Annotated in this window: 55 protein-coding genes and 1 pseudogene; 13 read left to right on the forward strand and 43 right to left on the reverse strand. The window is 47.2% G+C overall.

From position 1 onward, the window contains the following. Positions 1 to 571: 571 nt before the first annotated feature. The 4 genes from rplT to AC4G47_RS21705 form a co-directional block, all read right to left on the reverse strand. A complete protein-coding gene (gene rplT / locus AC4G47_RS21690) occupies positions 572 to 931 on the reverse strand; it encodes a 50S ribosomal protein L20 (protein ID WP_017689664.1) in 360 nt (119 codons plus the stop codon). A gap of 88 nt (positions 932 to 1,019) precedes the next feature. Then, the gene (rpmI, locus tag AC4G47_RS21695; RefSeq protein WP_017689665.1) at positions 1,020 to 1,223 is read right to left on the reverse strand and encodes a 50S ribosomal protein L35; all 204 of its coding nucleotides are present in this window, start codon (positions 1,221 to 1,223) and stop codon (positions 1,020 to 1,022) included. A 24-nt stretch (positions 1,224 to 1,247) separates the two neighbouring features. Beyond that, positions 1,248 to 1,742 carry a translation initiation factor IF-3 gene (gene infC / locus AC4G47_RS21700; protein ID WP_062833422.1) on the reverse strand — a complete coding sequence of 165 codons (495 nt, stop codon included), beginning with the start codon at positions 1,740 to 1,742 and terminating at the stop codon, positions 1,248 to 1,250. 329 nt (positions 1,743 to 2,071) lie between these two features. Further along, complete coding sequence (locus AC4G47_RS21705; protein WP_169478871.1) at positions 2,072 to 3,310, reverse strand: glycosyltransferase family 2 protein; 1,239 nt, start codon at positions 3,308 to 3,310, stop codon at positions 2,072 to 2,074. A 711-nt stretch (positions 3,311 to 4,021) separates the two neighbouring features. Between AC4G47_RS21705 and AC4G47_RS21710 the strand changes: the two genes are divergently transcribed. Together AC4G47_RS21710 and AC4G47_RS21715 are read left to right on the forward strand one after the other, a co-directional pair. Then, the gene (locus tag AC4G47_RS21710; RefSeq protein ID WP_458126032.1) at positions 4,022 to 4,549 is read left to right on the forward strand and encodes a phosphatase PAP2 family protein; all 528 of its coding nucleotides are present in this window, start codon (positions 4,022 to 4,024) and stop codon (positions 4,547 to 4,549) included. A gap of 50 nt (positions 4,550 to 4,599) precedes the next feature. Next, on the forward strand, positions 4,600 to 5,751 hold the full coding sequence (locus AC4G47_RS21715) for an MGDG synthase family glycosyltransferase (RefSeq protein WP_491102593.1): 1,152 nt from the start codon (positions 4,600 to 4,602) through the stop codon (positions 5,749 to 5,751). A gap of 107 nt (positions 5,752 to 5,858) precedes the next feature. Here AC4G47_RS21715 and AC4G47_RS21720 read toward each other — a convergent pair whose 3' ends face one another. The 3 genes from AC4G47_RS21720 to AC4G47_RS21730 form a co-directional block, all read right to left on the reverse strand. After that, positions 5,859 to 7,409, reverse strand: a complete 1,551-nt coding sequence (locus AC4G47_RS21720) for an ABC transporter substrate-binding protein (protein ID WP_491106759.1) — start codon at positions 7,407 to 7,409, stop codon at positions 5,859 to 5,861. A gap of 96 nt (positions 7,410 to 7,505) precedes the next feature. Then, a complete protein-coding gene (locus tag AC4G47_RS21725) occupies positions 7,506 to 8,369 on the reverse strand; it encodes a carbohydrate ABC transporter permease (RefSeq protein ID WP_491106760.1) in 864 nt (287 codons plus the stop codon). Between the two features lie 96 nt (positions 8,370 to 8,465). Then, complete coding sequence (locus tag AC4G47_RS21730) at positions 8,466 to 9,371, reverse strand: ABC transporter permease (protein WP_017689672.1); 906 nt, start codon at positions 9,369 to 9,371, stop codon at positions 8,466 to 8,468. A 407-nt stretch (positions 9,372 to 9,778) separates the two neighbouring features. Between AC4G47_RS21730 and AC4G47_RS21735 the strand changes: the two genes are divergently transcribed. Further along, complete coding sequence (locus AC4G47_RS21735; RefSeq protein WP_491102595.1) at positions 9,779 to 12,034, forward strand: AraC family transcriptional regulator; 2,256 nt, start codon at positions 9,779 to 9,781, stop codon at positions 12,032 to 12,034. Positions 12,035 to 12,162: 128 nt separating this feature from the next. Here the strand turns inward: AC4G47_RS21735 and trmB are convergent, their stop codons facing one another. Together trmB and AC4G47_RS21745 are read right to left on the reverse strand one after the other, a co-directional pair. Beyond that, positions 12,163 to 12,918 (reverse strand): tRNA (guanosine(46)-N7)-methyltransferase TrmB, encoded by a 756-nt coding sequence (gene trmB / locus AC4G47_RS21740; RefSeq protein ID WP_491102597.1) that lies wholly within the window; start codon positions 12,916 to 12,918, stop codon positions 12,163 to 12,165. 152 nt (positions 12,919 to 13,070) lie between these two features. Beyond that, positions 13,071 to 13,271: a hypothetical protein gene (locus AC4G47_RS21745; RefSeq protein ID WP_458126028.1), complete on the reverse strand. Its 201-nt coding sequence runs from the start codon at positions 13,269 to 13,271 to the stop codon at positions 13,071 to 13,073. Between the two features lie 318 nt (positions 13,272 to 13,589). On the opposite strand from AC4G47_RS21745, the gene mnmL reads away from it, so the two are divergent. The 4 genes from mnmL (at position 13,590) to AC4G47_RS21765 (ending at position 17,332) form a co-directional block, all read left to right on the forward strand. Beyond that, positions 13,590 to 14,543: a tRNA modification radical SAM protein MnmL/YtqA gene (gene mnmL / locus AC4G47_RS21750; RefSeq protein WP_458126027.1), complete on the forward strand. Its 954-nt coding sequence runs from the start codon at positions 13,590 to 13,592 to the stop codon at positions 14,541 to 14,543. After that, on the forward strand, positions 14,544 to 15,128 hold the full coding sequence (mnmM, locus tag AC4G47_RS21755; RefSeq protein WP_491102599.1) for a tRNA 5-(aminomethyl)-2-thiouridylate-methyltransferase MnmM: 585 nt from the start codon (positions 14,544 to 14,546) through the stop codon (positions 15,126 to 15,128). 190 nt (positions 15,129 to 15,318) lie between these two features. Beyond that, a complete protein-coding gene (locus AC4G47_RS21760) occupies positions 15,319 to 16,296 on the forward strand; it encodes a type I phosphomannose isomerase catalytic subunit (protein WP_458126025.1) in 978 nt (325 codons plus the stop codon). Positions 16,297 to 16,339: 43 nt separating this feature from the next. Continuing rightward, positions 16,340 to 17,332 (forward strand): alpha/beta fold hydrolase, encoded by a 993-nt coding sequence (locus tag AC4G47_RS21765; RefSeq protein ID WP_491102600.1) that lies wholly within the window; start codon positions 16,340 to 16,342, stop codon positions 17,330 to 17,332. 128 nt (positions 17,333 to 17,460) lie between these two features. Here the strand turns inward: AC4G47_RS21765 and odhB are convergent, their stop codons facing one another. The 6 genes and pseudogenes from odhB to AC4G47_RS21795 form a co-directional block, all read right to left on the reverse strand. After that, on the reverse strand, positions 17,461 to 18,732 hold the full coding sequence (odhB, locus tag AC4G47_RS21770) for a 2-oxoglutarate dehydrogenase complex dihydrolipoyllysine-residue succinyltransferase (RefSeq protein WP_491102601.1): 1,272 nt from the start codon (positions 18,730 to 18,732) through the stop codon (positions 17,461 to 17,463). Between the two features lie 5 nt (positions 18,733 to 18,737). Further along, positions 18,738 to 21,611 carry a 2-oxoglutarate dehydrogenase E1 component gene (locus AC4G47_RS21775; RefSeq protein ID WP_491102602.1) on the reverse strand — a complete coding sequence of 958 codons (2,874 nt, stop codon included), beginning with the start codon at positions 21,609 to 21,611 and terminating at the stop codon, positions 18,738 to 18,740. A gap of 860 nt (positions 21,612 to 22,471) precedes the next feature. Next, on the reverse strand, positions 22,472 to 22,957 hold the full coding sequence (locus AC4G47_RS21780; protein WP_145319893.1) for a GNAT family N-acetyltransferase: 486 nt from the start codon (positions 22,955 to 22,957) through the stop codon (positions 22,472 to 22,474). Between the two features lie 230 nt (positions 22,958 to 23,187). Beyond that, positions 23,188 to 23,558, reverse strand: a pseudogene (locus AC4G47_RS21785) (YybH family protein). 28 nt (positions 23,559 to 23,586) lie between these two features. Next, complete coding sequence (locus tag AC4G47_RS21790; protein WP_491102603.1) at positions 23,587 to 24,096, reverse strand: 8-oxo-dGTP diphosphatase; 510 nt, start codon at positions 24,094 to 24,096, stop codon at positions 23,587 to 23,589. Positions 24,097 to 24,327: 231 nt separating this feature from the next. Next, positions 24,328 to 25,116: a DUF3891 family protein gene (locus tag AC4G47_RS21795; RefSeq protein ID WP_491102605.1), complete on the reverse strand. Its 789-nt coding sequence runs from the start codon at positions 25,114 to 25,116 to the stop codon at positions 24,328 to 24,330. Positions 25,117 to 25,310: 194 nt separating this feature from the next. Here AC4G47_RS21795 and coaA point away from each other — a divergent pair, with 194 nt between their 5' ends. Further along, complete coding sequence (coaA, locus tag AC4G47_RS21800) at positions 25,311 to 26,240, forward strand: type I pantothenate kinase (protein ID WP_491102606.1); 930 nt, start codon at positions 25,311 to 25,313, stop codon at positions 26,238 to 26,240. 67 nt (positions 26,241 to 26,307) lie between these two features. Next, the gene (locus AC4G47_RS21805; RefSeq protein ID WP_145319901.1) at positions 26,308 to 26,670 is read left to right on the forward strand and encodes a DUF423 domain-containing protein; all 363 of its coding nucleotides are present in this window, start codon (positions 26,308 to 26,310) and stop codon (positions 26,668 to 26,670) included. Between the two features lie 68 nt (positions 26,671 to 26,738). Here AC4G47_RS21805 and AC4G47_RS21810 read toward each other — a convergent pair whose 3' ends face one another. From AC4G47_RS21810 to AC4G47_RS21890, 17 genes are all read right to left on the reverse strand, one after another. Then, positions 26,739 to 27,290, reverse strand: a complete 552-nt coding sequence (locus AC4G47_RS21810) for a histidine phosphatase family protein (protein ID WP_491102608.1) — start codon at positions 27,288 to 27,290, stop codon at positions 26,739 to 26,741. A 24-nt stretch (positions 27,291 to 27,314) separates the two neighbouring features. Then, a complete protein-coding gene (murI, locus tag AC4G47_RS21815) occupies positions 27,315 to 28,097 on the reverse strand; it encodes a glutamate racemase (protein ID WP_491102609.1) in 783 nt (260 codons plus the stop codon). 235 nt (positions 28,098 to 28,332) lie between these two features. Beyond that, the gene (locus tag AC4G47_RS21820; protein WP_491102610.1) at positions 28,333 to 28,719 is read right to left on the reverse strand and encodes a hypothetical protein; all 387 of its coding nucleotides are present in this window, start codon (positions 28,717 to 28,719) and stop codon (positions 28,333 to 28,335) included. A 26-nt stretch (positions 28,720 to 28,745) separates the two neighbouring features. Then, the gene (locus AC4G47_RS21825; protein ID WP_491102612.1) at positions 28,746 to 29,216 is read right to left on the reverse strand and encodes a GNAT family N-acetyltransferase; all 471 of its coding nucleotides are present in this window, start codon (positions 29,214 to 29,216) and stop codon (positions 28,746 to 28,748) included. After that, positions 29,213 to 29,932 carry a GNAT family N-acetyltransferase gene (locus AC4G47_RS21830; RefSeq protein WP_491102613.1) on the reverse strand — a complete coding sequence of 240 codons (720 nt, stop codon included), beginning with the start codon at positions 29,930 to 29,932 and terminating at the stop codon, positions 29,213 to 29,215. Before AC4G47_RS21830 ends, AC4G47_RS21825 begins: the two co-directional genes overlap by 4 nt. Positions 29,933 to 29,934: 2 nt before the next feature. Continuing rightward, a complete protein-coding gene (locus tag AC4G47_RS21835; RefSeq protein WP_491102615.1) occupies positions 29,935 to 30,306 on the reverse strand; it encodes a hypothetical protein in 372 nt (123 codons plus the stop codon). 89 nt (positions 30,307 to 30,395) lie between these two features. Next, positions 30,396 to 31,280 carry a serine/threonine-protein kinase gene (locus tag AC4G47_RS21840; RefSeq protein WP_491102616.1) on the reverse strand — a complete coding sequence of 295 codons (885 nt, stop codon included), beginning with the start codon at positions 31,278 to 31,280 and terminating at the stop codon, positions 30,396 to 30,398. Further along, the gene (locus AC4G47_RS21845) at positions 31,277 to 31,855 is read right to left on the reverse strand and encodes a GNAT family N-acetyltransferase (protein ID WP_491102617.1); all 579 of its coding nucleotides are present in this window, start codon (positions 31,853 to 31,855) and stop codon (positions 31,277 to 31,279) included. The genes AC4G47_RS21840 and AC4G47_RS21845 overlap by 4 nt, the downstream gene beginning before the upstream one ends. Next, positions 31,852 to 32,433 (reverse strand): DJ-1/PfpI family protein, encoded by a 582-nt coding sequence (locus AC4G47_RS21850; protein ID WP_491102618.1) that lies wholly within the window; start codon positions 32,431 to 32,433, stop codon positions 31,852 to 31,854. Before AC4G47_RS21850 ends, AC4G47_RS21845 begins: the two co-directional genes overlap by 4 nt. Before the next feature lie 67 nt (positions 32,434 to 32,500). Further along, positions 32,501 to 33,421 (reverse strand): SDR family oxidoreductase, encoded by a 921-nt coding sequence (locus AC4G47_RS21855; protein ID WP_491102619.1) that lies wholly within the window; start codon positions 33,419 to 33,421, stop codon positions 32,501 to 32,503. A gap of 65 nt (positions 33,422 to 33,486) precedes the next feature. After that, positions 33,487 to 34,815: a F390 synthetase-related protein gene (locus AC4G47_RS21860; RefSeq protein ID WP_491102620.1), complete on the reverse strand. Its 1,329-nt coding sequence runs from the start codon at positions 34,813 to 34,815 to the stop codon at positions 33,487 to 33,489. Continuing rightward, the gene (locus AC4G47_RS21865; protein ID WP_491102621.1) at positions 34,812 to 35,672 is read right to left on the reverse strand and encodes an MBL fold metallo-hydrolase; all 861 of its coding nucleotides are present in this window, start codon (positions 35,670 to 35,672) and stop codon (positions 34,812 to 34,814) included. Before AC4G47_RS21865 ends, AC4G47_RS21860 begins: the two co-directional genes overlap by 4 nt. Continuing rightward, positions 35,666 to 36,661, reverse strand: coding sequence for an NAD-dependent epimerase/dehydratase family protein (locus tag AC4G47_RS21870; RefSeq protein WP_491102622.1), 996 nt, complete (start codon positions 36,659 to 36,661; stop codon positions 35,666 to 35,668). The genes AC4G47_RS21865 and AC4G47_RS21870 overlap by 7 nt, the downstream gene beginning before the upstream one ends. Continuing rightward, complete coding sequence (locus tag AC4G47_RS21875; protein ID WP_491102623.1) at positions 36,658 to 37,950, reverse strand: ATP-grasp domain-containing protein; 1,293 nt, start codon at positions 37,948 to 37,950, stop codon at positions 36,658 to 36,660. The genes AC4G47_RS21870 and AC4G47_RS21875 overlap by 4 nt, the downstream gene beginning before the upstream one ends. Further along, complete coding sequence (locus AC4G47_RS21880) at positions 37,940 to 38,941, reverse strand: beta-ketoacyl-ACP synthase III (protein WP_491102625.1); 1,002 nt, start codon at positions 38,939 to 38,941, stop codon at positions 37,940 to 37,942. The genes AC4G47_RS21875 and AC4G47_RS21880 overlap by 11 nt, the downstream gene beginning before the upstream one ends. Positions 38,942 to 39,057: 116 nt before the next feature. Beyond that, on the reverse strand, positions 39,058 to 39,948 hold the full coding sequence (locus tag AC4G47_RS21885) for a TIGR01777 family oxidoreductase (RefSeq protein ID WP_491102627.1): 891 nt from the start codon (positions 39,946 to 39,948) through the stop codon (positions 39,058 to 39,060). Between the two features lie 116 nt (positions 39,949 to 40,064). After that, positions 40,065 to 40,586, reverse strand: a complete 522-nt coding sequence (locus AC4G47_RS21890) for a hypothetical protein (protein ID WP_491102629.1) — start codon at positions 40,584 to 40,586, stop codon at positions 40,065 to 40,067. A 167-nt stretch (positions 40,587 to 40,753) separates the two neighbouring features. On the opposite strand from AC4G47_RS21890, the gene AC4G47_RS21895 reads away from it, so the two are divergent. Next, complete coding sequence (locus AC4G47_RS21895) at positions 40,754 to 41,128, forward strand: BlaI/MecI/CopY family transcriptional regulator (RefSeq protein WP_491102630.1); 375 nt, start codon at positions 40,754 to 40,756, stop codon at positions 41,126 to 41,128. A 6-nt stretch (positions 41,129 to 41,134) separates the two neighbouring features. Further along, complete coding sequence (locus AC4G47_RS21900) at positions 41,135 to 42,457, forward strand: M56 family metallopeptidase (RefSeq protein WP_491102632.1); 1,323 nt, start codon at positions 41,135 to 41,137, stop codon at positions 42,455 to 42,457. Positions 42,458 to 42,557: 100 nt separating this feature from the next. On the opposite strand, the gene AC4G47_RS21905 is transcribed toward AC4G47_RS21900, so the two are convergent. From AC4G47_RS21905 to AC4G47_RS21915, 3 genes are all read right to left on the reverse strand, one after another. Further along, a complete protein-coding gene (locus tag AC4G47_RS21905; protein ID WP_491102633.1) occupies positions 42,558 to 43,292 on the reverse strand; it encodes a YdcF family protein in 735 nt (244 codons plus the stop codon). A 49-nt stretch (positions 43,293 to 43,341) separates the two neighbouring features. After that, entirely contained in the window at positions 43,342 to 43,893 is a 552-nt protein-coding gene (locus AC4G47_RS21910; protein ID WP_491102635.1) for a nucleotidyltransferase family protein, read from the reverse strand. 216 nt (positions 43,894 to 44,109) lie between these two features. After that, entirely contained in the window at positions 44,110 to 44,304 is a 195-nt protein-coding gene (locus AC4G47_RS21915; RefSeq protein ID WP_458125995.1) for a hypothetical protein, read from the reverse strand. Between the two features lie 152 nt (positions 44,305 to 44,456). Between AC4G47_RS21915 and AC4G47_RS21920 the strand changes: the two genes are divergently transcribed. Then, positions 44,457 to 44,987 (forward strand): TetR/AcrR family transcriptional regulator, encoded by a 531-nt coding sequence (locus tag AC4G47_RS21920; RefSeq protein WP_491102636.1) that lies wholly within the window; start codon positions 44,457 to 44,459, stop codon positions 44,985 to 44,987. An 88-nt stretch (positions 44,988 to 45,075) separates the two neighbouring features. Further along, positions 45,076 to 46,182, forward strand: a complete 1,107-nt coding sequence (locus tag AC4G47_RS21925) for an MFS transporter (protein WP_491102637.1) — start codon at positions 45,076 to 45,078, stop codon at positions 46,180 to 46,182. A gap of 25 nt (positions 46,183 to 46,207) precedes the next feature. Here the strand turns inward: AC4G47_RS21925 and AC4G47_RS21930 are convergent, their stop codons facing one another. The 8 genes from AC4G47_RS21930 to AC4G47_RS21965 form a co-directional block, all read right to left on the reverse strand. Beyond that, positions 46,208 to 46,816, reverse strand: coding sequence for a DUF1349 domain-containing protein (locus AC4G47_RS21930; RefSeq protein ID WP_491102638.1), 609 nt, complete (start codon positions 46,814 to 46,816; stop codon positions 46,208 to 46,210). Positions 46,817 to 46,986: 170 nt separating this feature from the next. After that, positions 46,987 to 48,060 (reverse strand): formylglycine-generating enzyme family protein, encoded by a 1,074-nt coding sequence (locus AC4G47_RS21935; RefSeq protein WP_491102640.1) that lies wholly within the window; start codon positions 48,058 to 48,060, stop codon positions 46,987 to 46,989. Positions 48,061 to 48,083: 23 nt separating this feature from the next. After that, a complete protein-coding gene (locus AC4G47_RS21940) occupies positions 48,084 to 49,982 on the reverse strand; it encodes a rhamnogalacturonan lyase family protein (RefSeq protein ID WP_491102642.1) in 1,899 nt (632 codons plus the stop codon). Between the two features lie 148 nt (positions 49,983 to 50,130). Then, positions 50,131 to 51,648 (reverse strand): sulfatase family protein, encoded by a 1,518-nt coding sequence (locus tag AC4G47_RS21945; protein WP_458125988.1) that lies wholly within the window; start codon positions 51,646 to 51,648, stop codon positions 50,131 to 50,133. Between the two features lie 42 nt (positions 51,649 to 51,690). Then, entirely contained in the window at positions 51,691 to 54,108 is a 2,418-nt protein-coding gene (locus AC4G47_RS21950; protein WP_491102644.1) for a helix-turn-helix domain-containing protein, read from the reverse strand. A 43-nt stretch (positions 54,109 to 54,151) separates the two neighbouring features. Next, entirely contained in the window at positions 54,152 to 55,024 is an 873-nt protein-coding gene (locus AC4G47_RS21955) for a carbohydrate ABC transporter permease (protein ID WP_491102645.1), read from the reverse strand. A 61-nt stretch (positions 55,025 to 55,085) separates the two neighbouring features. Further along, positions 55,086 to 56,054 (reverse strand): ABC transporter permease, encoded by a 969-nt coding sequence (locus tag AC4G47_RS21960; RefSeq protein WP_491102646.1) that lies wholly within the window; start codon positions 56,052 to 56,054, stop codon positions 55,086 to 55,088. 24 nt (positions 56,055 to 56,078) lie between these two features. Next, the gene (locus AC4G47_RS21965; protein WP_491102647.1) at positions 56,079 to 57,656 is read right to left on the reverse strand and encodes an extracellular solute-binding protein; all 1,578 of its coding nucleotides are present in this window, start codon (positions 57,654 to 57,656) and stop codon (positions 56,079 to 56,081) included. Positions 57,657 to 57,671: the final 15 nt, after the last annotated feature.

Here is a 57,671-nt window from a genome sequence, read left to right on the forward strand (position 1 = left end):
TTTCCCCCTTAATGATATATCCTTCATTCCAATCCAGCCTACAATTGAACGGTTAACAGATAGCAGGAATGACTTTTATGCAGAATGTATGGTTTCTTCGACATTAAAAGCGCATTATCACCCTTGAAGCATCCAATCATCTGTCGAAAAACCGAACATTATGACATGGAGAGAAAAATTAGGACTTGCCTACTAGAGGTGATTATACAATCAACCCGTGTTAAAATCCAGATGTTTCATCACCGAATATCACATATTTTTGTTCTTTTTTTATTGAAAACGCTTAATAATTTAGCGTTTTAACACACTAACGTTACAACGATGTGATGTTATATAACAAAAACATGCCGCTGGCATTAGTGATATGTGGATTTCATCTGTTTTCTTTTGTACTATTTCACCGTTCGTATTTTATGTATTCCCATGGTGTGTTATTCACCCGTTGTCTCGTCTCATTGTTCCCGTCCAGCTTATAGCCTATTCGTTCTATTCCTTCAGAGATTCATCTCCGAATCCCCTCAAAGCCGTAAAAAAAGCCGCCATATAGGTACGGCGGCTTGTATCATACAATTTAAGCGTTGATTTTACCTTTAGCTACAGTAGCCAAAGAGTTGAACGCATTGATGTCGTTAACGGCCAGATCAGCCAACATTTTGCGGTTCATGTCTACACCAGCAAGTTTCAAACCATGGATCAGTTTGTTGTAAGACAAACCATTCATACGTGCTGCTGCATTGATACGAACGATCCACAGTCTGCGGAAGTTACGTTTCGTGTTGCGACGGTCACGGTATGCGTATACCAGGGATTTCATTACTTGCTCGTTTGCTGTTTTAAAGATACGGTGTTTGGAACCGAAATAACCTCTTGCCAGTTTCAAAACCTTTTTATGACGACGACGTACTACAAAACCGCCTTTTACTCTTGCCATATTAAAGAACCTCCCAAATAAATATAAATGTATCCGTGGTATGTGTACGGCCTTAGCCGATCCCCCATACGGAATGTACTAATCAGAATTAGCCTTTCAAGTTAGCCAAACCTTGTTTCAAACGTCTAACATCCCCGGCAGCCATAACTGGGTTACCGTTCAGAACGCGCTTAGCACGTTTGGATTTGTGAGAAAGCAAGTGGTTTTTGTGAGCTTTGTAACGAAGGACTTTACCGGAACCGGTAATTTTGAAGCGTCCTTTCAAACTGCTGTGTGTTTTCATTTTAGGCATTTTGTGTTTCCTCCTCCAATGTTATCAGGCTTTAGGAGCCAAAATCATGATCATACTGCGGCCTTCCAATTTCGGTTGACGTTCAATAGTACAAAGTTCTGCAACTTCTACCTTAACACGTTCCAAAATCCGTTGACCAATCGCGGCATGTGCAATTTCACGTCCGCGGTAACGAACAGAACATTTCACTTTGTCGCCTTCGTTCAAAAACTTAACTACATTACGAAGCTTCGTTTGATAATCGTGCTCCTCAATATTGGAACGGAACCATACTTCTTTAATGTCAACAATTTTCTGGTTCTTACGGGCTTCTTTTTCTTTCTTTTGTTGCTCATAGCGGAATTTGCCATAGTCCATAATGCGACACACCGGCGGTTTAGCCTGTGGTGCCACATTGACCAGATCCAAATTCAGGTCAATCGCCATTTGCAGTGCTTCGCGAATGGGCGTAATCCCAATTTGTTCTCCTTCAGCTCCGACAAGGCGTACTTCCTTCGCCCGAATCTCATCATTAATCATGTGATCTTTACTAATAATCGTCCACCTCCAGGTCATTTTGAATATCCTGTTACACAAAAATAAAAGGGATGCCGGTCAAGTCACCGACATCCCTGTAATCAACACAATTCTTCATGAGTATACACTTCATAAATTATTGGGATCGTTGACCAGCCAACATAGTGTTGATCAGGTGAGAAGTCGGACTTCTACTTGTGATTCCATTGCTATTCGTTTTAACGCACTTGAATACTATAACATCCACGAAATACCTTGTCAACATCTTCACAACTTTTTTAGTAATTATACATTTGTTATATCAGATGCAACAACTCATGCATGCCTGTTCCTTACCCTTGTTTGCTCTGTACCTCATCCAAACGTACAACACGCGTATGCTGAGTGTGGCTCCACTGTTTGTTGTTCTGCGTGAAGAAAGCGTAGAACGTAATCGGGTACCATGACAACAGGTAAATCGGGAACAAGATCAGGTATAGATAAACTTTGGCAAAGGTAACCTTCTCTAACGCCATCGACAAGAGGAACGTCAGGATGTTCAGACCAATAGCCACAAATCCAACCCATAGCGGGAAGTATCCATAAATATTTGCAATGTGCGGACCTTTGAATATGGCCATGTCTACCCACATCGCAGCAGTCATCAGGAATGTAAGCAATACAACATAGACATTGGCTCCATAGATAGCAAGGTCAAACTTCACCAAGCTTCTTTCCTTAATAGACTGCCAGAGCAGTGGGAAGAAGTATCTGCGGGCAACCGTAAAGTGACCTTGCATCCAGCGGAGACGCTGTCTCGCTGAAGCTTTGAACGTTAATGGCTTCTCATCAAATACTTTGGCGTCGTAGTTGAAAACAGGATATACATTACGTTGCACACTACGCATCGTAAACTCCAGATCCTCAACCAGACTTGTTGCGCCCCAGCCAATTTCCTTCAACAGGTTGGTCTCAAAGCACATCCCCGTACCTCCAAGGAAGTTCGCCATATTCAAGTTATGACGAGACAACTGCCACAGACGGTTGATGTACCAGTAAGATACACCGTATGCTGCAGTAATCCAGGAATCCTCCGGATTTTTCGTATCAATGTATCCTTGGATAACGCGCGAACCATTGTTCAAGTCATCATTCATCTCAAGCAAGAAGTTACGGTCAACCAGGTTATCCGCGTCAAACATGACAACTGCGTCATACTGACGTGGCAATTTCCACAGGTACTTAAGCATCCATTCAATGGCATACCCTTTACCTCTTAGATCGGCATTGGTACGCACACAGGCATTTAACCCATGTTCTCTGACAATCTGAGCCGTTCCATCGGTACAGTTATCACAGATGACAAACACATCATACAGATCTTCCGGATAATCAAGTTGTTTCAAGTTCTCCATCAAGGCACCAATGACCTGTTCCTCATTGTGTGCTGCGACGAGTACAGCGAAAGATTTTGTCGCCGGATAATGTTTCTTTTTCTTTTTCTTAATCAGACCGAACAGCGAAAACGTGAATTGGTACACGGCTAGCAGTGCCAGAATGACCTGCATCGTGACGAATATAGCGTCCAACATCGTTCTCTGTTACCCCCTTTTTTTCAAAACCCAGTTTACTAAAGCATTTCTCTTCCTGATTCTGCAAGTTATTTTTTTTTGATCTGCAGAATATGACCCTGTTCTTTTGTGTACTACGCGAATATATCAGGCAATGTTTCAACGCTTGGTTGCTATCAGTTGGCTGCTTTATCGATTCTGTATTCTTTTCAGTCATTTGTCAAAACCCCAATTCCACTTTCTAAAGCAGAAATGTGATCTTTAAACGCTGAATAGACACTTCGTGATACCACAACCTCGCATTCATGCCTGTTATATCTTATTTTCAGCCGTTTACTTGATTTTTATTTCTAAAGTCCCTGCTTTTTTCATCAGCATGTTATTCTTCGTCAGAGGCTCTATAACAAATAACGTAAACAGACCTCAAAAAGTTTAAAACAAAACTCACATTTTTTTTACCTCATTTCAGCCATGTTGAATCATTGTATCTTTTTTGGCTGACTCAAGTCAAAAAGTTAAGATGGATATGTATCCACTCTTTAACATGAATTTTACGTTCTTTACATGTGTTCTTCTTGAAAAGGACAACATTTAAAAATATGATAAACATATACCTGAAATAACCTCAAGTTCACGAAAAACGGTTATATACTAATCAGGACGAAACCGGATGCAGAAATTCACCGGAAATACTGCCGCCATTACGGGCGGCCTGACTGGCAGGAGGCCAATATGAGCCGTTTATTCTTAAAGTTTCAAGAGTATGATCGAAATGTTTTTATGTGGATCAACGGCCGGCTTCATAATCGTTTTATGAATTTTTGGCTGTATTATTTCACTCATCTGGGTGGAGCAACTTCTTCTATTGCAGTATCCTTGTTAATCTGGCTGCTTGCTCCGGCTCCATGGAGCACAACAGGACTTCAGGCTTGTATCGCTCTTGCGGTCAGCCATATTCCTGTAGCCATCGCGAAAAAATTGTATCCTCGCATTCGGCCTTATCTGGCCTTGCCGGATACCATTACGTTTCGTAATCCCCTGACGGACCACTCGTTTCCTTCAGGACACACAACTGCCATTTTTTCGGTCACGGTTCCATTTATGACCGCTGATCCGATCTTATTGCTAATATTGTTGCCTGTGGCTCTTATTGTCGGATTCTCTCGAATTTATCTGGGATTACACTATCCTTCCGATGTTCTCGCAGGTGCCACAATAGGTACTTTAGTCGCACTTGCAACAGTTGCATTCTGGTCTTAAAGCCGATATGTTAGACTCAGAAAAACCTAGCAGGAACAGGTGAAGCAAGCGTGGAGAAAAAAAGAATATTACTATTATCTGAAGGCTTTGGTACGGGTCATACTCAAGCTGCCTATGCACTGTCCAGCCATTTGCGAAAGCTGTCGCCAGACGTGCAGACGAAAGTGCTTGAACTGGGAAGTTTTTTAAACCCCAAGGTTGCACCTCTTATTATAACGGCATACAAAAAAACGGTTACTAACCAGCCCAAACTCGTCGGGTACGTATACAGGCATCAATATAAAAAATCATTGAACCGGCTGACAACACTGGCGCTGCATAAACTGTTCTATACACATACACGTAGCGTCGTGCGTCAGTTACGTCCCAATGCGATTGTCTGCACCCATCCGATCCCAAGTGCTGTCATATCCAGACTGAAGCGACTGGGTGTACAGATTCCCCTTTGTACAGTCATTACCGATTATGATGCACATGGGACATGGATTAACCGTGAAGTAGACCTTTACCTGGTTTCTTCAGACGAGGTTAAGTCCAAACTAATGTTGCGTGGCGTACCTAAAGACAAAATTCGAGTCACAGGCATTCCTGTACATCCAAACTTCTGGGAGCATCCCCGTCGAGATGAGATCCGAAGCAGATTCAATCTCAAAAACATGCCCACTGTACTGGTAATGGGCGGGGGTTGGGGAATGCTCAGTGACAAGTTAGTTCATCCGTTACTGACACGCTGGCATGAAGATATTCAGATCATTTTCTGTCTCGGTCGCAATGATAAAGCACGGATCAGCATGGAACAGAACCCCATGTATCGCAAAGAAAACATCCATATTATCGGATACACCAACGAGGTCGACAAATTGATGGAAGTATCCGACCTGCTGATCACCAAGCCTGGCGGAATGACTTGCAGCGAAGGATTGGCTAAAGGAATTCCAATGTTGTTCCACAACCCTATACCAGGTCAGGAAGAAGAGAACGTTCATTATTTTACCGCACGAGGTTTGGGAGAACCCATAACTTCGCTCGATATAGTGGTTAAATGGATGAATAAGTTGCTGAATCACTATCCGGATATCGTACGTAAACGCAAACGCCATCTGGCGGAAATCGCCAAGGTTCATCCGATGGAGAGCGCTCAAAGTATTATTGACCTGCTGGAGGACGTTCGTCCTTCATCCGCAGAAGAGGCCCGTTTATGATTTTATCCAATCATGCCTCTAATCAACGGCTTCAAACAAGCCTGCAACCACATCGAAAAGGTGCCTTCGAATCGGAAGGCACCTTTTCTTATGAAGGAAAGTACAAACTATTGGATGCCAGCTGACTTCAAGTACTCCTGCCACTGCTTGGTGTACTCCGCCTGAATTTTTTCCAAACCTGCTTGTTTTGCCTTCTCCATGAACGTGTTCAGTCCAGCCTCTACGTCTGCCACCAAACCTACATTAAGCGGATACAAATATTGTTTTTCCACTTGTTCCAGTGCAGCCTTCTCGGCTTGGTACGGTGTCCAGTCTTCAGCAAATCCGGTATAAATATCAGGCTTTTTGATTTTGTCGAGATCTTCAAACATGGTCAGCACGTCATCAAAGGTTTTGTCATAGAGCATGAATTCCGGATTACGCCATGCCCAGCCATTCATGCCCTCACGCGGGAAGCCGTTCGTTTGTGCATCGCCTACCATTTTGTAGTATCCATTATCTACCTCGAAGTTTTTGCCCTCAACGCCGTATTCAGTCAACCAGTTATATCGTTTGTCAGTCACCAGCTTCTCATAAAAGGCCAAGGCTTTTTCAGGATTTTTACTGCTACGCGGAATCGCAAAACCGTTGTGAATTGGGTGAACCGGCTGTGCAAACCCTTTCGCATTCGGGTACGGGAAATATGCCAGTTTCCAATCGGGATGAGTAGACTGCACCTTGATGACATCTGCATTAAATTTGTTGGGGTTCTCCCCAGACAGAACAACAGCTGCTTTACCATTTTGCAGCAATGAGTTGGAAGTATCCTTTACATTCAGTACGTTTTTCGGGAAAAAGCCTTTGTCCATCCACCGCTTGTATGTTTTCAGGTCTTCGAGATGTTGCGCCGATCCCCAATAAGACGTCACAGTGGACGGTGTGTCATACATAATATCCAGTCCATATGGGAGTTGACCTGCTGTATTCACCAGCTTGGATGTCAATTGACGAATACCGTGAGTGTGGTTGGCATTACTGTCTGCGATCGGAATCATATTCGGTTCGTTGGCTTTGATTCCCTCCAGATACGCTTCGAGAGTCTCCACCGATTCCGGCTTCGGAAGATTGTACTTCTCGCGCAAATCTTCGCGGTACGCAATTCCCTCTGTTACATATTCGATCCATGTCGATGGAACGGTATAGATTTTGTCATTAATTTTGACTGCATTCCACATGTCATCAGGTACATGGGCTTTCAGTGCTGGCGCTGCCGTAGGCAGCATTTCATCCAGAGGCAGGAACGCCCCCTTCTTCGCATAAGACTGGTAGAATGTCCAATCCGCTGTGAAGATCAGATCGATGGGCTGTCCGGAAGACAGCAGCAGTTTATATTTTTGATCCCAGTCCGTCCAGGAAGTGTAGTTGAATTTTACATTGACGTTCAGATCAGCCTCAGCCAGCTTATTGATCTCGGATTCAATGACAGGCAGATCTTTGGGAGCATCCCCGAGCATGTAAAATTGTAACGTGACTTTCTGGCTTTTATCTGATGATCCTCCCTGCTCGTTTCCTTGCGTCGATCCCCCCGAACCGTTATTACATGCGGCAAGCACCCCGGCGAACAACATCAGGGCAAGTACCAGAGACAGGTGCCGAATTGTTTTGTTACGCATACGCATCCTCCCTTTTTGTGGTGAACCTTTATATGTTAGCGCAGACTCGCCATGCTTCAGACCGAAGATGATGCCAATGGCCTGACACAACGTGTTCACGTTCTAACCTTTTACAGCACCAATCGTAAGTCCCTTGACAAAATAACGTTGTACAAACGGATACAGGAACAAAATCGGCCCCGTCACAACGATTGCCATCGCCATCTTGGTTGATTCAGTTGGTACATCCTGGCTGAGCGTAATCCCTGTGCCAATCGCCATCTGGTCAATGAAGGTAATCGTATTCATTGTGTTATAGAGATAAAATTGCAGCTGATACATATCCGGATTGTTAATGAAGAGAGATGAAGTAAACCAGTCATTCCAGTAACCCAGTGCCAGAAACAGACCTACAGTTGCGATACCGGGCATCGCCAGTTTCAACACAATGCTGATATAGATGCGGAAGTCATTGGCTCCATCCATTTTGGCGGACTCGATCAACTCATCCGGCACAGCCGAACGAATGAAGTTTTTCATCAGGATAATGAGAAATGGCGTCATTAACCCCGGGAAAATCAGTACAGTATACGTATCTGTGAGGTTGAAGTAATTCGCCAGCATAATGTACCAAGGCACGAGCCCCCCACCAAACAACGTTGTGAAATAGATAAAAAATGAGAACGTGTTCCGATATTTGAAGTCCTTGCGCTGAAGCACAAATCCGGCCATCGTGATCAGGAAAAGTCCAAGCGTAGTCCCCACCACCGTTGTAAACACCGTTACCCCATAAGCTTTGAGTACCTGAGTCGGGAATTTGAACACCATTTTGTAACCTTCCAGAGAAAAGTCCGTCGGAAAGAGGTGATAGCCATCCCTCACAATGGACTCGTTGCTGCTGAACGAACCGGATAGAATGAGCAGAAACGGCAGCAGGCACATGATTGATAAAATGATGATGACGCTGTAGGCAATCAGTTGAAACATCAAGGTGAATTCCGAATCTCTGAGACGAGTATTCGTACGAGTGCGCGTATTCATTGGCGTGTTCATGATCGTTCTCCCTCCTGCCCTGCGGGCGTTCTAGAACAAGGCGTAGTCCTCATTTACTTTGCGGATAATATAGTTGACGGTCATGATCAGAATGAAGCCGAATAACGACTGATACAAACCGGCAGCAGTGGCCATTCCGATATCAAACGTTACTTTCAGTGAACGATACACATACGTATCGATGATATCCGTAGCGTTGTACAGCACCCCGTTGTTTCCAATCAGTTGATAGAAAAGGTCGAACTGACCCTTCATAATGCTGCCAAGCGAGAATAGGAGTAGGATGACAAACGTTGGTTTCAGCATCGGTACCGTAATGTACCAGATTCGCTGAAAAATATTGGCCCCGTCAATCCGAGCAGCCTCATAGTACTCATCACTGATGCCTGTTATGGCGGCCAGATAGATGACCATGCTGTATCCAAGATTTTTCCACAGATAAAAGATGATGATCAGAAACACCCAGATCCACGGTGTGTTATAAATGTCGACCGGGCCCGCCTCGAAACGTTTGAGCACTGTGTTCACGAAACCAGACTCATAGTTGAACATGTTGTAAGCGATTACACTTAATAGTACAAATGAGATGAAATACGGCAAGAACATGACGGACTGCGTAATTTTTTTGAATAACCTGCCCCGGATTTCACTAAGCATGATCGCACAGAAGATCGCAAGGCCGTTTCCTAATATAATGAAGGCGAGATTGTAACCCACGGTGTTCGTTGTGAGCTTCAGCAGCATTCCGGATTGCCATAGGAACTTAAAGTTCTCCAGACCGACAAATGGACTGCCAAATAATCCTCCTTCAAAATCATACCGGGTGAACGCATAATAGATACCGACCATCGGAAAATACGAGTTAATCAGAAAAAAGATCAGCGTGGGCAACAGCATCAGAAACATGATTTTGTTCTTGTTCAATTCTTTGAGCATGGCTCGATCCCTCCCGAATTTCTTGCGGCGCTACGTGGTGGAGCTCTCTTTTTATTGTAGATGCTCGCTTAGCTCACGAATACTGAAGCTTACCGTCACAAAATGAACGATTCTGCGAAATGAAATATGAACAAACCGAACGAACCATGAAATGAACAGACATCCACACACATCCGTTCACAAATGTTGATATCGTGCATAGGCTAAACCTGGTGAACAATTCAGCGAAAGTTGAACTTTATGTAGAGAAAGCAGGCAAAACCGCCTGTCCAGCATTGATGTAAACGCATACATAATATATAATTCAAGATACTCTTGCTCTTCTGCGCATCGTATATGAAGTCTGGCTTAGGTTATGAAGTTAACCGTTGTTCACCTATACAGGGAGGTCCGAGGAGGGGAAGGCAATGCGTAAACGTTCAGAGGACAGTCAAAAGGTCTTCACACGGATTCTGATTGGTATTATTATCAGTACCGTCGCTACCTTGCTGGTGGCTTCTTCCATTTTGTACGTCAATTATAATCGGATCGCTCTTCGCCAGGTATATCGGACAGATATGAACAGTCTTACTCAAGCAAGCCGTGAAGTGGCCAAAATGACCGAGACTGCAAAATCATTGTCATATCAGATTTATCAGGACTACACCATCTCTGCATTGTTGCTCTATTCCAAACCAAATATCTATGAAATCACATCGGCGATGAAACAGCTCGACAACTACCGAATGTCCCTTCCCTTTATTGAATCCATCTATGTATATAACTCCAAAAGTAATGAATTCTTTATCAGCTCCAACGAAGTGCGCAATGGGCAGCAGTCCATCTCGGAGATTGACGACCAGGGCATTACTGGAATCCTCCAGCGCTTTCATGACTATAAACCGTTTGTTCCCATCCCGCGTACATACCAGGTCGGCTCTACCGAAGCAACAGAAGTTAGCAGCTATACCTACCTCTGTTATGACACCATTAACGACAACGCCAAACTAAACTATGCGGTCATTGTGAATATCAAGGATGACTGGCTCAGCCCGAATATGAATGCTGTGGATCAACCAGGCAAGACCTTTATCGTGAACGAGAACGGAGATCTGTTATCTGACTTTGGCAACCGTGCATTGATGAATAATCTCTCCAACGAAGCTTTTATGCAGCCGATTATGCAGGAAGCAAAACAGTCCGCTTACTTTACCGAGGAGGTCGATGGAGAAAAATCGCTCATTACCTACACCGCTCCCGATAATCTAGGTTGGCGCTATGTAAGAATAACGCCCTATGATCTGATTACCTCAGATATACGGAGCATGCGCACACATACTGTTCTGTTTTGTGTCGCACTTCTCATTGCAGGCGTGCTGCTCTCTTACCTCGTCTCCCGAAAACTATATCATCCCATTGATAAGGTGCTGGTTCGTTTGCGTGTGATGGAAGCGGAGCGTCGTGGCAGTCTTCATCTTTTGCGGCAGGATTTTCTGCGAGGGGCACTGCAGGGCCGTGAAACAGTGACTGGCGGCATGCTGGAAGAACGAATGAAGTTTTACGGTTCCTCAATTGATGTTCAGCGTGCATCCCGGCTGGTATTGTTGCGTATTGACCATTTTACCGAATTCAATGAAACGTATCGTGACGAGACCCAGCTTGTAAAATACGCCATGATGAACATCTGCACCGAAACAGCGGATCTCCACTACAACGCGGAAGCGGTGGATATGGGCGGCGACCTGATCACACTCATTTTTAATGAAAAAGAAGAAAGCCCTGAACTTGGGCAACCCGCCCCTAGCCGGATCGAAGAGTTGCTGCGCATGATGCAGGCCGCCGTGATGACACACCTGAAATGCTCCATCTCCTGTACCATCGGCACGGAAGAACGTTCATTAGAAGATAGTATTGCTTCTTACACCAGATCAGCCGAAGCTTCACTCCATCGTTTGTTCATGGGAGCGGGCTGTCTGATCTATACCTCTGACATCATGGCTTATCACGCCAAAGAATACGCATTCCCCGCAGGTAAGGAAAGACAACTTGTCGATTATCTAATGACAGGCAAGACAGGAGAAGCCAAACAAGTCTATGCAGACATTGTCGGCGAAACAGCCGCATATCCGTTTACCGTCTTCCAACTAGCCTTATCCCATCTGACGATGACACTAAATCATGTACGAAATACGCTCAAGAAGAATAATCAGCTTACGCTTGATTCTGTCTCCGATGGTTTAATGCTGCCTGTTAAAGACGCTGAGGACATCAGTGAGGTACATGAACACTTCTATCGGATGTTTGATGAGCTTGGTTCCAAAGTTGAGGAGAAACGTACACTGAAGCATGAAGAGTTGATTCGTAGAATCAATGGCATTATTGAACGGGACTATGCAGACCCTAATCTCTGTCTAACCTCTATTGCAGATGAACTGGGCATGTCGCCAATCTATGTGAGCCGGCTCTACAAACAACTCACCCTGAAAGGGCTCACCGATGTGATTAACGAAACTCGTATAGCCAAGGCCCAGCATCTATTGGTGGAGACGGAGAACTCCGTTGCCGACATTGCTGAGAGAACCGGATTCACCAACAGTTCCTACTTCTACCGCATGTTCAAGAAGTTCAACGGCGTTACCCCGAACGATTATCGCCGTAAAGAGTTCCATACAGAAAACTTTTGAAAACTTCTGAGAACATATAAGACATGAGTTAATGGATCATTGTGCAACGAGCGTCAACGAAAAAAAGAGCGACTGATGAGATGAATGGTTCATTCTCATCAGTCGCTCTTTCTTGTATGAAGTTAATTTTATTCCTGTTCCTGATCTTCGCCAGACTCATCCGAAGCTTCACGAACTTTATACTTGTCCAGACGTGTCTGTTGATACTCACGTAAAGCCTCTTCACCAACAATTACTTCAACCCGGTGAATGTTCATCCCTTTACCCATGAATTTCTGCTCGTACTCTGTCATCACATGCTCTTCGTTCAAGCCATCACGATGCAGGTTCAAAGACAGGTTGGTCATTTGCAGGCCGAAGTCGGCAATTGCGTTGAGTGAGAAATCGAACAGCGTCTCCGAATCGGTTTTGAAATGAATCTGTCCTTTCGGATTAAGCAATTCCGTATATTTTTTCAGGAAGCGTGGGTGCGTCAATCGACGGCGAGCATGCTTGGCTTTTGGCCAAGGATCACTGAAGTTCAAATAAATGCGTTCCAGTTCTTCCTGTTCGAAAACTTCCTCAATCTGTTCAATATTCGCCAGCGCAAGCTTCAGGTTCGGTGGTGTCTCCACATCAGCCTGACTCCATGCATTACGAGCTTTCTCACTGGCACGACGGACCAGCTCATCATACATATCAATTCCGATAAAATTAAATTCCGGATATTTATAACTCATTTGGCTGATAAATTGACCTTTACCCATACCAAATTCCACGAAGATCGGATGGTCATTGCCAAACAGCTCAGCCCATTTTCCTTTGTGCTGCTTTGGGTCCAGTACAACAAGATCGACTTGTTGCTCCAGATTTTCTCTTATCCCTTTTCTGCCACGTAAACGCATTTTATTCCTCCGTTTGTCCCATACTTGTCTCAGACTTATTTTGCCGAAGAACTGGCAAATTGTAAAGAGCAATGAAAAGGGAATCTTCGGATCTGCCACTTTGGGCAAATCTCAAAGATTCCCTCTTCGATTTATTTGGAATTGGGGTCCAACTACTTTAGTAGTTCATAGTCTACCTTATCTTGGTGTGAAAAATCAAATGTCTTTTCGAAAGCAACGCGAACTTTTTGTCTTGCAGCCGCTTTCACTTTCGGATTTCCATTAAAACGAACACCTGTTAAGGCCAGTGCTTCTTCTGGCGTCAGTTCAACAGACACATGATTCAGTTCTTTGTTTTTAACTTGGGAATTCATTCATATCACCTCACGGTATAGTATGGTCCATGACGTCAACATTGATGCAAATGCTATGATGAATAATACCCATTAGATGGTGTCTGACGTTGATTTAAATATAACACAAGGTGTAAACTATAGCAAGGAGAAAACCTTGATTTTACGGCCTATTTTTACGTTTCGATTCCCTTTTTTTTCAGTTTTTTGATACAATGATAAAAGTTCATGAAGACACCTAAAATCGCTATCGATCGTCATTGACGGAAATCGCATAGCGCTTCTATTTTTGTTCCCGTATGATTACTGTAATTCGACAGCCAAAGGAGTACCCTGAAGATGAATGCACCTGCATTACAGTCCCCTCTGTTGTGGGGAGATAAACGATTCCATACCTGGAATTATGAGATGCGAGATCAATTTAACAATAAGGTTTTCAAAGTGATGCTGGATGCTGGATTCACCTGTCCCAACCGTGACGGTTCCATTGCCAAAGGTGGCTGCACCTTCTGCAGTGCGCGTGGTTCAGGCGATTTTGCTGGCAGCAGACGTGAAGATCTGGTCACCCAGTTCAATACGATTCGAGATAAACAGCACCTAAAGTGGCCTACAGCTCATTATATTGGCTACTTCCAAGCCTATACGAACACGTATGCTCCAGTTGAGGAGCTGCGCGAATATTTTGAAGAAATTCTAGAGCAGCCAGGTGTTGTTGGTTTGTCCATCGCCACTCGCCCGGATTGTTTACCAGATGATGTTGTTGATTATCTGGCTGAACTCAATGAGCGCACTTACCTATGGGTCGAGATGGGGCTTCAAACCATCCATGATTCCACATCAACATTGATTAATCGGGCACATGACACCAAGTGCTATGAAGAGGCCGTTGAGAAACTGCGCAAACGAAATATACGTGTGTGCACACATATCATATATGGTCTGCCTCAAGAGACGCATGAGATGATGTTGGACACTGGGCGGGCAGTCGCCAATATGGATGTACAGGGAATCAAGATTCACCTGTTGCACCTCATGCGCAAAACACCAATGGTGAAGCAGTACGAAGCTGGTCTTCTACGTTTTCTGGATCAGGACGAGTACATCAAGCTGATTGTAGATACGCTGGAGATGCTTCCACCGGAAATGATCGTACACCGCCTTACAGGCGATGCACCGCGTAATCTGCTGATTGGACCGATGTGGTCTCTGAACAAATGGGAAGTGTTGAATTCCATTGATCGTGAGTTGCGAGAGCGGGACTCATGGCAAGGGAAGTATTGGAGGCGAGCATAGATGGGCTTCCTTTCGGTTCTCAGCTGTGCCCATCAGTGGATTGCTTCCCGTCTACAGCCTGGTGATCTGGCGATAGATGCAACAGTTGGCACAGGAGCAGACACGCTATTTTTGGCACAAAAAGTAGGCAGACGTGGTCAAGTGATCGGATTCGATATTCAAAGTGAAGCCCTCACCCTGGCACAGGCCCGAATTCGAAAACAAGACGACGAAGCGAAGCTTGGCTCCATCTCCATGCTTCAACTAAGCCATGATCGAATGGCAGAAGCTGTGCCTGAATCATGGGTTGGTGCGGTTGGCGCGGTCATGTTCAATCTGGGTTACCTGCCTTCAGAGAGTGCTGATTCTTCCATTATAACCGAGACAGACAGCACAATCGCTGCACTCGGGGTTGCACTGGCATTATTACGTCCTCGCGGAATCATTACGGTTGTTCTCTACCCCGGTCATGACGGTGGCTCACAGGAAGCGGAAGCCGTATTGAAATGGTCCTCTGCCCTGCCGGTAGAACAGGCACAGGTCGTGATGTATCGCCAGTTGCAGCGAGAAACTTCGCCTTTTCTGATCGGAATCGAGAAAAAATAATTTCCTTTGTTCACCAAATACAATAAACTAGACACAATCGCAAGGTCGAGCCATTACTGACTTTCTTTTACTGCGATCTGTGTTCTACATAAACATATGCAAACGTATTCACTCGTTTGTTCATGGTGACTACTTGCCCATGACTGATTAAAGCGATCCACCATTTCATATACTAGAGGAGAGATTACTGATGTCTACGCCATATCCATTACAATTCCAACCTGAATTCAAAGAACGTGTGTGGGGCGGTCGTGCTCTGGAGCAATTCGGCCTTACGCCCCCTGAAGGACATATTGGTGAAGGATGGATGATTGCAGATCATCCCAACGGTACAACCAAGGTATTAAATGGAGCACTTGCTGGCAAGGGTCTGGATGAAGTTCGCGAACAACTGGGCACCGAATGGCTCGGAACGAAAGGTGTTTCTGAGAAAGGTGGTCGTTTCCCCCTTTTAATTAAATTGCTTGACTGTAATGATGATCTGTCCGTTCAGGTTCATCCGACAGATGAGTATGAGGCACTTCCTCCTGGCGAGCTTGGCAAAACGGAAATGTGGTATGTACTCGACGCAAAACCGGGCGCACACATCATCTATGGCTTAAATGACGGCGTGGATCGTGCAACATTGAAAGAAGCACTGGAGAACGGTACAGTGATGGATACCCTCCGTCAGGTCCCTGTTGAAGCTGGAGATACGTTCTTTATTCCTGCGGGAACAGTACATGCCCTCTGTGCGGGTGTAGTTGTCGCTGAGATCCAGCAAAACTCGGATACGACGTACCGGATCTACGATTACAATCGTCCAGGGCTCGATGGCAAGCCACGTGAACTGCATGTTGAAGATTCGTTGAATGTAACGGCCTATGAGGGCGCAGGTGCTTCAACGATGAAAACAAATAACGCCACTCCTGGTGAATGGCTCAAACTTGCGGAATGCCCTTATTTTGTGGTGGAAAAAGGGATTGTAACGGATCGTTGGGAACTCTCCACAAGTCCTGACAGCTTCACGATTCTCGTTGTCTGTGAAGGCGCTGGAACACTCTCGTGGGCTCATGCTGAATCAGACAACATTGAATTGAAGGCTGGGCAATGTTATCTCTTGCCAGCCAATCTGGGTTCTTATACATTAGATGGGAATACGACTGTTCTTCGCTCTTATCTGCCATAAATCAACTTTTTATATGTAACCTGTGAAGGAGGAATTACACGAGATGCAGGAATCTACCTTTGCCTTGGTCGGTAGTGAAGGTACCCGTATTCATGTGTACCGCTGGCTTCCCGATCCGGAATGTAACGTGAAGGGCGTAGTGCAAATTGCACATGGCATGGGTGAGACCGCGGCCCGATACGCCGAATTTGCCGAATTTCTCACCAGACACGGCTACGCGGTCTATGCTAATGACCATCGGGGCCATGGCAAAACCGTGGAGAGTGCCGCTCTCCTCGGTAATGCTGGCAACGATGCCTTCCGCTGGATGGCAAGTGATATGATCAACCTGGGCGAAGTTGCCGTCAAAGAGAACCCCGGAGTGCCCCTGTTTCTAATGGGACACAGTATGGGCTCGTTCTTGGTACAGCATCTCATGTACGCTGGTCATGAGCAGTACCATGCCTTTATTTTATCCGGGACGAATGGCAGACGCGGTCTCCTACGGTTTGGAGAGAAACTGGCTTTCTTGCAGTGTGGCATTCAGGGGCCCACTCATCCCAGCATGCTGCTCAACGCGATCGTATTTGGTGGATTCAACCGCTCTTTTCGCCCAGCGACGACACCGTTTGATTGGCTGTCACGGGATTCGCAAGAGGTTCAACGGTTTATTGATGATCCCCTGTGCGGAGCGGTCTGTACAGCAGGATTTTTCCGCGACTTCTTCAAATTGCTGCTGGAAGTACATCTCCCACACAATATGGAGCGCATACCCAAACATAAACCCGTATATCTGTTCTCAGGCGAGAAAGACCCTGTTGGACTTCATGGCAAAGGCGTTCTTAATCTGGTCTCCCAGTATAAGAAGCTTCACCTGGAGAATATTGAGTATCATCTGTATCCGGGTGGGCGCCACGAAATGCTGCATGAGACGAACCGGACCGAAGTGGCGCAGCACGTTCTGAACTGGCTGGAGCGGAATACACCTGACTCTAGTGAATACCACCGAGCAGTGAGCAGTGCAGCGAGCCCTGCTGCGATATCTGAATCTATGTAAGTAGTCATTCCATAACAAATAAAAGAAACACAAGAAGCCCCTGAATTGGATGTACAGCAAACGCTGCGCTCCAGTTCAGGGGCTTTCTAGTATACGATATGAATAATAGCTAGGTTATAACTTATGGATTATCCTTCAATCAACAGGGATTCCGGGTCTTCCAGCAGTTCTTTCACGGTCACAAGGAAACGTACCGCTTCACTGCCGTCGATAATCCGGTGATCATAGGACAACGCGATGTACATCATCGGACGGTTCTCCATCCGTTCTGCATCAATCGCCACTGGACGAAGCTGAATCTTATGCATACCCAGAATACCCACTTGAGGTGTATTCAGGATTGGCGTAGACAACAAGGAACCAAATGTTCCGCCATTGGTAATGGTGAACGTTCCGCCTTGAAGATCAGACAACGCCAGTGTGTTGGAACGAGCTTTGGATGCCAGGTCTGCGATACTCTTCTCGATCTCAGCAAAGCCCAGACGATCAGCATCACGTACAACCGGTACAACCAGTCCTTCCTTCGCAGATACGGCGATACCGATATCATAATACTTTTTGAGCACAACATCTTCGCCATCAATCTCTGCGTTGATGGTTGGGAACTTTTTCAGAGCACCCACAACCGCTTTGGTGAAGAAGGACATGAAGCCCAGGTTAATCTCATGTTTCTCTTTGAACTTGTCCTTACGGCGTTTACGTACATCCATGATGGCTGTCATATCTACTTCATTAAACGTAGTCAACATGGCTGCAGTCTGCTGAGCCTCTACCAGACGTTTGGCAATCGTAGCACGGCGACGAGACATCCGCTGACGCTCTACCGGCTTGGTATAGGTGGAACTTCCAGCTGCCGGAGCACTTGGTGCCGCTGGAGCTTTAGTTGCAGGTGGAGCAGCAGGAGCAGGCGCCTGATTACTATGGCTCTTCACATCATCCTGATATACCCGTCCAATCGGATCTTTGCTCTGCACCTGATCCAGCTCGATACCACGCTCACGTGCAAGCTTGCGAGCGGACGGTGAAGCCGTCTTGGCACTATCAGATGACTCTGGCGCTGCGGCAACAGGTGCCGATGGTGTTGGAGCTTCAGGTGCAGGTGCAGCAGCCTTTTTCTCTTCCGTTGCTGCCGGTTCGGAAGCGGGTGCACCGCTTCCTCCTCCAGATCCAGCGGAGAGTGTACCGATCGTTTCACCGATCTCTACGGTCTCTCCTTCCTGACGAATGATTTTCTCCAGCACACCACTTTCTTCTGCGCTGATCTCGATATTTACTTTATCCGTTTCCAGTTCAAGAAGCACATCGCCCTGATTAACGGGTTCTCCTTCTTTGACCATCCATCTGGATACAGTTCCCTCAGTTATAGACTCACCCATTGCAGGTACTTTAATTTCACTCACAGCTGTTACCTCCCCAGTGGAATATTATTCTTCGTCGTTTGCTTCAACGCAGATGTAAGAATCTGTTGCTGTTCCATACTATGCACAAGCTGATAACCGCTGGAAGGACTTGCATGTTCCGGGCGACCTTCGTATCTAACGGTTGTGCCTTCCGGGGCGACTTCACGAAGACGAGGCTCCATGTATGTCCAGGCACCCATGTTTTTGTTCTCTTCCTGTACCCATACCAACTCTTTTACATTACTGAAACGTGCGAGTACACGTTTGATCTCTTCTGCCGGGAACGGATACAACTGTTCCACACGGATAATGTGAAGCCATGACCGATCTGCTTTATCTTTTTCAATAGCATCTTCCAAGTCGATGGCAATCTTGCCACTGCACAGAATAATGCGCTCTACACGATCCGGCTGTGTCCCCAGTCCAGCTTGCTCCAGCACAAGCTCAAACTTGCCTTCACTGAATTCGACTGCTGGTGATGCAACACGCGGATTACGAATGAGACTTTTCGGTGACATCATCACAAGTGGACGAGCATCTTCCGTTTCAGTCAACGAGGCTTGACGACGCAACAAGTGGAAGTACTGGGAAGCACTCGACAAGTTGGCAACCGTCATATTGTCTTCTGCGCACAATTGCAGGAAGCGTTCCAGACGAGCACTTGTATGCTCAGGTCCCTGACCCTCATTCGCATGTGGCAACAACATCACCAGACTGGACTTCTGAGACCACTTGGCGCGGCCCGCTGATACAAACTGGTCAAATATAACCTGTGCACAGTTGGCAAAGTCTCCGAATTGAGCTTCCCAAATGACCAATGTATCTGGTGAATATACGTTATAGCCGTATTCGAATCCAACGACGGATTCTTCAGACAACGGACTGTTATAGATCGCAAAGGATGCTTTTGCCTGTGGCAAGTGATGCAACGGACAGAACTTCGCTCCGTTCTCCGAGTCATGCAGTACCAGATTCCGATGAGCGAATGTAGCGCGCTCGGCATCCTGTCCACTAATCCGAATCGGTTTGCCATCTGCCAGAATGGTTGCGAATGCAAGTGTCTCTGCAAGGCTCCAATCCACTTTTTCGCCTTCATTCAGGGAAGTGCTCCGGCGCTGCAAAATCCGCTGCAACTTCGGATACACATTGAAATTCTCAGGCCATTTCAGCAGATCAGCATTAATGCTGCGCAGATTCTCAAGCGGAACCGCAGTAGGCGTAATCGTAACCGCTTCCGGCTCGCTGATTTTCCGCTGGTAATATTCATGTACTTCATTTTTCTTCATCTGGTCATAAGCTTCTTTTAGCTTGTTCATTACTCCATCACGAATGCTCGTAATGGAAGCATCATCGATAACCGATTCCTGCTTCAACTGATCCTGATACAAGTGACTTACCGTTGGATGGTTCTTCACCTTGTCATAGACGGTAGGCTGCGTCGTTTCGGGATCATCGGTTTCATTATGGCCGTAACGGCGGTAACCGATCAAGTCGATCAGGAAATCCTTTTTGAAACGATTGCGATACTCTGCTGCCATGCGAATGGCTGCAATACAAGCTTCCGGATTGTCCGCGTTCACGTGTACAATCGGAATTTCGTACCCTTTAGCAAGGTCACTTGCGTAGTACGTTGAACGGGAATCACTGCTATCTGTAGTGAAGCCCAGACGATTGTTGACGATAATATGAATGGTTCCGCCATTCTGATAACCTGGCAAAGCCTTGAAGTTAAGCGTCTCTGCAACGATCCCTTCTCCAGGGAATGCTGCATCACCATGCATCAAAATGGTGGCCGCTTTCGTTACGTCCTGTTTCGGATATCCAGGGTCACGACGGTCATCTTGAGCCGCACGCGCAAACCCTTGTACAACCGGATTAACATACTCCAGATGGCTTGGGTTATTGGCGAGAGTAAGGCGGGCCTGTACGGTTTCACCGTCTTTTACAAAACGGTTGGCACCCATGTGATATTTGACATCCCCCGTCCAACCGTAGTTGATTCCGGTCGAACCTTCCGATGGAACCATGTCTTTGTTCGGAGCATGATGAAATTCAGAGAAAATTTTGCTGTACGGTTTACCCAAGACATGAGCCAGTACATTCAACCGCCCACGGTGGGCCATCCCCATCAGAATGTGGCTTGATCCCGCTTCTGCCATGATGCGAACTGCTTCATCCAGCATCGGTACAAGCACATCGTTACCTTCGATGGAGAAACGTTTCTGACCAACAAATGTTTTGTGAAGGTAATCTTCGAATTGCTCAACTTCAACTAATCGTTCCAGCAATTTCTTGCGTTCCTTCGGCGTAAGCGGGGCCGGTGATGTCCGAGATTCCGCACGACGATTCAGCCACTCACGCTCTTGAACTTCGTGCACATGACTGAATTCATAGGCCATGGGTCCAGTGTAAATCTGACGCAAGCGCTGGATTGCATCCCATCCGGTTGCTGTCTGCCCATCTGCACCTTCCCAGATCAGGGAAGCAGGTAGAGCTTTCAGATCTTCTTCGTTTAATTCAAAATGCTGAGGTTCCAGCAAAGATGTATCTGTATCTTCACTGATTCCAAGCGGATCTATGTCTGCAGCAAGATGACCATAGGTACGGATATTCCATACCAGTTTCCCCGCTGTAACCGCTTTCTGTAATAGTTGAATGTCTACGTTTCCGGAAGCAGATTGGGCGTTGCCGGAATTCGAAGTTGTGCGTGCATCCTTGCCAGACATCGGCGGTGCACCCCATTGTTCAAATAGTTCCCGATAGGCCGGTGTAACCGAACCAGGGTCTTGAGTGAATAATTCATATTGTTCCTGTACGTATCCCATATTGGGGCCATAGTAACTTTCCCAGGGCTTCTTGTTGCCTTCCACGATCGTCATCGACGTTCCCTCCGTCTTGATTTAGTCATAAGTTTTTGACGGAAATCATTGACTAAGCCGTAATTTGCGTTCGTTCAACATTTTAAGCGAAATTTTTCATGAAGTCCAATAATCGTGCTGTTGGTGGTAGTAACGTTAGTCCGACGCTCCCGTCAAGGTTTGTCTGCGTTTTCAAAATCATAGTAAAACAATGATTGTATATACCGTCGCACAGATGTCGAATACTGTCCTGATCCGTTCGAAGGTTACACCTTCTCCTCTTTTTCAAGTGAAGTCCGTGTTCTAATATCTATTCTATAAACTTTTACGCTCAGGAGCATTTCCTATTTTCAGTCCAATTGATGCATAAATTAGATGAATCGAATAAATCGAGCAATTTGAGCAGAACAATGAACACTTCATTACATCAAAATAGGCATAGGCTCCCCATTTTACCTCCTTTATTGAATTGTGGTCCATTGTGTGCAAAAACAAACCATCAAGATAAATATTAACCAATTGGCATCACATTCAACAAATAATTGGATTTTTCTGATTTTTCTTCAGGAGAACATTAGAAAAAAGCTGCCCAGACAAGAAATATCCGAGCAGCTTCTTTGGAAACAACAAGTTGAGTTAACAATATAATTGATGATGCGCATCAAGCTCTACTTTGACTAATCATATACTCTGCTGCTCACCAAATTCCAGCCTTCCGTCTGGTAAATCCCATTGCCCCTGATATGCTCCGCGAGCCTTATGAATCAACAGGAATTTGTGCTCCCAAGCGACCAAGCCATAAACCCAATATGTGTATACCGTTTCAATTAGATCTCTTCCCCTCGTCCGTAAGATGTTACCTTACTTCTAGCGAGTCCTTCCTATTTCTTTTCATCCTCTGTAACAGCATCCAGATCTATGGCCATACGGATCATATCCACACAAGGGATACCATCCTCTATAATCTCTTCCTCATAATGCCTTACAAAGAAGTCTCGGTCGACCCCAATAATACGGAAACCGCAACGTTGGTATAACTTCAATTGATGAAAGCTTGAATTGCCTGTACCAATCTCGAGAATCCTGCAGCCCAGTCTCCGTGCAGCTTCCATCGCTTCTTTAATCATATGTTTGCCTACACCTTGTCCCTGCAATTCTTCCTGTACGGCAATATTAACAATCTCCGCAGTCTCTGGACGAGTCTTCAACAATACGAACTCCCCAACCATCTCTCCTTCATACTCGGCAATAAAACAAACACCCCGGCTCAGGTATTCATCAACAATCGCTTTTGAAGGATCAGCCATCAATAAGAGTTCATACGGTCTCTCTTCTTCCCAGTCCAGAATTCGGAACGACAATTTCATGCCAATCTCCACCTTTTCATCGTACAATATTCATTTACGTCCTGTTTGCAGAAGCCTATGTATGGCAAATCTACAAATATATCATTCACGTCCGATACTAGTTCACTCAATCTATTAACCAAATATTACTCGCAGACCAGTCATCTCCCATTAAAATAGTAAACTTCATTATATCATAATATCTGGATATAAATATATAGATTTGGATGATATATTATGAGGCATTATTTTTACTCCTCACCCAAGCTTAAATGCTCATGGATTAATTTCCATTCCCCATCAACCCCAGCAACAAACACATTCGTAGCCCGACCTTTTCCATAAGCCGGTTCTCCCTGATAGATTCCTTTCCAGTGGTAGGTATAAATACAAACTGCCGATCTTTGCTAGTCGTAATCCACTTAACATCTTCAGCACGATATACTTCTTCCTTGACTGTCTCCCAGGCGTTCTCAAAATAAGCCCGAATTTCGTTTGGGGTAGTACAAGAGGTTCCCGTAAACCAATATACTGCATTTGGCGATAACCATTTGCTTACTTCATCAAACTGATGTGTATTCGTCGCCGCAATGTATCCTTCCAGGGCATGCTGGTATCCCATGATTTTTCCTCCTCCTGACCGTATTGGCTTATCTAACTTTACTCTGTTCAAGAACCGAATCGCTATACACCATAAATGTCTCTTGCAGGGTACGTCCGGATGACTTCTCCCAGATCACGCTCCGCTCAAAAGTGCCTTTTTGAAAAAAACGGGGAACACGCTCAGCAAACCAATCCTGCATAGGTAGCTCAGACACCTGCTTCATTGGCAACCATAACAGTTCGCCTTCTGGCGGATCTTGCAATAACTCGCCCTCGAATGAGGTCGCTAGATAGTTGAATACCATATACCTCAATCCTTGTTCGGGATCACAGAACTCATCAAGTCCTTTATATGTAATCTCATTCACCGCCAGCCCTGTCTCCTCCAGAACCTCCCGCACAGCACCATCCACGATACTCTCAGGAAAATCTACCTTCCCCCCAGGAGCGATGTAACCCGGAAAACCTTTGCGATCCGGCCGATTCATCAATAACACCTGATCATTCTTTTTGTCCCAGACCATACACATCGTTAATATCTCTATTCTGGTATTCATATGTGTCCTCCCCGCTAAGTGCTTTTCTAAGTTGTACACTAACATTTCTGGGAATAACATGTGTTTTCCTTCTTTATTCCCACTCTGATTCAACGGTATTTTCACCGTTCTCTCAGTATCGTCCACGATAATATATGTGCATACGAAAGGCGGACACCCTGTAACATCAGAAGCCCGCCTGTTTTGTGATATTCTATGCTGTTTATACCTCAAGCTTGGAAGTTGACGTTCTTAGCTCAATTCCGTAATCAACACCCGACGTTCTTTCCATTCAGCCCGGCGATAAGCCTGTTGCATACCGAATTTACGGATACTTGCCTTTGGTACCGATTTGTAAGGTAAAACGACCGTAAAGTCCTCATCAAACGGAAAATACGACAGGCCTACTTTTTCATTGGATAACCACTCCGCCTGAATCGGTTGTCTGGAACAGGCATCAAACGTACAACTAAGCCCCTCTGCAAAAAAATCATATCGCGCAGCAGGTGTTCCTGGTTCCTCCATACAGAGAAACAGACTGAGCTGATCACAGAAAAGCATAATTTCCACATCGCTTTGCAGCCTTCGTTTCAGCGCTTCAGCATCGTCACCCAGCTGATTCTCCAAACTCAACTGACGTTCGCGTTCTTCCTGCAGATACTCTCGGATGTCATCATCATCCTGAGCATTGGCCCCCAGATTTTTCTGAAACAGCTCCGTATACATCAAGCTGCACAATAATCCGGCATAGAGGTTTTTCTGCCGAACCTCTTCAATGCCTTTATGGTAGAATACAAAACGCGGACGCAGCGGAAAATCACGAAACGAATATGGCGATTGACTGTAATCATTCCAGAACGGTGACGAATCCAGTTCGATCCAGCCCCGATCATGTTCTTTGGCCGCCAAGACTAGCTCATCCCGATGCGCGGGATCGGCAAGCAATTCATTTTTCCAGTGGGAAGCCATCTCGCCGGCCACTAATCCATGCTCATGCTGTGCGGTCAAAACAAAATCATGCTCTCTCTCATATACGATCATTTGCTGTCACCCTTCCGCATGGTATACGTTGACTTTAACATAAATTGGGTTAAACTTTCCTATAAGTTGCTTTTTGCTCCAATTTAACGAAAGGCATCATGGAATGGACAATGTAAATGTGTTGTCAGTTTCCTGAAATTTGGTACACTAAGGGTTGTGTCCACGATAATATTACATACAGAAAGCGGGATCTCATGAATTCATACTCTCCTTACATCGAGTTTAACCGCAAGGAATGGGCTGAACTTAAAGAACATCAGACCACTCTTCCACTGACGGAAGCCGAATTAGAAAAGTTAAAGGGATTGAATGAAGAGGTATCGATTCAAGAAGTCGAAGATATATATCTGCCTCTTACCCACTTTATTGACTTATATGCAAGAGTTTCTCGAGATCTGAATCGACTGACGGCCTCCTTTATGAAAAAAGAAGCATCCCCCACTCCTTACATCATTGGAATCGGGGGAAGTGTTGCCGTGGGCAAAAGTACTGCTGCCCGCTTGCTTCAGGCGTTGCTCGCCAGAGGCAAAAACAGACCCAAGGTTGACCTGGTCACAACCGACGGTTTCTTATACCCCAATGCCGTGCTGCAAGAGAAGGGCATCATGAACCGCAAGGGGTTCCCGGAAAGCTATGATATCAAATCCCTGATTCAATTCATGGGCGATGTGAAATCAGGCAAACCTGAAGTGAAAGCACCGGTCTATTCTCACCTCGCCTACGATGTTATTCAAGGGGAAGAGAAGCAGATCTGTCAGCCGGACATTCTTATTATTGAAGGTATCAATGTGCTTCAGATCAAAAAGGAAACGCCCTTGCTGGTCAGTGATTTCTTTGATTTCTCCATCTACATTGATGCGGAAGAAGAACATATAAGACACTGGTACGTTGAGCGTTTTAAGTTGCTCCGTAATACAGCGTTTCAAAACACGGACTCCTTCTTCCATCAACGATTCGCCAATATTGATGAAGAGGAAACCGTTCAGACAGCCAACCAGATCTGGCAGGATATCAATGCCAAAAACCTGCATGAAAACATTTTACCCACCAAAGGACGGGCCAGATTGATTCTGAAAAAAGAAGCAGATCACTCCATTGGGCAGATACAATTACGCAAATTGTAAACAGCATTCGGGAAGGATGACACAGTGGTGTTGTACCTAATTACCCTTAAAAGGAGAGAAAAACACATTGCAAACCCTAATTATCCTCGGCAGTATTATGATGTTCTTGGCTGTCGCTTTGGGTGCATTCGGAGCACACGCGCTCAAGCGCAAATTATCCGCTGACATGATCAAAATCTACGAAACCGGTGTTCAGTATCATATCGCTCACGGACTTGGGATCATCCTGATCGGACTGCTGGCAGACCGTCTCGAATCCTCTTCACTCGTCATGCTTGCCGGATGGCTTTTGTTCGCGGGAATTATCCTGTTCTCTGGCAGCCTGTACGCATTAAGTGTAACGGGTGTTCGCAAATTGGGAGCCATTACCCCACTCGGCGGAGTTGCATTTCTGGCTGGATGGGTAATGATCATGATTGCCGCATTGTAAACATGCCCATAGATAAACGAAAAGAGTGTTCTGGCTGATATCCTATCGCTGGAGCACTCTTTTGTTGTTCAATCTGTCCAAATTCTGCGAATGGTGGGCAGCTCTCCATCTGACCTTTGTCGCTCCAGCACATACACATCCGGGTTAGAGAGTTTGGTCCACTCTTCATAGCCAAAGGATGGTTCATATTGGCGTATAAGCAGAGATAACAAGTTCCCATGCGTAACCACAGCTCCGTGCTGTTCCGGTCTGCTCCACAGGTCTTCCAGTAATACCATCCCTCTTGCAGCTGCAGCCCTTGAAGATTCCCCGCCTTCTTCTACCCAATCCACATCGTCATATGTACGTTTCAGCACATCCATCCAGTTAGACAGATCCAGGGAGCTGAGTATTCTCTCCTGGAGACGTTCATCCGTATGTATATGTTGCAGCGTTGCTATGCCCAGTGGCATAGCCGTCTGTACGGCCCTTTTCCATGGACTGGATACAATGTACGTTATGGTATGATGAGCCAACATATTGGCAAGTTTCTCAGCCTGCCTGAGCCCTTCATCGGTAAGCTCTGCATGGGATTCCTGCCCAGTCGCTTTGGCGTGACGGATAAGATAAATGGACTGCATGGCTGTCACCTCCTATGGTGTAACCTACATGGAACTCTTCTCAAGATATTGGAGTGCACTGTACATCTTCTCCTGCTCTTCAGGTCGGCCTGATGAACTGAGGAAAGTGACTTGTTCCCCTGTTCTGCCTACATGCTGACCCACCAATTGAAGCCGCTGCTTCAGGTGGTTGACCGTACCTGTACTGCCATCAATAATCTGTATATGATCTGGCAAAACCGTTCGCAGAATGGACGTATAGAACGGATAATGCGTGCAGCCAAGCACCACTGTGCCATACCCATGAAGATCGAGATCTGCCAGCTTCAACCGGAAATAATCAGCAATTTTGCTCGGATCAAAATCCAGCTGTTCACACCACTCCACAAGTTCCGGCAGCGCAATGGAATCCACACTATGGTGATCATCAACACGCGATACCAGTTCGTTATACTTGGATTGGCTCAAGGTGAGGGCCGTAGCAAATACAAGCACTCTCTTCCCGCTATCGCGATTCATCTCCACGGCTGGTTTCACCGCAGGCTCCATGCCAATGATGGGAATATCATACTTGGCGCGCAGATCCTTAACAGCCAGACTGGTCGCTGTATTACAAGCAATCACAATGGCTTGAACATCTTCCTGAACGATTGCTTCCACGCAATCAAAAATATGGCCCCTGACCTCATCCGCAGACTTGGTTCCATAAGGAACATGCCTGGTATCCGCATAATACAGGAATTGTTCTTCCGGGAATTGTTGCAAGGCCTTATGCAAAACGGTTAAACCACCGATGCCTGAATCAAAAAATGCAATTTTCTTAGTCAAGGATTTCACCTCTATAATGTATTCTTTCGGGTTCCAAGAACCTCTCAATGCTGCTCATGCTGACTGGAGGTGAGGTTTGTACTTCCGGCTCATCACACACTACCGTGCCTGACGACTTGCGGGAATCATTCCGGTTACGGATCGGTTCTTCTGATCGCTGGGCTATCGCTTCTTCAGAATCGATTCCGCCCCCTCCATTACTTCCGCTAAGTCAGATACTATAGATGATGAGCCATTACTCTACGTTCATCTTATACTGCCTGAGCCAGTCCTTGCCACTATGCCACGCCTCTACAGGATTATGTACTCCAAGCAATTCAGTACTTGCCTGAGCCATAATCCATTCCTTAAGACCGTTATCCGGACTGGATTCGAGCTGCTGTAGCAGGAAGTGCATTCCTGCCTCACCTGTGTTCAGGATGTCCTCGTAAGCCTCCCGGTTACCAGCAATATAATCATTGGGATTGCTGCTGGTCAGGAGGATAGGGTCGCGAACCATCTGCTGCAGGTTGCTTTCAATTGATGCTGATAATACTTGTTCTTCTGTCCGAGTCGAACACGCTGTCACCATCAATGCAGTGCATAGTGATACCAAGCCGAGAATCTGTCTCCTACGATTCACCGTCCCACTCCTTTCAACAAAGAGAGTTATAGAGCAAGTTCCCATTTCTCCTCGGTAAGCTCTTGACCTGACAAAACCTGCTTGCGGACTTCCTTCACTTCAAAGCCCACAGATTGATATAATCTGCGTGCACCATCCAAGGACGCGTTGGTCCACAGAATCATGGAAGTATAGTTCTTTTCTTTTGCAAAAAGAACGGCCTGTTCAATAAGCTGTCTCCCCCATCCTGCACCTCGTGCTGAAGGTTCAATCAGAAACCAGCGCAGTTGAGCTGTATTTTCATTTACCTGAGTAAGACCTATGGAGCCGAAAGCTGACTGATTCAGCTCAACAATCCACAACATCTCCTTCGAGTAATTGCCCGTAAGTCCAAACGAATTCACCGCATTCGTGATAAATTCAGCAAAACTATCATCATAATTATACTCTTTTCGATAAATACGGATATGCGCTTCAATGACATATTGCAGGTCCTTTTCTACAAACGTGCGGATCACTGTACATTACACCCACTTTTCGAATCAAAGGTTGTGATACTGAAATCCACACCAAACTGTATTAACCCCAGTTTACGGGCAACATGCTGTGAAGCAAGATTATCCCACGAAGTACTGTAGATCGGCACGCGTCCACTCTCCCTGACATAATACTGCCAGCATTTTACCGTCTCCGCTGCATACTCATGGCCCCTAAAACCCGGTGCAGTATACAAGCTCGCCTCTGCACCATGACTGGAGACCCTTGCAGAGCAGCACACTGCCACAGCAGAATCGTCAATAACATAAGCGGCAACAGGCCATTTTTCGTGCACGTGATCCGTTAATTCCGGGAAATGCTCTGCCAGCATATAACGCTGTTCATGACCAATTAGTTGTACGTTCAGATTCCACTCGTCAGATGTCTCAGGAAAAGCATAGGCTGGTCCCATCCACACATGGTTAACTAGCTCAAAGGTTTCCACCTTCCGAATCAGTTTCGGAATATCCAATGGAAGCTCACTATCCCTACCTAACTCATCCGTTAGATCCGGCGGTAACTGCTCATGGTAATAGATTAGTGAACCGGCCGAAGTCATGCCGATAAAAAGGGCTGGAGCCTTCCCACCACCCGGCTCGTTAATACTTAGAAGACGTTGTTGCTCGTTGATCGTATATAAAGTGCTCGCCTGTATCTTCAACATCTCCATAGGCGACAGGTTCGATTTTGGAACCATATCTATGAAGTCAACCTTTGCAATAATCGTTCGCCTACACTGCCTTTACCCGTTTCCTGCTGCTCCAGAAATTCGGGCAATTCACGTAAATCAGTCGGACGATATCCAGCCCCGCACCCGCAATTATGATAGGTAAAGCCATGACGATACAGCATCATCACTTTGGTCCATTGTTTGGTATCATTTTGCTTCGGAGCCTGGAAATCCTGTCCCATGCTAATCATAGATGCGGCACATTGCGGGCACTTATATTCAAGCTTTGCCACCACTTCAGGGCTCAGGTCATGTCTGGAAACTTGTTTAAATGGTTTGCGACAGTTGAAACAGGCATAGATGTCCTTATATGGTCCTGACATGGCATATCTGCACATCATCTGCACCTCCTCATTAATTTCCATTATACGGGATTTCCAGTGCGGATACGACTTGATTTTGCACATTTGCGAAAATTATGCCACTCCACTTATTCATCTTGCATCGCTGCTTGTTTCCAGGCCTCACCAAGTTCCGCAATCGTTGCGTACCGCTGGGACCGATCGGCGTTCACTGCACGCTTGGCAACCTGATACAATGCTTCTCCAACATCCCATCTCGCATAAGAACGATCTTTCTCCCCGCCAAGCAACCCGAACGCCATGGCTCCCATATTGAATACATTGGTAACCGCATCTATGGGTGCGCCTAGCTCAAACTCTTCGGGAGACATAAAGCGGGAAGACCCCCACATACGTCCCATGGTATTGGTAAAAGAGCCCTTCCGATACAGATCAATATCGCAAATTTTCATCAATTGTTTGTCAAAATCATAGATCAAACTGCCGTCATACAAATCAACAGCCACATAACCTCTCCGTTCCACCTCGATATGAAAATTCAGAATCTGCTCCATTGCCTGAATACGTGTCTGCACTGGGAGTTGTCTGAACCGATAGTAGGGCGAACGCGGATCTTCATATTTGGCCGGAGGCGGGAAATACCAGTGCGAGTGCAGACATTCCCCATCCACCCAATCGAAGACACAGGTATAGCCCTCATTCGTTGCAAAATGATCCGTTAGTCGAATCAACGTGTCATGCGCCAGATCCTCATAGACGGAAACAGATGATTTCAGATTACGAATGGCTTCCGGGGGACTTCCCGTATGATTCGCATGAATTGTATGTGCTCCCGCATACTTAACGAACAACTTATTTCCATCCTCCTGCACGATCCCGAAGCTAAGGTTCCCTGAATCCTGCTGATCGAATACGCGAAAGACCGTACCCAAGGGCTGTAACCAATCGAAAGAATGGGCTTCTTTTATGACAAACGAAACACCGTCGATCTCAAGTTCAACCTGATCTGTCATAGGACACCTCCTGTGTTAACATCATCATCCAATCTTGAGTGCTCTGTATAAAAGTAATTCATATGCGCCTCATCATATCCCTGACCATGGACTTCCAATGCGTTACGCTCGATGCCGTAGACTTCAAATCCATATCGCTCATATAAACGTCTGGCTGATTCATTCGTTGTCACTACACTCAGATTAATCTGCTTCATGTCCTCCAGATGCCTTCCCCGATCCAGAACCTCGCGGAGCAAGCGCGAAGCCAGCCCACATCCCCGATATTGCGGAGCTACATAGACACCCCAGATCATGCCTTTGTGCCTGAGTTTCAGGCCGTACTCCCTTTTGAAACCCATCATTCCCGCCAAGGTTCCTTCTTCTGTGTATGCTCCCAGAATATAATCATCCGGTTCATTATGTATGCGCTCCTGCACTTCACTCATGGGGAGTTGAATGGACAACTCGAACGAAGCCCCGAAGGCTTCAGGATGTGTTTTTAGTGCTTCCAGTCGCAAAGGCCAGTAGAGGTCTGCTTCATCCCGCTGAATATTGCGAATGATATAGGTCTCTTGCTTTCGATCTTTGCTCATTCTTCGACCACTCCCTGCATCTGATAAGGGTAATCGATCTGAAGTTTTACATTCGCTGCCGCTTCCTGTCCTGCAAGCAACCCAACAACGTAGATCCCCAGATCAATAGATGTTGCTACCCCACCGGCAGTAATTATATTTCCATCTTTTACAATCCGCTTCGGAATCACCTCAGCGGCATACGGCTGAAGCAGATCATATACCTGAGGATGTGTCGTTGCTTTTTTGCCGGATAAAAAACCAGCCGCACCCAGCAGCAAAGAGCCTGTGCACACCGAAACCTTCAAAGGCACAGACTCAGCCTGTCTCAGCCAGCCTACAAATGCCTCGTCATACCGCAGCTTACGCGTTCCCATGCCTCCCGGGATAAACACGAGATCATAATCCGCCAAGTCAGGCTTCACTCGGTCCACCTTCAACGTTAAACCAGACTCATCCGTGACCTGATCTGTCATTGCACAAGTTTCCCACGTCGTTCCTTTGGTTTGTTCAAAGAAATTCAACCGATTGATCACATCATAAAATCCTGCAAAGTCAAGAAAAGTCAGTCCATCAAACAAAACGAATGCAATTTTCATTGGTAACCTCCGTGATTTTTATTTCGTTGCTTTACGAACCTTATCACGTTCTATTGCTTCCTTACTTTTATCTTAATCCACGGGCGATGATCCGCTCCAGCCACTTCCACGGTAGCAGTGCTTTGCCTACGATGAGCACACGCGAACCTTTTCCGAGCGCATATCGAAGTCTAGGTGCACGCATCCGTGCAATTCGGCCGATCAGATCTGCCACTTCCTGTGGATCAGGTGCCGTCTCGCTCGCATGCTTGGAGTAACGAAGAACCGCATCCAGCTTATGCTTATATGGAGAGTGCTCGTTCCTATGAATCTCACCCAAACCTTTATTCCAGATCGGCGTACGATAGGCACCTGGCTCAACCAAAACGACCCGAACACCATACGAAGACATCTCATGCCGCAGACTTTCCGTGAATCCCTCCACAGCGAATTTGGAGGCAGCATAGGGCGCATATCCTGGAAAACCGGATAAACCGCTGACGCTGGACAAGTTAACAATTAACCCCTGCTTCTGTTCACGCATCCCAGGCAGGACGGCACGTGTCACAGCGATTAATCCAAACAGATTCGTTTCCATCTGGCGCCGCCAATCGTCCATCGATACTTCCTCAATGAACCCACCCACCGCAAATCCCGCATTGTTCACCAACAAGTCGATTCGTCCATTGGTTTGAAGAACGGTCCCCACAGCTTTCTGCACCGATTCAGCATCGGTCACATCCAGTTGCACATATTGCAAACGTTCGGTTATCCCCGCCTGTTCAGCCAGCCTTGCCAATTCTTCTTTCCGACTCAGGTCACGCATCGTAGCAACAACAAGATACCCCTGCTTGGCTAGAGTAATTGCGGTGAGCATACCGAAGCCACTGGAGGTACCCGTAATTAAAGCCACCGGAGCGTTCGCTCCTTCCTTGGTCTTCTTCACTACATCAAGACCCGTATTGATTCGTCCCTGCCCGTCCTCTGTTAAGTGTTCCTCTACTGTCACGGTGTGTCCTTCTTTCCTCGGTAAATTGCTTACTTCCGTTCCGACCTGTACCGCACGACTCCTGATTAATCCGCCACTCCATTATGCCGTCTCTCCACCCTGCGCAGCTTCGTGATTCCCGGTTCGAACGTATACGGAACGAATCTAACCTCAGGCAAAGTGCATTCGAGCCGCTCTCCCAGCTTTATCAGTTCCCGCAGTACATCAGGCTCAACCTGTTCCAGCACTGCGCTCCCGCCAAGCCGAAGGGATACTTCCATTGTCCCGTCTCCTTGCTGCACCACACGATAATGTTCAATATCCGGCGAAGCCGCAATGACTGAACGGGTGACAAAATCCGGAAAGACGGGTACCGCCTCACCCGTATGCAGTTGTGAAAAATAAAGCGTGTCATCACAGCGGCCTTCAATCCGCTCAATGGCGGTAAACGGAGAACCACAGGCACATGGCATCGCTGCTTCCGTCAGAATATCATTCAGTCGATACCGGATGATCGGCTGTGATGTTCTGGAGAAGTCCGTAATAATGGGCACGAACCGCCGGGTGGCGGGATCAATGAACTCTTTTTCAATATGAACGATGTCTTCATTCAAATGCAGTGTGCCATAACGACAGGTGGCTCCAAGGAAACCTTCTGTGCACTGGTAGACTTGATGAACGGTCTGTCCGAAGACCTGTTCCAGCACCTTGCGATCCAAGGGGTCCAGCACTTCGGCAACAGAGATGATTTTATCCGGTACAGCGGTCAAATCGCCGGCCACATAAGCATCCGCCAACATGCGCAGCATGGATGGAGGAGCTACCCACACGGTAGGTTGGTACGTTTCAAGTCGCTTCACCAAGGTATCCACACGCTCCAGCAGATCAAAGTACTGGAACTGCAACTTGCCACGCTGCACCGATTCATACAGATTACTATTGGCCCGCAGGAAAAATGCAATCTTGGCAGGTTTCCACAGTCCACCAGGCAACAGCTTAGCCAGCACCGTGCCGGTCCAAGCGTCCTGCTCCCGATCACTCACCAAAAATATCCCCCGGTTCCCTGACGTACCCGAAGACAGTCCAACCGTCACCCCTTGAATGGAAGGTTTGAAATCACGTGTTTCTTCACTTTCGCCTGCAAGAGCCAGCGCTTCATCTTTGGTAATGCCCACCGTGTTCAATGTATCGAAATGTTGCATCATGATCGATTTGTCAATCAACGGAAATCTTCTCCAGTCGGATGCGTCCACGTCCCCCCACCACTTCCGGTAAAACGGAGATCGGGCACGGACCTGATGGACATGCCGAATAATCCGTCGTTCTTGCCAGCGCTCAAGTTGTTCTCGCGTTTTCCACTTTCTCAGCCCACGTGCGAGAGCATAGTGAAGCACTATACGAAGGGTATTGCTCATCGTTTCTGCCCTCCTGTACCCCAAGCGTCCAGTACCTCTCGGCAATGACTTGGCACAATACGAATGTGGGGAAACTGCTGATGCAGCCGAACTAGTCGGTCAAAGTTTCGTCCATACTCATGTCGATCCGACATAATGATTCCAGCGAGTATATTCGGTCTACGCCTTTCACGAAAAGCTCGACTCGACCACACCGCGTCCGCGCACAGGAAATAGTCATGTTCTTCCGTATGCAGCAGGAGTCCCATCATACCTTCCGCATGACCGGATACATCCACCCCCAGCAGGCTGCCATCGCCAAAGATATCGTAGACCTCATCAAAAGGGAACTCTTCCCCCGCTCCCGTCCAACGCTCAGGCTGACGTGTAACAGGCAATGATCTGGCCGCAAAATCCTCGGGCAACAGTCCAGCAAGAAAACCTGCCCTTACAGCCGCAATCGGACCGAGTGAGCGCACAGCATCATAGGCTCTTGGCAGATAGATGAATTGTGCCTCCAGGAAGTCTCGTACACCCGCGATGTGATCGCCGTGAAAATGTGAGAGGATGATATAGCGAATATCCGTAGCTTTCAGTCCAATTCGAGCCAGAAGATGAACGGCACTGTCCGCTTCACGATAGACCACAGGCGTAATATGACGATACAGTGCGTTAGGCAGATGAGCCGTTTCCTCAAAAAAACGGGAACTATAACCCGTGTCCAGCAGGATCGGTCCATGTACGGGATGAATGATGCAGGCAAATCCTGCCGGGAAAGGCACCGGGCTCAATCGACCACCGCGCAGCGTCAGAAACTCTGGATGTGTGCAGTAACCCGCCGCACCCAGATATAATTCTACCGGAGTTGTCGTCAGCATGATTCAGCCCTCCACCAGTCTGCAAATTGTTGCAAACCCTCTTCAATGGATACCCGAGGGACGTACCCCAATTGCTCCCGTGCATCTGTAATATCCAACGTCTGTGGAATAGATAAGGAGCCAACGGTATACCTCGTTAATGGAGGTTCACCCAACACAGGAATAAAGCCATGAACTCGCTCCAGCAATGCTGCCGCTCCATATGCCGTCCGATAAGGAATGTTTCGACGATGCAAAGGCATATTCAGCATGCCAAACAGGCTGCTTACCAACTCACTGAATGCCCTCGGATCTCCATTGGAGATATTGTAAGCTCTACCAAGTGCTTCTGTTGAGGCATCGCGGCACAATAATAAGGCATCCACCACATTATCCACACATGTCAGATCGATTAATGCCTGTCCATCACCGATCATGGGCACGCCCGATTTCGCGTTTGCTGTGACAATCCTGGGAAATAACGTCTGATCATACGGACCAAAGATGGCTCGCGGTCGAATGATGATCGACGGAAGCCCCTTCGCATGCCCCTCCATTACAACCTGCTCAGCAAGAAGCTTCGAAGCTGCATAATGATTGGCTGGTTTGGATGGCAACGGGTCATTCTCATGTACGTTATAACGCGGTATGTAGTTAAAATATATACTTGGAGTCGAGACATGTATGAATCGCTGTATCTCATTATGCAGGCAGCCATCCATGAGGTTTTGTGTGCCTTGTACATTACTGCTATAAAAGTCACGATATTTACCCCATGGCGATGATAGTGCCGCACAGTGAAACACCATATCTTGTCCTGCACAAGCTTCGTTTACTGCTGCCTTATCACGTATATCTCCATTGAGGAATCGGATTCCTGCCGATTCAAGTGCTGCACCAACCTTTAACTGTCGGCCCATACCAGTTACTTCCCAACCCTCTTTTGCAAGTCGTATCGCGAGGTGTCTACCCAGACATCCCGTAGCTCCTGTAACCAATGCCCTTTTCATTGTTGTTCACCGTTCCATTCTATGTCGTGAGTCAAAGCTTCAGTCAGCGAGATCTTCTGCGATCTTGCCAGATGCCAGGCGGCCAACACCACTCCGAATTGTTCAAATATTGGCTGGATATCCTGTCGCATATAGACCACATCCCTGGCTCCACGCCACGCAGCTATCCATGCACGGAGCTTCCCTTTACCTAAGATCTGCTTCACACCACTTCCCAGCATAGGGAGCATCAACATCGCTTTACTGGCGCTTGAGGGCGTGATCATTTTTCTTTCTTTGATCAACGTCTCCGGTTCAGTCAGTGCACGTACCAAATCTTCTCCGGAGTGAAACAGATGAATCCCACTCGTCGCCCTCGGATTACACTCAATCGCGTATACTCGCCTATCCTGACCTTCTATAAAATCAAACCCAATCTGTCCACTAAAACCCGTTGCCTCAACAAATTGTCTCACCCACGCAAGGGCACCCTCATGTTCCACCTGTTCAAAAAAGACACTGGCTCCCGCGCTACCTGTACGATAGCGGCTGTCGTAAGTGGCATGTGCAACCAGTTGCCCTTCATGCGCTATGCTGTATGTACATAACATCTGACCAGGAATATAGGCCTGGGCAACCCAAGGCGAAGCAAAGGATAATTGCCCGTGTTCCGGAGGGTCGTTTCGGAAATGTCGTTGATTCTTATGGCTTACATCCCATTGCTGATCATTCCCTGCCCCAGTGTCATAGGTCATGAGTCTCGGCATGCGTACTTTTGCGGCAAAGCGGGAATACACCGGTTTCCATACCCAATTCCCTACCGTTTGCAGAACAGACTGAGTTTCAATCCATTCCTGCTTATTATTGATCAGGCGTGTATCCGGAACCGAGAGGCCGAGTGATTCTGCAAGCTGGATAAAGTTATATTTATGGTGCAGCTTATGCAGCTGTTCCAGAGTCGTAACCAGAACATGGCAATATGTACGCAGTCTTTCTGCCCCTTGAGCAACATAGAAGACTTCTTCACACATCGGAATCAACAGATCGATCTGCCAATCCTGAACCAACCGTTCCAGTTCCGCCAGATATGCACATGTGTCATGACGCGGCGATGGGACCACAGCGCACTGTTCCACTGCACCCGATGATCGGGTCAGATGCCGTGCTGCACTCTCCGCAACATACACTTGGTGACCTGCCCGATGGAGCATACGTGCCAGGTCAAGCGTTACAGGAGCCCTTCCGCCGGTAAGCAACACACGGAGAGAAGCAGATGCACGATGTCCGGTTCCCTCAGATCTAGTAATCAAAAATGAGTCCTCCCAATGATAATCCGGCTGCCGTGCCAATCATAAGCACTCGATCCCCCCGCTGGATTCGCTGCTGCTTAATCGCTTCATGTAGCCCCATTGGGATGGAGGCCGCAATCGTATTGCCGTGATTTCGTGTAATGTCCATAAACCGATCTCCAGCAATATTGAGCTTCTTACGGATCAGTCTCATCGCCATCGCACTCCCCTGGTGGGGAATAACCAATTGGAAATCCTCCATCTGATTGCCCGTCGCCTGTAACATATCGCCGATAAATCCGGGCAGGAGTCTGGAAGCCATGCGGAAGATGGCCTGTCCATCCATATGAAATAGGTAGGGCTCAGGCTGATCTGCCTTGTAATTAGAAGCATGTAGCCGTGTACCCCCACCTGCAATCTCTGAGAAGCGAGCACCTCGGCTGTAGGTTCGAAGTGACGCATGTATGATCTGCGACGATGATCCCTCAGGCGAGCGCTCAATAATGACGGCCGCCGCTCCATCACCGAACAGGGCCGCACTCTCTTTATCAGACCAATTCAATCCGGCCGAGGCAATCTCAGTCGCTACGAGTAGTACTCGCTGGTAACGTCCGGCATCTACCATATAGGAGATTACATCCAGTCCGTTCAGGAAACTCAGGCACGTTGCATCCATATCGAAGGCGGGTATGCCCGAATCTTGCTGTCCCATGGCCTGCTGGATAAACACCGCTGTACTTGGCAACGGTTGTTCCTTCGTGCCACTGGTGCACACCAGGCAGTCGATATCCCCGAATTGCAGTCCTGCATCCGCAAGTGCAGCTTCCGCAGCACGCGCGCCCATGAACGAGGAGGTTTCTTCGCCAGAGGCATAATGGCGTACACCTACGCCTGTTGCTTTGCTGACCCATCCGGCAGGCACGCCCAAGCGGCGATCCAGTTCCTCATCGGTGATTTCCTTTTCAGGCAGGTACTTCCCTGTTCCCGCGATTCTTACTCTTCTAAGTTGCATTTCCCCAACCTCTTTCTGTTCATCTGACTGATTAATAGTAGAAGCATTAAAATATATAATAAAAGGGCAGATGCCTCTGCCCTTCCTGTTGTGTTTTCTTTTGTTATTAAGTGCTGTCATTTCTTCTTATTCAAAATCTCGGCAAGTGCCGCATCTAGCGTACCGTATGTGAAAGTGAAGCCTTCCCTCTCCAATCGCTCAGGAATGACCCAACGACTTTTGAGAACCAGTTCCGTCTCGGTCTGAATGAAGCGTGCACCCAGTTCAAGCATCCAGCGAGGAGAAGGCAATCCGATTCGAACACCCATCTGCTCTCTCAGGCTCGCCATCAGCTCCCGATTCGTAACCGGATGGGGTGAGGAAGCATTGAACACACCATTCAGTTGCGGATGCTCCTGCAGGTAGATCACCATACGGAACAGATCCTCGATATGAATCCAGCTGAACTGCTGTGTTCCTGCGCCTTGCGATCCCCCTAAGCCAAAACGGACCAGGTTCGTCATGGGCACCATCACACCGCCCTCACCCAGCACTATAGCAATCCGCAGTGCAATCTGACGCGTAGATGGCAGACTGAATTCAAAGAAAGCCTGTTCCCACGCCTTGCCCACGTCGACCGAGAATCCGGAGCCAATCTCGCCCTCTTTTTCCGTCATGGGACGATCTTCAGCATGTCTGTATATGGTTGCTGTACTCGAATTAATCCATAGTTCGGGAGGACGGTTACAAACCAAGACGGACTCGCCAAGAATACGTGTTGTACGGGTTCTGGATTCCAGAATGACTTTGCGATTCTCATCCGTATAACGGCAGTTCACCGATTTACCTGCCAGGTTAATCAACACTTCTGCTTCTTCCAGTGCCTCAATGATCCCTGCACGATCTTCCCACGCAATATGACCGGGCTGACGCGAGATGATCAGCACTTCATAACCCAGCTTCCTGAACCTTTGGACAAAATCCTGTCCGACAAATCCCGTTCCACCAGCCAATACAACCTTCTTCACGGTATCCCCTCATTTCCCATACTGGGTAAAGAATTCGCAAGATATAGATTGGAATGCTTCTATGCATGCATAATGCCTATATAAGAATAAACACCGCCAGTGACCATTTGGTTTGATTAATTCGCACCCAGAGCTGCGTACAAGCGATCCCGCTCTTCGATAGCCCATGCATTTGCAGGGTTCTGCTCCAATTGATATCGGAGTTCATCATAAAAGTCATGGATCATGAATCCGTCTGGCAAATTGCCAAGCATGGCGGTAAAGTTGTACTCCGGCAGTGTTCTCTTTCCTTCACTGACCTGCTTCAGCCAGTCCATCCACTTCGCAAGAGTAAGCACTTCCTCCTGCCATAACTCGGCTTGTAACCCAAGCGCATCCTGAAGCTGCTCGTACGCCATTGGATCATCAAAGGCCCGGCAGGCCTGAACAGCCAGTTCATACAGCTCGGTCACTGCACGACGTACCTCATGCTCAAGTACGATCTCCAATCCTGCCATGTAATCCTGAACTTGAATACTCTGTCCATCATCATATAGTAGCGGTGCCTGGGCCAACAGGCGTACAATCTCTTCCATCTCTTGCATTGAAACTTTCTTCTGCTCATAAAGAGCAGGTAATTGATATGCTGTAATGATCATTCACTCCTACATCGTTCTTCTATTAATGACGTATATTATAGCATGGTTTGGCAATCACCTATCAGGATAACTTGACTATCCACTACGAGTTGTAGTAGTTTATACGTACTACGTAGTGTAGTAATACAATCGTTATGGACGCATAACGATGTTAAGGAGTGTTCACGGTGAACCAGATTCAAAAATTATCCGAAACAGAAATGGAGTTAATGGTCGTTATATGGTCAAGCGCTCCACCCGTCACCTCGACAGAACTATTAGACATATTTGCTGAGAAGGGGAAAGCGTGGAAAGCACAGACCATGTCTACCTTTATGTCAAGGTTGGTGGATAAAGGCGCCCTTACCGTTACGAGACGTGGACGGACCAATTATTATGAGCCTCTTCTAAAGCCCGAAGATTACAAATTACAGGAAACGCAGCATGTTCTTGATGGACTCTATCAGGGTTCAGTCAAAAATTTGGTTTCGGCCATGTATGACGGTGACAAGCTTTCAGACGATGACATTTCAGAACTGAAAAAATGGCTTTCGGAAAAGTAGGTGCAGATGATGAACATCCTTTTTGAAATTCTGTGCAGCCTGACCGTGGCTGGAAGTATCGTTGCCGTTTGTATTTTGGCACTGCGACTCATACCCGTATCTGTTTTTCCGACCAAGTGGCTCTACAGACTCGGTAAACTGGCTCTCTTGTTTTATCTTTTCCCGGTATCTCTCGGCCTTTCATGGCTTTTGGATATTGCATTCCAAACGACATCAACTAAACCGGGTACGGAGAATGCAGCAGTTTCGGGTTTACTTGCAGGAACACTTATCCCGGTACAAACCATTTCTGTAACCACAGCCTGGTTCTTGTTATGCATATGGGGCATTGGAGTCATTGGTTTTTCTGCATGGCAGTTGTACTGTTATCGGAAATTTCTGAATGAATTATCTCGTACACGTACCCCAGTCCTTCGTCATAGTGAAGCAGCTATACAGCTACCATTAATCAAAGAGGCTTTGGGTGTCAAAAGCAATATCACGCTTGCGCACAGCACCATAGTACGAAGCCCTATACTGGTTGGTTTTTTTAAACCAACGATATATCTTCCACCAGAAAATATGGTTAAGATGGACATCAGCATGGTAATTCATCATGAATTGGTGCATCTGAAACATAGAGATCTGTGGGTCAAGGCCTTTACCTTGGGAGTTAGTGCCCTGCACTGGTTCAATCCTCTGATTCATATGATTCGACGGGACATTCATAGCTGGAGCGAATTAGCCTGTGATGAAGATGTGGTGAAAGAGATGTCGCATGAAGAGCGCAGACGATATGGTGAGACGATTTTAAATGTGATGGCGGGATCCCAGCGTATACCTGCGCAATTTTGTTCATCCCTGTCCGGCGAAGGAAAACAATTAAAAAGGAGATTGATGATCATGTTTAATGTAAAGAAACTGCAAAAGAAACACTGGATGCTAAGTGTAGGCGCCCTATTGCTTATTACAGGAGTAAGTACGTCCACCGCAGTATGGGCATCAAATAATACGGTTAAGGTGGAGGCCAAGGTATCTGAAGCTGTGCCTGTTCCTTTGGTACCTGAAACTCCTGAGATCGTATCTTCTCCCTATAAAGCTGGGGTTTCCGTAGCCGTAACTGCTCCCTCTCCTTCCGAAACTCCTGAAATCGTAGCTCTCCCTTCCGAGGCTGAAGTTTCCGAAGCTGTGCCAGTTCCGTCTGCTACTGTACCTTCTACTACTGAACCTTCTGAGGCTAAAGTTGTAGAATCAGCCACTGTTCCTTTTACGGGTAAATCTCCTGAAATCGTAGCCGTCCCTTCAGAGGCCCAGGTCACCGAAGCTGTACCTGTTCCTTCAGAAAAATAACCTATCTTTAAGGAGTAATAGCCATCCTTATATGAAAACAGGATGAAGCATAGATCATAGATCTCCGCTTCGTCCTGTTTTCGTTTTTCTGTCATGTACATTAGATAAACGTTTTGATCGTAGCAAAATATTCACGGATCATGTTGATGGGTTTCAAATATCCCGGTGACGGGGCCGATATGCCGTATTCTGCCGCATAACCGTTCTTGGCAGCGATATATTTGGAACGAAACATATGATAGTCACTGGTGACGATCATGATCTCCGGGTGCTCCAACCCGGATTCAAGAATGATTTTTTTGGAAAAGGCCATATTCTCCTGTGTGCTTGTGGAACGATCTTCCATAATCACTTGGGTGGGGCTAATCCCTTGTTCAATCAGATAGTTTTTCATCGCGAGCGCTTCAGGAATGGATTCTCCAGGTCCTTGCCCACCCGATACAATGACAGGTGTCTGAGGATGACTGCGAATGTAGTCTAGACTGGCATCTAACCTTTGTTTTAGAGTCAATGACAATTCCGTTCCCCGGATGCCTGAACCCAGAATAATGACATAGTCCGCCTCTTCCGGATCATTCGCACCAAGCTGTGTAAATACAAGCGCTTCAATAATGACAAAAGAGACGGCAACCACGCCAAATCCGGTAAGGATAATCCGTTTCAGAATAACATGCTTCTGATAGTCGATCCGCCTTAGTACGATAAAAGCCACCGTGATCATTCCGAATAACATAACTGGGAATCTTTGGCCCCAAAAGACCAAAAACGCCACAAAACATGCCAACAGAACAAGATCAATGATCAGTCCATTTTTTTGTAAGAACTTTTTTATCAAATCCGTAGACACTCCTTCTTGTACCACAATTCCTCAAATCACTTATTATTCAAGCAGTTATTATCATTAGTTTCGGCCATTGTTCCTGCCAGCACTTCTTTTGTACGCGCTGATTGTAATAATCAGTATCCGTGAAGAACGGACTTTTGCGGACCACGAGGTGATACAGATCATACAAACCATGCGGAGCACAGATGTTCACCTGATCCTCTTCATCCAACTGTACTCCTATGGCAGTCACAACTTCTGGCCAATAACGAAGAGCATCTTCAGTAGAACGATAAGGAACTGTGCCATTGCGCAGATGCATTCTCGCCTGGTTTTTGACCGACCACTTTGAATTGCCAGTCTCCTCACGAAGCTGTTGTTCAAGCTGTATGTCTCGCTCCTCACGCAAGTCTTGCGCATCATAATAGACAACATCAATATCGCTATGAAGTTCACGAAGATCATATCCATGAAGGACATCCCAGATATAATTACGAATATATCCTGCACCTATGTAACATTGAGGCAATTGCAGACTTCGAACTCGTCGCAGGTCGTGCATTAATTCCTCGTGCTCCATAATCGCTTGAACGAATTTCTCCTCATGCAACATATCTTGCCCCTCCTGCGGTTCACCTTATTGGCCTCTTATAGAGATAAACCCTCGTTCCAATATATCATGTTTACCTAGCTACAATAAAATGAAAAACGCTCGAACATCCTCTGTACTACTTCGAATTTCTGAACAATCACATACAAAATAACCCATAAACAGCTTCGGTTATCCGAGTGTTTACGGGCTAAAGTTATGAGTTGAAACGGTTAAAATTTATTTAATCGGTATCCAGATTTGTGGCGGCTGATTGGGACCAGGGTATACTTCCAGCTCCGGCATATACGCGTGCTCATAAGGATTGGATGGAAAGCATTGATCCACAACGACACCGAGTAACCCTGGAATATCCCCATTGTTCAGTTCAAATAAACGATCTTCTGTACCGCTCGTCCATACTTCCTGCCACATCTTCCCGATCCCTTGCAGATGTTCCCCCTCTGCATATGGGAATGTAGTTCATATAACCCCTGCTCACAAAATTTGACAATGTAAACGATTTACTATAGCCTTTGGGTATAATGATCGTTCTATCTTATTTTGAAGGGAGAGTATCACTGATCATGAGCAGCAAAAAGGAAATGCTGTTGAACGTGGCTGAAGAATTGTTCTACCTTCACGGCTTCCATTCCATTGGCTTGAAGCGGATTATCACGGATGCCGGAATCGCGATTATGACGCTATACAATCACTTTGAGTCCAAGGATGATCTCATTGTCCAGGTACTCTTGCGGCGCGAACAGCGTTATTTAGAACAGCTCAGGCAATATGCAGACAATAAATCAAAACCCATGTTCCTCAATCTGGCTGAAGGCCATGCACGCTGGCTGAAGGAACACGAATCAAGAGGGTGCTTATTTTTACGAGCCAAAGAAGAATTCGGAGGTCATGCAGACCATATCATCGTCCAGACAGTAAATGCGCATAAAAGACATATGAGAACTTTAATCCAAACATTGGCGCCTGCTGCAAGTGATCGGGATCTATTGCGATTCTCCCTGCTGCTGGAGGGTTCCACGGCACTTGCCGAGACAGAAAATGTAAATAACGTCTGCCTCGAACTGATCCATATGACGCAAACCAGTTTCAAATAAAGCTATTCCGGGTGAGTTAATATTTCAACTCACTTTTTTTATTCATAAGAAATATAATGATCGTTCTATCTAAAAGGCGGTGGATTTAATGAAAAAAATTATCTTTCCAGGCATTGCGCTTATCGCTGTATGTTATGCGTTCGGGCGATTCAGTTATGGATTGTTTATGCCGGAAATTTCGGAAGCCTTACAATTGAATGATGCAGCCTCTGGCGCGATTAACTCAGGAACGTATATTGCCTACTGTCTGTCCCTTCTAACTGCACCACTGTTCATTAATCGCAGGGGACATCATTATGTCATTCAGTTGGCAGGGATCAGCGCAGTGCTCGGATTAGCTGGCATTGCCTTGTCTCAAAATGTATGGGTTCTTGCATTTAGTGTATTTCTAGCGGGTTTGAGTACAGGCTGGGCCTCTCCAGCCCTCGGTAACACAGTTAATGCTGAGCTTGCACCCGATCTGCAAGCAAGAGGCAACAGCTGGATTAACACAGGGACCAGCTTCGGGATTGTAATCTCGGGTCCCCTCTACTGGCTGTTCACGGATTACTGGCGTCTAACCTACATCCTGTTTGCTGTAATCGGTGTTGTGGTTCTGTTTTGGAACAGACGTGTTATTCCGGCAACCAAGACACCGCCTTGTACCAAGTCTATCTGGGCATGCATGAAACCAACCAGACCAGGGTCAGCTCTGCTCATGGCTTGTCTGTTGACAGGTTTCAGTTCTGCAATCTATTGGACCTTTGCCCGAAATTTCCTCACGGACGAGAAAGGGGCCTCCGATTCGGAAGCCGTGTTATTCTGGATTGTGATGGGGGTTATGGGGATACTCGGCGGATGCGCTGGTCGCATTATTGAACGTATCAAGATTGGGTCGTCCTACCGAATAGGCATACTGTTATTGGCTATTTCGCTCGGAGTTATTCTTTTGCCATCGATGACTGCCAGTCTGATCTCTGCCATCATGTTTGGCAGCACGTATATTTTCCTGACCAGTGTGTTTATTGTATGGGCAACGAGACTATTCAGTCCGAATGTATCCATCGGAATCAGCCTTGCCTTTCTCGCGCTGGGTGTCGGGCAATTTCTCGGCTCTTCCATGGCAGGTTACACCATTGAAGTGTTTTCCAATACTACGGCATTCCTGTCCTTTGCTGTACTCGGCCTGTTCGGATTGCTAATTCGAGTGAAATGAATAACAGAACAACCTTCTGATCGTGTTATTCTACTCGGCGAACACTTCCGGTCACTCCATGTTGAAGCTGTACATCTGTAAAAGTAACCTTCGTCCCTTGCCCAATTGGGGACTGGGCCACAATGCCAACTTTGATCTCATCCGGGCAGTCGAGGCCGAAATAACGTACCAGCTTCCACTTCTCTCCATCCTGAGAATAATGGAAAGCAAAGCTGTTGCCTGCCCGGGCTACACGTAAATAAGGCTTGTTAACGTCTACAGGTTCTGATACACAATCATCCGAGTTTCCACGAGTAACGACACTAAGAATGGAAGGCTGTTCTTCGAAATACTCAAAGCAAACTTTAGCCCAATTCGTATCGTCCACCCTCACCATCAGACAGCCCGAATCATACTGTTCTTTCATCTCCACCTGTACTTGAGTGACGATGCTGAAATCTCCCTTGATTATCGTATGTAAAAATGGAGCTGAGGCTTTCACCGGCTCACCTCCCGGATCAATGAAAAAATCACTGATCGGCGAAACGGTTATCGTTACTTTGCCGTCTTCGATGGACCAATCTGCTGGCTCGTTCAGCCATCCCAGGTTGGCAGATAATGTTTTACCTGAACATTGTTCGAATAGATTCGTCATGTGGCACACCCTTTGTCTGTGATTTTGAATTCGCTGAGTTCTCTGTTGTATTCGTGAAATAACGGAATTATCCTTTCGGATCAGTAAAAGGAAAAAAGCGACTCACATGAGTCGCTTGTATTCCTTTCATATATACATAATCGTATTCGGTATGTCATATCAATAGCACGCTATACCGGCAATACATCAGATGCACATCTGAAACCGATATGTCCGGTGGATGTATCCGGCGTATTGGAAATCCGTGCTGCCACTCTGTACCGATTGCAATAGGAACGGTGGCATAGGTAGGAACCACCTTTTAACACCTTGCGAATTTCATCGGGAGAAGCAACAGTCTCAGCAAGTATAGACTGCTCATGATCCCTGACGTAGTTGTCAGCGCACCATTCCCATACATTACCTGACATGTTGTACAGTCCAAATCCGTTGGCAGGAAAAGATCGGGAGGGTGCCGTGCCCGCATAACCATCAGCGGCATTATTTTGAGTTGGAAAGATACCTTGCCAGATGTTGCAATGGTGCAGTCCATCCGGCCGCAGAATGTCCCCCCAGGGATATTTCTTTTGGATTAATCCACCACGGGCTGCATATTCCCACTCAGCTTCTGTAGGCAGGCGCTTACCCGCCCATCCACAATACGCATTGGCATCGTTCCAGGAGATATGAATAGCGGGATGGTCAGCCCTGTCGTTCACATCAGAGTCAGGTCCTTCGGGATGAGACCAGTCCGCACCTTCGACAACCCACCACCAGGGCGTTTGCTGCACCACGGTACGAACATGCGCAGCCGTTTGCGAAGAAACGAATAAATGAAAAACAAAGGACCAGCCGAATCGCTCGGCCTCTGTTCGATACCCGGTCTCCCGCACAAACCGTCCAAACTGCGCATTGGTCACCGTGCATTCATCCAGATAAAAGGAGTCTACCTGAGTTTCCCTGACAGGCCCTTCCCCATCTCCTGCAAAAGCTTCCGGGTCATTGGTGCCCATAAGGTAACGTCCACCTTCAATTAATATGCTGTTCCTGTCGTTTCGTCCGGCGATGTATTCATCGTCTCCCGCCAGCGCATCAGGCGGTAGACGGTCAACGAAAAGTGGAGATACATGGTCGGATGCTGCACTCACCTCACGGGAAGCCGTCGATTCAGGCATGTCCTCTGATCGAATTCCCTCCTTAAGCCTGCCGCTCCGACTTGCAGAGCAACAGCAGGAAGTTCCCTTTTCGGGTATCTGACCATGCATCTGAAACATCCCCTTCCACTGGTTTAAGACTCCTGATCCCCATTGTACAAGACAGGACGAATGTTCGGAACCGTTGGTGTTGTCATTCCTTCACCCAGATAATAATCGGTCAACAAGGATTGCATATATCCTTTCACCGCCAGTCCATTGCGGTAAGCCGGATTATGCGGCAGCGTGTAGATGCGGACATCGGATGGTATCGTTGTTGTGTACAGACGCAATTCTGTGAAATCACTCGTTTCATAAAGAACTTCCTCTCTCCAATCCCCCAGCAGATCGCCATAAAGTACTGGGGCGTTTCTGGAATTCACGCGAACATCATCGGCTGTAAACAGACGTGTTGTCGTGTTCTGCTCCCAATCCCACTTCTCCACAAAATTCTTATCCAACAGCTCGCCGAGCACATCACCATCCCACCAAATTCTGAAATTGGTCGAGGGCTGGACTGAGCTGATCACTTCACCATGCACATTGTAGATATTGCCTGAACTGGACCACATCTCAAGCCCATTGTGCCGTGGATCAATATCCGCCAGCGTTCCCCGTGCCACGTCCTCCGGGATTTCCCCTGTACGAATAATATCGCCCGTTGCCGCATCGGCATAAAACCAAGGAAATTGATTGACGTTTCCATTCTCCGCCTGCTGAATCCCGAATTGCTCCAGCCCCGGTCGATCCGGATCAATGTCAGTAATGTGGAAACGATCGCCATGGACTACACCCGGCAGACTGTACAAGGTCTCTCCATTATCATCCAGTGCCCAGCCTCCGAATGACACCTCATCCTTCCCATCCCCGTCAAGATCCAATATACGAATCTGGTGGAAAAACTCACCGTCCGCTCCAGCATGTCTCCAACGCTCGGTCAGGGCACCGTCTGCATAATCATAGGCTGACGTCACATACTGAAAATTACGGCTAAGCGCACGATTCTTGAGCGCCGTAATCAAGCTTGGATGTTCACCATCCAGATAAGCAATGCCAAAGTGCCCACTGAGCGGACCATCGGCTGCATAATCATTGGTTATCGCTGTGCGTGCCGCTTCTGTTCCGGTCAGTCCATCCACGACGGACACATATTGAGCACGCTCCGTTGTCGCAGGAACGACCTGACCATCTGCAAACCTCACTCCTTCAAAGGTACGCAGCAGTACTTCAGCCTTCCCGTCACTGTCCAGATCAAATACCGTTATATTGTCGTTGTCCCGCCAGCCTCCAAGTCCCGGCACTCCAAATTCACTGACGGAAGCAGGCGGCGCATTATATGTATCTATCGTTGTGACACTGTATGGACCCAGATCGATCCGCCACAGGAAACCTTCGGTCAGACTGTAGGCTTCCACATATTTATTCCCTCCGTTCACCGGAATTCGGGTGACCACGTATTCATATTCCCCATCACCGTCCAGATCCCCAGGCCAGCCATGCTGCACAAAATAATCGGACGCATTGGACGTTATATTTTGCAGCGGAATACTGAAATAATTACGGATCTCGGGATTGACTGCCAATACAACCTCGGCACTCGCACCCTGTAACCCACCGTCCACATAAGATTTCACGATATACGTATGGCTCTGGGTTACGTCCACATTCGTATCTGTATAATTGGTTCCCTGCGTCAAAGGCTGGTCGTTCAGCTTCACCTCTTCTGTGCCCGTCCGACGATAGATATCAAATGTAACCTGCTGCGGTTCGGTCCCAAGCAGACGCCAGCTCAGATACACCTTGTTCTCTCCCAGATATACGGCAGTAAGGCCTCGTCCCAGATCTTCAACCAGACGTGGTGCAGACCCTTCTGCGGCATTTGCCTGAAGTACTCCCCCTCCCGGTGATACAATACCTGTCCATCCAATAACTCCACTTAACAGTAACGTGAATAGTACTTTCGTTCCTTTGGTCACAGTTGATTTGGTTTTCATTTACAATTCCCCTCCATCGATGGTTAGTATATGTATAAAAAAAAGCAAAGCCTGTTATCTCTGTCCCCACGAGCCAATCTAATGAGATCGACTGATCTGGTTCAGCAATAACTGCTTTGCCTCCGGATGCCCGGTCAACATGGTCTATCTACCGCTCTAACGGCTTGGTTCCTCCACGATCATAGAAAAAGGGGCCTTTCGCCCAACTGACAGCCAGATGCATCAGCAGTTCGGTCTTTAATTGCTCCCGAATTACAGCATGCTGCTCCTCATCATACAGGTTCGTCCACTCATGAGAGTCAACCGTCAGGTGATACAATTCACCCTTCGTTTCATGCACTCTCGATGCAGACTCCGCGACAGAGCCTTCCATGTACAGAATGAGCTTCCACTCCGCAGTCCGCCACATATAGGCCGGAGCCGAATGAGGTGCCGTTACTCCCTTTCCATGGAATTCACAGAACGTTCCGCGATGCCTGAGATCGCCCAGCAGATCGACACCAGGCAGCATCGGATTCGCTTCAAGTCCAGCTGCGCGTGTCAATGTCGGCACCAGATCCACCAATTCCGCAGGCATCAGATCAATCGTTCCGCGCTTCTGCTCCTGAATGTGGGTACCAGACAATATGAGCGGCACCCTTACACTGCTGTCATACAGATTATATTTGGTGAAGCGAAACTGTCGTTCCCCCAGCATCTCTCCATGATCCGAGACAAATACAATCAGCGCGTTATCCAACCTCCCCTGGTTCTCCAACTTCTCCAAAGCGAGTCCAAAGTAATGATCGAGCCAGGAGCAATTCGCCCAGTATCTGAGCGTAGTTCTCCTTCGCTCCTCCAAACTGCGCTGGTCCCATACCTTCTTCTTGTCGAGGTACGACTGTCGACTATTCAAATTCAGTTCATCGGAAGCTGCCAGGTGAGTCTGCATTTCATCCTCCCAAGGCGGTTGCGGGATATCCGGAATATCTTCCAGCCTGTACAGGTCTTCAAATGCTTTGGGTACATTGAACCCGGCATGTGGCTTCAGGAAAGACAGATAAAAAAATAACGGTCGCTCCGGGTCTATCCCTTCATCCAAAAATTGCAGCGCCTGTTCGGCTACCCAGCCATCCCGATGCTGATTCATTGGAATCTGACTCGTAAGCCCTGTATAGCCATTGACATTTTCCTCACCGCTACCAAAATCCTTGGTCTCCTGATGGTAAGCTTCCAGTGCTTCGGGATGGGAGTCACCCATCATTGTCGCTCCCTGTTCATAATGACCACTTTGACGAGAAAGTCCGATGGATCTTACTTCGAACCCTCGAGTTGAAGGCTCATCTACGCCCTCGCTATGGTTCCAATGTGTTTTTCCGAATCCGGCTGTCTGATACCCTGCGCGGTGCATTAACTCCGGCAAAGGTTCGGAAGGCAGCTTATCTTCCTCGAACAATCCGCCATAATTCGTTCGGACCCCAAGCTGCGACGGATAATATCCCATCATCATGGAGCTTCGGCTTGGCGCACACATTGGCGATTGGCAGACCGCATCGCGGAAAGTGATTCCCTCGGCTGCAAGTTTATCGAGATTCGGTGTATGAATATGTTCATTGAACGTTCCAATACAGTCCCATCGCTGCTGATCCGTCATGAGAAAAATAATATTTGGCTTGTCCTGTGACACGTCACATCCCACTCTCCTTTGGGCTGAAAACTAGGGCGTGATTTAAACGGAGCGGTTACCCCGATTGTGCCCGGTATGCTTGTGAATCTCTTCCCGGTAACGACTTGGCGTCGTTCCCTCGCTTTTCTTGAATAGACGATTAAAGTAACTGGGCTGATAGCCCACCTGCTCCGCAATTTCACTGATCTTGACGTCTGTCGATTCAAGCAACTCCTTGGCCCGGTGGAGCCTTACCTCAGTCAGATAGTCCACAAAGTTCTGCCCGAATGCCTGCTTGAATGCCCGGCTTAATGTGTAGGAATGAATCCCGTGAAGATCTGCCAATTCATCCAGCGATAACGCTTCTGCATACTGCTGCTGCGCATGCTCCTTCATCTGATGAACAGCCATCTGTATCTGCTTCTCTTCCTTGCCTGTGAATTCCTCTACACATACGTGCACAATCCGTTCCCTGAACCACAGGAACAGTTCATCCAGATCATGCAGATGCAGCACCTCTTCATACATTCCTACACCAAACAGTTCAACCGGGTCTTCCCCTAATTGCAAAAGGGTATGTTGTATGCGTGCCAGCAGTTGGAATAAAGCCTGACGAACATGCTTCTCTGGCGCTTCAGATCCGGCATACATGCCTATAAATATGCTGAACTGTTCCAGAGCAGTGTCCTGTTCACCACTACGTAATGCCGAGATGATGGTCTGCTCCAGCTCAAGCGGATAAGCTCCATGTTCATTCACATCCTGCTCTGCCTCCTCATTCATATCAATGATGGTCACATTGGAAGAGAACTGTCTTTTCCTCAACACAGCCCTCGATTCTCTGACCAGCTGCGGGATATGGGAGGCATCTGATGTGTGTTTGCTGATCGAGACTGTCATGCGAACGTTCCATTCCGACTGCACGGCTTCCAGCCAATGCTGGGCCATCCGAGATAATTCTCGCCTGAATTCAGGCATCTCTGGTTGAACCTCTGGAGGGACAGCAAGTAACAGCGCAATGGACATGTCATGGTAATTGATCGTTTCAGCCCGGTAAGGAAGTCCCTCCAACTGCCTGTTCAGAATGTCCGTTGCGGCAAAACTGATCCACTCCTGAGATTCGCTCCGATTTCGCTCTTTAGCCCCATATAGAAGAACTGCACTCGGACGCATGTGAGCAAACAGGATGATGAACCGCTCATCCCGAAGGACCCAGCCCAGCTGTGCCAGGCGTTTTTTCCATTCATGGTCGGATGACAATAACAGATGACCCAGCGTGAGCTGAATCAGCAAGCTTTCCCGGGCGAGTGGAAGCTGCTCTTCCAACCGTTGCTGCAACAATTCTCTCTCCTGATTAACGCCGATCCAGCGCTGTTCAATATGCTTGATTTCATCCAGTTGTACAGACCCATTTGAGCGGGTAGAAGCTGCGGACAACAATTGGGGAGAGGATAACACTTCTGGCGCTATAGCCTCGACCGGTGCTCCAGTCACGGTAAATATTCGCAGTAATTTCGTAAACGGTTTATAGAGCTGGAGCGAACCGACCCACGACAGGATCAGAGCCAGCAATAGTCCCGATCCGTTGACGAGAAGAACAATTCGGGGTACAGACACAATCGGAGCTACAATTTCATTGAGGGGAACCGCAGACAGATAAGTCCAATCGGTACCCAGTCTGCGGAAGGTGCCCGATTGAACCGAGTAGGTCAGTCCCTCATATTCCATCAGGAAAGAAGACAGATTCCCTTCCAGGTTCAACATATGTTCACGGACAGCATGTTGTAATCCACCAAGCGCTTGGTCTTGTGGGAGCATGGGCTTGCCCTGCTCATCCAGCAGGAATGTCGTCCCGCCATTATACGGGGACAAGGTCTGTAACATGTTACCCAGTTGCTTGTTATCCAGCGTGATTGTTAATGCACCCAGTGCATCGTCGCTTCCACCCGGAAGCCGATTCACCATCATCATGGACATGCCATCCATGGAGCGGGACCAATATGTGGCCTGGGGCTGGTGAGTTAGCAGTTCATACTTCTCAATTTCCCCAGCATCTTTAACAAAATCATATCGTTCAGAATCCATCTTCACGGCCCGTGGTTCCCCCAGATACAACTGAACTTTGCCGATCAGTGTATTGGAATTCTGGATCATCAGCAGCAATCGGTATAGTTCATGAACCTGTTTATACTTGAATACAAAATCGAGCTCTTTCAGACGGTTATCGAAAACCGGATCAAAGGCCCACTGCGAGAAGGTCAATTCAAGCGCATCCAACTGTTCGCCAACCCACACGGTGCGTTGTCCAAATTGATGCAGATGGGTTTGCTGCAAAATCTTTTCCATTTTGACGGTGACCCAGCCATACAACAACACCCCTGTAATGACTCCCGGAATGCAGGCGATAAACAGAATCATCATCAGGCTGCGCCTGAAATAACGTCCTTTGGGTAATGGATCAGCTGTGCGCTTGAATATCATCTGAATGGACCTCCTTTCCGGGAATCCCCGCCTGAATGCAAATTTATCCTTTGACCGAGCCGATCAGGGCTCCTTTGGCAAAGTGCTTTTGTATAAACGGATAAACCACCAGTACTGGCAATATGGCTACAATGATCGCGGCCATCTTCAACATTTCTGTCGGCGGTGTCTCCACCAGCTGTCCAGGCGCAACCAGATCAATGTTTGATGCATTCAGCAGCATGTTTTGCAGCAATACTTGAATGGGCCATTTCGCAGAATCGTTTAGATACAATAGTGCCGCGAAGAATTGGTTCCAGTAGCCTACGGCAAAAAACAATCCAAAAGCAGCTAGCGCGGGCATCGATAATGGTAACACAATCGTGTACCAGGTCCGGATGGCACTACACCCATCGATAGACGCTGCTTCGCTGATCTCTGCAGGCAGGCTGTCGAAGAAATTTTTCATCAGCAACACCGTCCAGCCATTGGCAAGCGCAGGCAGGATCAGTGCCCAGATATTATTGATCAGCCCCAGTTCCCGCACCAGCAGGTAATTTGGAATGATGCCCGGGCTAAACAAGATGGTTAGTACAATCAGGAACATCAGTATTTTTCTGAAGTGGAATCGCTTCTGGGACAGCGCATAAGCCAGAGAGGATGATACAGCCAGGCTGCACACCGTGCCGACGGTTGCCAGAAATGCACTGTTCCCCAGCGAGCGTGCAAAGGCAGGCGTGGATAACAAATACGTATAGGCTTCAACAGACCAGCGTTCCGGGAAGAGTACGATCTTCTTTTGCAAATACTCTCCGGGGTCCGTGAATGAAACAACGAAAACATAATATAGCGGGAAAAACATGACCACAGCCAATAGTCCAAGCGTAACCACATTCAGGGACTGTCCAATCCGCTCACTCCATTTCATGCGATGCATTCGAAACCTCCTCTCCATTGATCAATGGCTGTCCCGGATATGGGTCGGGTACCGGAACTAACTAGTAGACGCCTTCCTGACCCAAGCGCTTTACCACACGATTTGCGACAACGACCAGCACCAGCCCAATTACGGATTTGAACAGTCCAACCGCTGTACTGTAGCTGAAATCGCCCTGCTCAATCCCTGTGCGGTATACATAGGTGTCGAATACTTCGGCCACTTCAGATACAGCGCCGTTGTACATAAGGAAGATTTGCTCAAACCCAACCTCCATGATATCTCCTAGTCTTAAAATCAAAAGCACGATGATGACACTGCGGATGGCAGGCAGCGTAATGTGCCAGATCTGGCGCAATCGTCCCGCTCCATCCATGCGTGCCGCCTCATACAGCTGAGTATCCACACTCGCCATGGCGGCCAGGAACACAATCGTGCCCCAACCTGCTTCCTTCCACATTGCTTGCAGGGTGACCATGATCCAGAAGCTGTCGGGGTTCGTCAATATATCCACGCGGGGCCATCCCCATAAAACGAATAACTCGTTAATCAGCCCCGTTCCTTTGGCGAACAGCAGCAGCGTTAAGCCGGCAATGATTACCCAGGAGAGGAAATGCGGCATGTAGATAATCGTTTGAATCAGTCTCTTATACGCCACACTTCGCAGTTCATTGAGTCCCAGGGAGATCAGGATCGGAAAAGGAAAGAACAATATCAGATTGAGCAGGCTGATCGCCAGCGTATTTCGAAACAACAAGGCAAAGTCCGGATTATCAAAGAGTGCTGTAAAGTGCTGCAAACCAACCCACTCACTGCCCTGAATCCCCCGAAAGGGCGAGTAATCCTGAAACGCAATGATAATGCCCCACATCGGGATGTATTTGAAAACGAGGAAGAACAATATGCCTGGCAGTGCCAGCACATATAACGACCGGTCACGCCGAAGTGCGGACAGCAGGTTTAACCTTTTCTTTTTGGATGAAGTCTGCTTCCCCTTAACCGTACTCATTCGTTGCTCATGGGTGCTCATGGTTTGCAGCTCCTTCCCTCAGATTCACTGTCCATTTCTTTTCTTGTAGGCTTCGGTCATCTCATCACTCACGGCCTGGAAATTCGGATCATTCCGCAGGGTTTCCACAAAGGCATCCCAAGCTTCAATCGGCTCCCGGCCCAGAATAATCTTTGCTTTCAGATCCTGGATCTTCTTGTTGAGTTCAGGCAGCACCTTCTGCCCGGTCTCGGATTGAAGGCCAGCAGCCAGATCCGCCACGCTCGTTTTGTCTCGCTCTGCCTCCACTTTTTTGAACAGTTCATTGGCCCGGGTCTCTTCATCGGTTTCACCAGTGGTATCCCAAGGCAGGTCGATGACGTTAACGATATGATTGAAATCCGACGCGTTATCCGCCGTCAACTTTTCACTACTTGCGACCTTTTTGCCATCGACCACTTCATAATGTGTACCTTCAATCCCGAACTGCTGGATTTCAAACACTTCCGGATTCATCCAGGTATCGACGAGTTGGAGAATTCGTTTCATCTTCTCTTCCGGCACACTGGCAGGGATCGCCAGAATACCGTTGTACCCCGAACCCTTCGGATTATATCCATTCAGATTGGTCAGAGGATAGAAATCCGTATATTTGAAAGAAGGATCGACCTTCTTCAGGTCATCGGCATAGATTTTGCGCATCGTGCCTGTCTTGTCCACGATAATACCCGCCTGATTGCGCTTGAACAGTTCTCTGGCCTGCGTCAGCTTGAGCGAAAGCAGATCTTCCGGCATCATGCCGCTGCTATAGGCTTTGGTTAGATATTGAAGGGATTCTTTCACCTCGGGCAACAGCTCCCTGTAGACCAGCTTCCCCTGAGACTCATCCCATTTCCAACTGCTATTGGTTCCGATAAAAGAACTCTCAATGGCACCGAGAACGGGGCCCAGATTACCTCCCCAGCCGAGATCATCGGGACTAATATACGCGGCAAGTCCTGTGGTATCTTTGGTTCCGTTACCATCAGGGTCCTGCTCTACAAAAGCCTCCATCACGTTGAATAACTCATCCGTGGTCTCTGGCACCTGCAAATTCAATCGGTCAAGCCAATCCTTGCGGATGATGAAAAAAGAATCTCCAGTTACCGGACGAGGCCGCGGGATACCATAATTGTTGCCGTCTGCTGCCTTGGTCGTATCCCATGCAATATCAGGAATGCCTCCACTGAGATTCGGATAGTCCTTGATATAAGGGGTGATGTCCCAGAAAGCACCTTGTTTGACCATCTTGGTGAAGGTACTTCCAAACGGATCATTAATCATGATCAGATCAGGTATATCCCCGGAAGCCAGTGTCAGATTGAGCTTGTCACCATAAATATTGTTGGAGACCCACTGGATATTCATTTTGGAATTAGTCGCTTCTTCAATGGCGCGTTTGATTACATTATCATCAGCAGCGGGGACAGCACTTGGCGTGATGGTCATAATGCTAACTTCCAACGGATCGTCTCCATTGCCGCTGCTGCCACTCACCTGTTCTTCTTCCTTACTTCCGCATGCACTAAGTACCACGGACATGACCATGACAACCGATATGATCCAGGCCAGATTACGGGTGTTACGTTTCCCCACTTTTTGCATAGGCTTTCCCATCCT

Source organism: Paenibacillus sp. Negev47, from assembly GCF_058313655.1.

Bases quoted from the DNA above. Each gene is read 5' to 3' on its own strand.
- AC4G47_RS21850 (WP_491102618.1), bottom strand. From the start codon at position 32,433: ATGAAAATTGCATTCGTTTTGTTTGATGGACTGACTTTTCTTGACTTT.
- AC4G47_RS21765 (WP_491102600.1), top strand. From the start codon at position 16,340: ATGCAGGAATCTACCTTTGCCTTGGTCGGTAGTGAAGGTACCCGTATT.
- AC4G47_RS21940 (WP_491102642.1), bottom strand. From the start codon at position 49,982: ATGAAAACCAAATCAACTGTGACCAAAGGAACGAAAGTACTATTCACG.
- AC4G47_RS21860 (WP_491102620.1), bottom strand. From the start codon at position 34,815: ATGAGCAATACCCTTCGTATAGTGCTTCACTATGCTCTCGCACGTGGG.
- AC4G47_RS21810 (WP_491102608.1), bottom strand. From the start codon at position 27,290: ATGCAGTCCATTTATCTTATCCGTCACGCCAAAGCGACTGGGCAGGAA.
- AC4G47_RS21920 (WP_491102636.1), top strand. From the start codon at position 44,457: ATGAGCAGCAAAAAGGAAATGCTGTTGAACGTGGCTGAAGAATTGTTC.
- infC (WP_062833422.1), bottom strand. From the start codon at position 1,742: ATGATTAATGATGAGATTCGGGCGAAGGAAGTACGCCTTGTCGGAGCT.
- mnmM (WP_491102599.1), top strand. From the start codon at position 14,544: ATGGGCTTCCTTTCGGTTCTCAGCTGTGCCCATCAGTGGATTGCTTCC.
- AC4G47_RS21775 (WP_491102602.1), bottom strand. From the start codon at position 21,611: ATGACGATCGTGGAAGGCAACAAGAAGCCCTGGGAAAGTTACTATGGC.
- AC4G47_RS21845 (WP_491102617.1), bottom strand. From the start codon at position 31,855: ATGAGCAAAGATCGAAAGCAAGAGACCTATATCATTCGCAATATTCAG.
- AC4G47_RS21830 (WP_491102613.1), bottom strand. From the start codon at position 29,932: ATGGTTCCAAAATCGAACCTGTCGCCTATGGAGATGTTGAAGATACAG.
- AC4G47_RS21910 (WP_491102635.1), bottom strand. From the start codon at position 43,893: ATGTTGCATGAGGAGAAATTCGTTCAAGCGATTATGGAGCACGAGGAA.
- AC4G47_RS21880 (WP_491102625.1), bottom strand. From the start codon at position 38,941: ATGCAACTTAGAAGAGTAAGAATCGCGGGAACAGGGAAGTACCTGCCT.
- rplT (WP_017689664.1), bottom strand. From the start codon at position 931: ATGGCAAGAGTAAAAGGCGGTTTTGTAGTACGTCGTCGTCATAAAAAG.
- AC4G47_RS21900 (WP_491102632.1), top strand. From the start codon at position 41,135: ATGATGAACATCCTTTTTGAAATTCTGTGCAGCCTGACCGTGGCTGGA.
- AC4G47_RS21915 (WP_458125995.1), bottom strand. From the start codon at position 44,304: ATGTGGCAGGAAGTATGGACGAGCGGTACAGAAGATCGTTTATTTGAA.
- AC4G47_RS21955 (WP_491102645.1), bottom strand. From the start codon at position 55,024: ATGCATCGCATGAAATGGAGTGAGCGGATTGGACAGTCCCTGAATGTG.
- AC4G47_RS21930 (WP_491102638.1), bottom strand. From the start codon at position 46,816: ATGACGAATCTATTCGAACAATGTTCAGGTAAAACATTATCTGCCAAC.
- AC4G47_RS21965 (WP_491102647.1), bottom strand. From the start codon at position 57,656: ATGCAAAAAGTGGGGAAACGTAACACCCGTAATCTGGCCTGGATCATA.
- AC4G47_RS21840 (WP_491102616.1), bottom strand. From the start codon at position 31,280: ATGACAGATCAGGTTGAACTTGAGATCGACGGTGTTTCGTTTGTCATA.
- AC4G47_RS21870 (WP_491102622.1), bottom strand. From the start codon at position 36,661: ATGAAAAGGGCATTGGTTACAGGAGCTACGGGATGTCTGGGTAGACAC.
- AC4G47_RS21720 (WP_491106759.1), bottom strand. From the start codon at position 7,409: ATGCGTATGCGTAACAAAACAATTCGGCACCTGTCTCTGGTACTTGCC.
- mnmL (WP_458126027.1), top strand. From the start codon at position 13,590: ATGAATGCACCTGCATTACAGTCCCCTCTGTTGTGGGGAGATAAACGA.
- AC4G47_RS21950 (WP_491102644.1), bottom strand. From the start codon at position 54,108: ATGATATTCAAGCGCACAGCTGATCCATTACCCAAAGGACGTTATTTC.
- AC4G47_RS21735 (WP_491102595.1), top strand. From the start codon at position 9,779: ATGCGTAAACGTTCAGAGGACAGTCAAAAGGTCTTCACACGGATTCTG.
- AC4G47_RS21745 (WP_458126028.1), bottom strand. From the start codon at position 13,271: ATGAATTCCCAAGTTAAAAACAAAGAACTGAATCATGTGTCTGTTGAA.
- AC4G47_RS21780 (WP_145319893.1), bottom strand. From the start codon at position 22,957: ATGAAATTGTCGTTCCGAATTCTGGACTGGGAAGAAGAGAGACCGTAT.
- AC4G47_RS21730 (WP_017689672.1), bottom strand. From the start codon at position 9,371: ATGCTCAAAGAATTGAACAAGAACAAAATCATGTTTCTGATGCTGTTG.
- AC4G47_RS21835 (WP_491102615.1), bottom strand. From the start codon at position 30,306: ATGATGTGCAGATATGCCATGTCAGGACCATATAAGGACATCTATGCC.
- AC4G47_RS21960 (WP_491102646.1), bottom strand. From the start codon at position 56,054: ATGAGCACCCATGAGCAACGAATGAGTACGGTTAAGGGGAAGCAGACT.
- AC4G47_RS21710 (WP_458126032.1), top strand. From the start codon at position 4,022: ATGAGCCGTTTATTCTTAAAGTTTCAAGAGTATGATCGAAATGTTTTT.
- AC4G47_RS21925 (WP_491102637.1), top strand. From the start codon at position 45,076: ATGAAAAAAATTATCTTTCCAGGCATTGCGCTTATCGCTGTATGTTAT.
- AC4G47_RS21705 (WP_169478871.1), bottom strand. From the start codon at position 3,310: ATGTTGGACGCTATATTCGTCACGATGCAGGTCATTCTGGCACTGCTA.
- AC4G47_RS21935 (WP_491102640.1), bottom strand. From the start codon at position 48,060: ATGCATGGTCAGATACCCGAAAAGGGAACTTCCTGCTGTTGCTCTGCA.
- AC4G47_RS21725 (WP_491106760.1), bottom strand. From the start codon at position 8,369: ATGTTTCAACTGATTGCCTACAGCGTCATCATCATTTTATCAATCATG.
- AC4G47_RS21760 (WP_458126025.1), top strand. From the start codon at position 15,319: ATGTCTACGCCATATCCATTACAATTCCAACCTGAATTCAAAGAACGT.
- trmB (WP_491102597.1), bottom strand. From the start codon at position 12,918: ATGCGTTTACGTGGCAGAAAAGGGATAAGAGAAAATCTGGAGCAACAA.
- AC4G47_RS21790 (WP_491102603.1), bottom strand. From the start codon at position 24,096: ATGAATACCAGAATAGAGATATTAACGATGTGTATGGTCTGGGACAAA.
- rpmI (WP_017689665.1), bottom strand. From the start codon at position 1,223: ATGCCTAAAATGAAAACACACAGCAGTTTGAAAGGACGCTTCAAAATT.
- coaA (WP_491102606.1), top strand. From the start codon at position 25,311: ATGAATTCATACTCTCCTTACATCGAGTTTAACCGCAAGGAATGGGCT.
- AC4G47_RS21795 (WP_491102605.1), bottom strand. From the start codon at position 25,116: ATGATCGTATATGAGAGAGAGCATGATTTTGTTTTGACCGCACAGCAT.
- AC4G47_RS21865 (WP_491102621.1), bottom strand. From the start codon at position 35,672: ATGCTGACGACAACTCCGGTAGAATTATATCTGGGTGCGGCGGGTTAC.
- AC4G47_RS21890 (WP_491102629.1), bottom strand. From the start codon at position 40,586: ATGATCATTACAGCATATCAATTACCTGCTCTTTATGAGCAGAAGAAA.